The sequence below is a fragment of the Pseudomonas sp. BTN1 genome (assembly GCF_001907715.1).
In the GTDB taxonomy this organism is placed as follows: domain Bacteria; phylum Pseudomonadota; class Gammaproteobacteria; order Pseudomonadales; family Pseudomonadaceae; genus Aquipseudomonas; species Aquipseudomonas paracarnis.
Genome location: NZ_MPBM01000020.1, coordinates 1 through 57,049, shown reverse-complemented (window position 1 = coordinate 57,049; position 57,049 = coordinate 1). Strand labels below are relative to the sequence as shown.

At 61.5% G+C, this 57,049-nt stretch carries 49 protein-coding genes; 21 read left to right on the top strand and 28 right to left on the bottom strand.

Going from position 1 to position 57,049, the window contains the following annotated elements; all coding sequences use genetic code 11:
• Window positions 1-299 precede the first annotated feature (299 nt).
• Complete coding sequence (locus BMH52_RS09510; RefSeq protein WP_073843479.1) at window positions 300-5,195, top strand: alpha-2-macroglobulin; 4,896 nt, start codon at window positions 300-302, stop codon at window positions 5,193-5,195.
• A gap of 131 nt (window positions 5,196-5,326) precedes the next feature.
• On the opposite strand, the gene BMH52_RS09505 is transcribed toward BMH52_RS09510, so the two are convergent.
• On the bottom strand, window positions 5,327-5,620 hold the full coding sequence (locus BMH52_RS09505; protein WP_003188208.1) for a hypothetical protein: 294 nt from the start codon (window positions 5,618-5,620) through the stop codon (window positions 5,327-5,329).
• A 245-nt stretch (window positions 5,621-5,865) separates the two neighbouring features.
• Here BMH52_RS09505 and pbpC point away from each other — a divergent pair, with 245 nt between their 5' ends.
• The 6 genes from pbpC to BMH52_RS09475 all read left to right on the top strand — a co-directional run bounded on the left by pbpC (window position 5,866) and on the right by BMH52_RS09475 (window position 12,615).
• Window positions 5,866-8,157: a peptidoglycan glycosyltransferase PbpC gene (pbpC, locus tag BMH52_RS09500; RefSeq protein ID WP_240048534.1), complete on the top strand. Its 2,292-nt coding sequence runs from the start codon at window positions 5,866-5,868 to the stop codon at window positions 8,155-8,157.
• Between the two features lie 93 nt (window positions 8,158-8,250).
• The gene (locus BMH52_RS09495; RefSeq protein WP_003188211.1) at window positions 8,251-8,559 is read left to right on the top strand and encodes a MazG-like family protein; all 309 of its coding nucleotides are present in this window, start codon (window positions 8,251-8,253) and stop codon (window positions 8,557-8,559) included.
• Window positions 8,552-9,301, top strand: coding sequence for a methyltransferase (locus tag BMH52_RS09490; protein ID WP_014716739.1), 750 nt, complete (start codon window positions 8,552-8,554; stop codon window positions 9,299-9,301). The genes BMH52_RS09495 and BMH52_RS09490 overlap by 8 nt, the downstream gene beginning before the upstream one ends.
• 23 nt (window positions 9,302-9,324) lie before the next feature.
• Window positions 9,325-9,927 carry a DUF4136 domain-containing protein gene (locus BMH52_RS09485; RefSeq protein ID WP_014716740.1) on the top strand — a complete coding sequence of 201 codons (603 nt, stop codon included), beginning with the start codon at window positions 9,325-9,327 and terminating at the stop codon, window positions 9,925-9,927.
• 44 nt (window positions 9,928-9,971) lie between these two features.
• Window positions 9,972-10,529: a DUF4136 domain-containing protein gene (locus BMH52_RS09480; RefSeq protein WP_014716741.1), complete on the top strand. Its 558-nt coding sequence runs from the start codon at window positions 9,972-9,974 to the stop codon at window positions 10,527-10,529.
• A 139-nt stretch (window positions 10,530-10,668) separates the two neighbouring features.
• On the top strand, window positions 10,669-12,615 hold the full coding sequence (locus BMH52_RS09475; RefSeq protein ID WP_032904910.1) for a pilus assembly protein TadG-related protein: 1,947 nt from the start codon (window positions 10,669-10,671) through the stop codon (window positions 12,613-12,615).
• Window positions 12,616-12,777: 162 nt separating this feature from the next.
• On the opposite strand, the gene BMH52_RS09470 is transcribed toward BMH52_RS09475, so the two are convergent.
• Both BMH52_RS09470 and BMH52_RS09465 read right to left on the bottom strand, forming a co-directional pair.
• The gene (locus BMH52_RS09470) at window positions 12,778-15,528 is read right to left on the bottom strand and encodes a PAS domain-containing sensor histidine kinase (protein ID WP_073843475.1); all 2,751 of its coding nucleotides are present in this window, start codon (window positions 15,526-15,528) and stop codon (window positions 12,778-12,780) included.
• On the bottom strand, window positions 15,525-15,968 hold the full coding sequence (locus BMH52_RS09465; protein ID WP_060767980.1) for a TadE family protein: 444 nt from the start codon (window positions 15,966-15,968) through the stop codon (window positions 15,525-15,527). The genes BMH52_RS09470 and BMH52_RS09465 overlap by 4 nt, the downstream gene beginning before the upstream one ends.
• 71 nt (window positions 15,969-16,039) lie before the next feature.
• Here BMH52_RS09465 and BMH52_RS09460 point away from each other — a divergent pair, with 71 nt between their 5' ends.
• Entirely contained in the window at window positions 16,040-16,543 is a 504-nt protein-coding gene (locus tag BMH52_RS09460; RefSeq protein ID WP_014716746.1) for a prepilin peptidase, read from the top strand.
• Window positions 16,544-16,614: 71 nt separating this feature from the next.
• The gene (locus tag BMH52_RS09455) at window positions 16,615-17,400 is read left to right on the top strand and encodes a response regulator transcription factor (RefSeq protein ID WP_014716747.1); all 786 of its coding nucleotides are present in this window, start codon (window positions 16,615-16,617) and stop codon (window positions 17,398-17,400) included.
• Between the two features lie 47 nt (window positions 17,401-17,447).
• Here BMH52_RS09455 and BMH52_RS09450 read toward each other — a convergent pair whose 3' ends face one another.
• From BMH52_RS09450 to cpaB, 8 genes are read right to left on the bottom strand one after another with little or no spacing between them, the layout of a single operon-like run.
• Window positions 17,448-17,717 carry a DUF3613 domain-containing protein gene (locus tag BMH52_RS09450; protein ID WP_003188221.1) on the bottom strand — a complete coding sequence of 90 codons (270 nt, stop codon included), beginning with the start codon at window positions 17,715-17,717 and terminating at the stop codon, window positions 17,448-17,450.
• Between the two features lie 10 nt (window positions 17,718-17,727).
• Window positions 17,728-18,453 carry a tetratricopeptide repeat protein gene (locus BMH52_RS09445; RefSeq protein ID WP_019818344.1) on the bottom strand — a complete coding sequence of 242 codons (726 nt, stop codon included), beginning with the start codon at window positions 18,451-18,453 and terminating at the stop codon, window positions 17,728-17,730.
• Window positions 18,454-18,463: 10 nt separating this feature from the next.
• A complete protein-coding gene (locus tag BMH52_RS09440) occupies window positions 18,464-19,351 on the bottom strand; it encodes a type II secretion system F family protein (protein WP_019818343.1) in 888 nt (295 codons plus the stop codon).
• 1 nt (window position 19,352) lies between these two features.
• Window positions 19,353-20,234, bottom strand: coding sequence for a type II secretion system F family protein (locus tag BMH52_RS09435; RefSeq protein WP_073843473.1), 882 nt, complete (start codon window positions 20,232-20,234; stop codon window positions 19,353-19,355).
• Window positions 20,235-20,243: 9 nt separating this feature from the next.
• Window positions 20,244-21,515, bottom strand: a complete 1,272-nt coding sequence (locus BMH52_RS09430) for a CpaF family protein (RefSeq protein ID WP_014716751.1) — start codon at window positions 21,513-21,515, stop codon at window positions 20,244-20,246.
• A complete protein-coding gene (locus BMH52_RS09425; protein WP_014716752.1) occupies window positions 21,512-22,705 on the bottom strand; it encodes a Flp pilus assembly protein TadZ in 1,194 nt (397 codons plus the stop codon). Before BMH52_RS09425 ends, BMH52_RS09430 begins: the two co-directional genes overlap by 4 nt.
• Window positions 22,702-23,907 (bottom strand): type II and III secretion system protein family protein, encoded by a 1,206-nt coding sequence (locus BMH52_RS09420; RefSeq protein WP_072434933.1) that lies wholly within the window; start codon window positions 23,905-23,907, stop codon window positions 22,702-22,704. The genes BMH52_RS09425 and BMH52_RS09420 overlap by 4 nt, the downstream gene beginning before the upstream one ends.
• Window positions 23,908-23,926: 19 nt before the next feature.
• Window positions 23,927-24,871 (bottom strand): Flp pilus assembly protein CpaB, encoded by a 945-nt coding sequence (gene cpaB, locus BMH52_RS09415; RefSeq protein ID WP_073843471.1) that lies wholly within the window; start codon window positions 24,869-24,871, stop codon window positions 23,927-23,929.
• Window positions 24,872-25,206: 335 nt separating this feature from the next.
• Here cpaB and BMH52_RS09410 point away from each other — a divergent pair, with 335 nt between their 5' ends.
• Window positions 25,207-25,404: a Flp family type IVb pilin gene (locus tag BMH52_RS09410; protein WP_003188231.1), complete on the top strand. Its 198-nt coding sequence runs from the start codon at window positions 25,207-25,209 to the stop codon at window positions 25,402-25,404.
• A gap of 53 nt (window positions 25,405-25,457) precedes the next feature.
• Window positions 25,458-25,862 (top strand): response regulator, encoded by a 405-nt coding sequence (locus BMH52_RS09405; protein ID WP_073843469.1) that lies wholly within the window; start codon window positions 25,458-25,460, stop codon window positions 25,860-25,862.
• A gap of 632 nt (window positions 25,863-26,494) precedes the next feature.
• Here the strand turns inward: BMH52_RS09405 and BMH52_RS09400 are convergent.
• The 4 genes from BMH52_RS09400 to BMH52_RS09380 all read right to left on the bottom strand — a co-directional run bounded on the left by BMH52_RS09400 (window position 26,495) and on the right by BMH52_RS09380 (window position 32,639).
• Window positions 26,495-28,177 carry a ShlB/FhaC/HecB family hemolysin secretion/activation protein gene (locus BMH52_RS09400; RefSeq protein ID WP_020302458.1) on the bottom strand — a complete coding sequence of 561 codons (1,683 nt, stop codon included), beginning with the start codon at window positions 28,175-28,177 and terminating at the stop codon, window positions 26,495-26,497.
• A 186-nt stretch (window positions 28,178-28,363) separates the two neighbouring features.
• The gene (locus BMH52_RS09395) at window positions 28,364-30,133 is read right to left on the bottom strand and encodes a collagen-like triple helix repeat-containing protein (RefSeq protein WP_083610635.1); all 1,770 of its coding nucleotides are present in this window, start codon (window positions 30,131-30,133) and stop codon (window positions 28,364-28,366) included.
• Between the two features lie 302 nt (window positions 30,134-30,435).
• Window positions 30,436-31,284, bottom strand: a complete 849-nt coding sequence (locus BMH52_RS09385; protein WP_073843467.1) for a MaoC/PaaZ C-terminal domain-containing protein — start codon at window positions 31,282-31,284, stop codon at window positions 30,436-30,438.
• A gap of 2 nt (window positions 31,285-31,286) precedes the next feature.
• Window positions 31,287-32,639 (bottom strand): 3-oxoacyl-ACP reductase, encoded by a 1,353-nt coding sequence (locus BMH52_RS09380; RefSeq protein WP_014716759.1) that lies wholly within the window; start codon window positions 32,637-32,639, stop codon window positions 31,287-31,289.
• 113 nt (window positions 32,640-32,752) lie between these two features.
• Here BMH52_RS09380 and BMH52_RS09375 point away from each other — a divergent pair, with 113 nt between their 5' ends.
• On the top strand, window positions 32,753-34,030 hold the full coding sequence (locus BMH52_RS09375) for an acetyl-CoA C-acetyltransferase (RefSeq protein WP_032902907.1): 1,278 nt from the start codon (window positions 32,753-32,755) through the stop codon (window positions 34,028-34,030).
• Between the two features lie 134 nt (window positions 34,031-34,164).
• Window positions 34,165-35,064, top strand: a complete 900-nt coding sequence (locus tag BMH52_RS09370; protein WP_014716761.1) for a PA4780 family RIO1-like protein kinase — start codon at window positions 34,165-34,167, stop codon at window positions 35,062-35,064.
• Window positions 35,065-35,282: 218 nt separating this feature from the next.
• Here the strand turns inward: BMH52_RS09370 and cueR are convergent, their stop codons facing one another.
• The 3 genes from cueR to BMH52_RS09350 form a co-directional block, all read right to left on the bottom strand.
• Window positions 35,283-35,684: a Cu(I)-responsive transcriptional regulator gene (gene cueR / locus BMH52_RS09360; RefSeq protein ID WP_014716762.1), complete on the bottom strand. Its 402-nt coding sequence runs from the start codon at window positions 35,682-35,684 to the stop codon at window positions 35,283-35,285.
• Entirely contained in the window at window positions 35,681-37,882 is a 2,202-nt protein-coding gene (locus BMH52_RS09355) for a cation-translocating P-type ATPase (RefSeq protein ID WP_073843465.1), read from the bottom strand. Before BMH52_RS09355 ends, cueR begins: the two co-directional genes overlap by 4 nt.
• Before the next feature lie 66 nt (window positions 37,883-37,948).
• Window positions 37,949-38,329: a hypothetical protein gene (locus BMH52_RS09350; RefSeq protein WP_073843463.1), complete on the bottom strand. Its 381-nt coding sequence runs from the start codon at window positions 38,327-38,329 to the stop codon at window positions 37,949-37,951.
• 147 nt (window positions 38,330-38,476) lie between these two features.
• Between BMH52_RS09350 and BMH52_RS09345 the strand changes: the two genes are divergently transcribed.
• Both BMH52_RS09345 and BMH52_RS09340 read left to right on the top strand, forming a co-directional pair.
• Window positions 38,477-38,674, top strand: a complete 198-nt coding sequence (locus BMH52_RS09345; protein WP_014716765.1) for a heavy-metal-associated domain-containing protein — start codon at window positions 38,477-38,479, stop codon at window positions 38,672-38,674.
• A gap of 87 nt (window positions 38,675-38,761) precedes the next feature.
• A complete protein-coding gene (locus tag BMH52_RS09340) occupies window positions 38,762-39,955 on the top strand; it encodes a multidrug effflux MFS transporter (protein ID WP_073843461.1) in 1,194 nt (397 codons plus the stop codon).
• An 8-nt stretch (window positions 39,956-39,963) separates the two neighbouring features.
• Here BMH52_RS09340 and BMH52_RS09335 read toward each other — a convergent pair whose 3' ends face one another.
• The 3 genes from BMH52_RS09335 to BMH52_RS09325 form a co-directional block, all read right to left on the bottom strand.
• The gene (locus tag BMH52_RS09335) at window positions 39,964-40,143 is read right to left on the bottom strand and encodes a hypothetical protein (protein ID WP_014716767.1); all 180 of its coding nucleotides are present in this window, start codon (window positions 40,141-40,143) and stop codon (window positions 39,964-39,966) included.
• A 146-nt stretch (window positions 40,144-40,289) separates the two neighbouring features.
• The gene (locus BMH52_RS09330) at window positions 40,290-41,303 is read right to left on the bottom strand and encodes a zinc-binding alcohol dehydrogenase family protein (protein ID WP_073843460.1); all 1,014 of its coding nucleotides are present in this window, start codon (window positions 41,301-41,303) and stop codon (window positions 40,290-40,292) included.
• 136 nt (window positions 41,304-41,439) lie between these two features.
• On the bottom strand, window positions 41,440-41,733 hold the full coding sequence (locus BMH52_RS09325; protein WP_003188253.1) for a putative quinol monooxygenase: 294 nt from the start codon (window positions 41,731-41,733) through the stop codon (window positions 41,440-41,442).
• Window positions 41,734-41,850: 117 nt separating this feature from the next.
• Between BMH52_RS09325 and BMH52_RS09320 the strand changes: the two genes are divergently transcribed.
• From BMH52_RS09320 to BMH52_RS09310, 3 genes are all read left to right on the top strand, one after another.
• Complete coding sequence (locus BMH52_RS09320; protein ID WP_032902910.1) at window positions 41,851-42,780, top strand: LysR family transcriptional regulator; 930 nt, start codon at window positions 41,851-41,853, stop codon at window positions 42,778-42,780.
• A 135-nt stretch (window positions 42,781-42,915) separates the two neighbouring features.
• The gene (locus tag BMH52_RS09315) at window positions 42,916-43,602 is read left to right on the top strand and encodes a helix-turn-helix transcriptional regulator (RefSeq protein ID WP_020301942.1); all 687 of its coding nucleotides are present in this window, start codon (window positions 42,916-42,918) and stop codon (window positions 43,600-43,602) included.
• 201 nt (window positions 43,603-43,803) lie between these two features.
• Entirely contained in the window at window positions 43,804-45,174 is a 1,371-nt protein-coding gene (locus BMH52_RS09310; RefSeq protein ID WP_073843458.1) for an MFS transporter, read from the top strand.
• A 138-nt stretch (window positions 45,175-45,312) separates the two neighbouring features.
• On the opposite strand, the gene BMH52_RS09305 is transcribed toward BMH52_RS09310, so the two are convergent.
• The gene (locus BMH52_RS09305; protein ID WP_038448751.1) at window positions 45,313-46,266 is read right to left on the bottom strand and encodes an adenosine deaminase; all 954 of its coding nucleotides are present in this window, start codon (window positions 46,264-46,266) and stop codon (window positions 45,313-45,315) included.
• Window positions 46,267-46,459: 193 nt separating this feature from the next.
• On the opposite strand from BMH52_RS09305, the gene BMH52_RS09300 reads away from it, so the two are divergent.
• Window positions 46,460-47,551: a calcium:proton antiporter gene (locus tag BMH52_RS09300; protein ID WP_003188263.1), complete on the top strand. Its 1,092-nt coding sequence runs from the start codon at window positions 46,460-46,462 to the stop codon at window positions 47,549-47,551.
• A 135-nt stretch (window positions 47,552-47,686) separates the two neighbouring features.
• Here BMH52_RS09300 and BMH52_RS09295 read toward each other — a convergent pair whose 3' ends face one another.
• The 6 genes from BMH52_RS09295 to BMH52_RS09270 all read right to left on the bottom strand — a co-directional run bounded on the left by BMH52_RS09295 (window position 47,687) and on the right by BMH52_RS09270 (window position 53,679).
• Entirely contained in the window at window positions 47,687-49,045 is a 1,359-nt protein-coding gene (locus tag BMH52_RS09295; protein ID WP_073843456.1) for an 8-oxoguanine deaminase, read from the bottom strand.
• A 146-nt stretch (window positions 49,046-49,191) separates the two neighbouring features.
• The gene (locus tag BMH52_RS09290) at window positions 49,192-49,878 is read right to left on the bottom strand and encodes an SDR family oxidoreductase (protein WP_073843454.1); all 687 of its coding nucleotides are present in this window, start codon (window positions 49,876-49,878) and stop codon (window positions 49,192-49,194) included.
• A gap of 56 nt (window positions 49,879-49,934) precedes the next feature.
• A complete protein-coding gene (locus BMH52_RS09285; protein ID WP_014716775.1) occupies window positions 49,935-50,516 on the bottom strand; it encodes a YigZ family protein in 582 nt (193 codons plus the stop codon).
• A 12-nt stretch (window positions 50,517-50,528) separates the two neighbouring features.
• Window positions 50,529-51,188 carry a TetR/AcrR family transcriptional regulator gene (locus BMH52_RS09280; protein ID WP_014716776.1) on the bottom strand — a complete coding sequence of 220 codons (660 nt, stop codon included), beginning with the start codon at window positions 51,186-51,188 and terminating at the stop codon, window positions 50,529-50,531.
• Window positions 51,189-51,275: 87 nt separating this feature from the next.
• Entirely contained in the window at window positions 51,276-52,670 is a 1,395-nt protein-coding gene (locus BMH52_RS09275) for a uracil-xanthine permease family protein (protein ID WP_014716777.1), read from the bottom strand.
• An 88-nt stretch (window positions 52,671-52,758) separates the two neighbouring features.
• A complete protein-coding gene (locus tag BMH52_RS09270) occupies window positions 52,759-53,679 on the bottom strand; it encodes a LysR family transcriptional regulator (RefSeq protein ID WP_003188270.1) in 921 nt (306 codons plus the stop codon).
• Between the two features lie 126 nt (window positions 53,680-53,805).
• On the opposite strand from BMH52_RS09270, the gene BMH52_RS09265 reads away from it, so the two are divergent.
• Window positions 53,806-55,155 (top strand): aspartate aminotransferase family protein, encoded by a 1,350-nt coding sequence (locus tag BMH52_RS09265; RefSeq protein WP_003188272.1) that lies wholly within the window; start codon window positions 53,806-53,808, stop codon window positions 55,153-55,155.
• A gap of 39 nt (window positions 55,156-55,194) precedes the next feature.
• Complete coding sequence (locus BMH52_RS09260) at window positions 55,195-56,688, top strand: CoA-acylating methylmalonate-semialdehyde dehydrogenase (RefSeq protein ID WP_073843447.1); 1,494 nt, start codon at window positions 55,195-55,197, stop codon at window positions 56,686-56,688.
• Window positions 56,689-57,049: the final 361 nt, after the last annotated feature.

The following is a 57,049-nucleotide window of genomic DNA, read 5'->3' as shown; positions in this document are numbered from 1 at the left end:
CTTCGGGGGAGCGGCATTGTACCCGGCCATCAGTTGTACAGCAGGCCCAATGTGGGAGCTGGCTTGCCTGCGATGACGGACTCTTTGCCAACTCATCCGGTGACTGACCCACCGCTATCGCAGGCAAGCCAGCTCCCACATTTTGATCTTGATCGCCAATGGTTGTGGGATTTGGCTTGGCTTCATGCCCCACCAAGAACCAACCGCCCCTCCGTCGGTCAATGTGACCGGTGCCGCAGCGGCTTGGTCGGCGCTGATATATAGTTCACCCCTCGGTTCCCTCTGACTATGAGTGCCCCATGCTTAACAAAGGACTGTTCCTGGCCTGCGCGCTGGCCCTGCTGAGCGCTTGCGATTCTTCCGATAAACCCGCTGCACCGCCTGCGCCCACTGTGGCGGCAGCGCCGAAGCCGGTGAAAGCTGCGGTGGACGTGGCAGCGTTGAAGCAACGCTATGCCGGGCGCGAGCTGAGCGTGGTGGACGTGTCCGAGGTGCAGTTGGACGGGGCCAGCACCTTGTCGGTGAGCTTTTCCATTCCTCTGGATCCGGATCAGAAGTTCGCCGACAAGCTGCACCTGGTAGACAGCAAGTCCGGCAAGGTCGATGGCGCCTGGGAACTGTCCGATAACCTGATGGAATTGCGCCTGCGCCACCTTGAGCCGCAGCGCAAGCTGGTGCTGACCGTGGACGCCGGGGTGAAGGCAGTCAACGGCAACACCCTCGCCGCCGAATACAACGCCCGCCTGGAAACCCGCGACCTGCAAGCCACCGTCGGCTTCGCCAGCCGCGGCACCCTGTTGCCGACGCGCCTGGCCGAGGGCCTGCCGGTGATCGCGTTGAACGTCGACAAGATCGACGTGGAATTCTTCCGGATCAAACCCGAATCCCTGCCGTCATTCCTGGCGCAGTGGGGGCGTAATACCAGCCTGCAAAGCTATGAGTCCCGTGAACTGCTGCCAATGGCCGAGCTGGTCTACGGCGGGCGTTTCGACCTGAACCCGGCGCGCAATACCCGCGAAACCCTGCTGCTGCCGATTGCCGGCCTCAAGCAGTTGCAGCAGCCGGGCGTGTACCTGGCGGTGATGCGTGCTTCGGGCACCTACAACTATTCGCAACCGGCCACCCTGTTCACCTTGAGTGATATCGGTCTGTCGGTGCACCGCTATGCCAATCGCCTGGATGTGTTTACCCAGGCGTTGGAAGGCGGTAAGGCACTCAACGGCGTCGAACTGGAAATCCTCGATGCCGAAGGCCGTGTGCTCGGACAGGGCAAGACCGAAGACGGTGGCCACGCCGAGTTGCCACTGCCGAAAAAAGCCCAGGTGTTACTGGCCAAGCAGGGCGAGCAAACCAGCCTGCTGCGCCTGGACAGCGCCGCGCTGGACCTCGCCGAGTTCGATATCGGCGGGCAGCCCTCTCACCCGTTGCAGTTCTTTGTGTTCGGCCCGCGTGACCTGTATCGCCCCGGCGAAACCGTGCTGCTCAACGCGCTGTTGCGTGACAAGGATGGCAAGGCGGTAAAGCCGCAACCGGTCAGCGTCGAAGTACGGCGCCCGGATGAACAGGTGAGCCGCAAGTTCGTGTGGGAGGCCGACGCGTCCGGCCTGTATCAATACCCGTTGCAACTGGCCGGCGAGGCGCCGACCGGTCGCTGGCAGTTGGTATTCGACCTCGGTGACGGCAAGCCGCAACTGTATGAATTTCTCGTCGAAGACTTCCTGCCCGAACGCCTGGCGCTGGAACTCAAGGGCAGTGACACGGCGTTGAGCCCGGCGGATAACCCGGTCATCCAGGTCAACGGTCGTTACCTCTACGGCGCGCCCGCGTCCGGTAACCGCGTCAGTGGCCAGGTGTACGTGCGCCCACTGCGTGAGGCGGTCAAATCCCTGCCGGGCTACCAGTTCGGTTCCGTCACGGAAGAAGAGCTGAGCCAGGATTTCGAGCTGGACGAAAGCGTACTCGACGCCAATGGTGAGCAAGCGCTGACCCTGGAAAGCAAGTGGGCCGAGGCCAAATCGCCGTTGCAACTGATCGTGCAAGCCAGCCTGCAAGAGTCCGGCGGGCGGCCGATTACCCGGCGCCTGGTGCAGCCGATCTGGCCGGCCGAGCAGTTGCCGGGCCTGCGTGGCCTGTTTGATGGCAAGGAAACCAACGGCGATGGCCCGGTGGAATTCGAAGTGCTGGTGGCCAACCAGGACGGTCAGAAACTGGCCGCACAAGACCTCAAGGTGCGCCTGGTGCGTGAGCGCCGCGACTACTACTGGAACTACTCGGAGAATGACGGCTGGAGCTACCACTTCAACGAGAAATTCCTCAATCTCGATGAGCAGAGCCTGAACATCAAGGCTGGCGACACCGCCAAGGTCAGCTTCCAGGTGGAGTGGGGCCCTTACCGCGTGGAGGTCGAAGACCCGCAGACCGGGCTGGTCAGCAGCCTGCGTTTCTGGGCCGGCTACCAGGCCCAGGACAACACCGAAGGCGGTGCCGTGCGCCCCGACCAGGTCAAGCTGGCGTTGGACAAACCCGCCTATGGTGATGGCGACACCGCCAACGTCACCGTCACGCCACCGGCTGCCGGTAAAGGCTACCTGTTGGTGGAGTCTGCCGAAGGTCCGCTGTGGTGGCAGGAAATCGACGTGCCGGCCGAAGGCAAAAGCTTTGCGGTGAAGCTCGACCCGAAATGGTCGCGCCACGATCTGTATGTAAGCGCCCTGGTGATTCGTCCGGGCGAGCGCAAAGCCAACATCACGCCTAAACGCGCCGTGGGCTTGCTGCACCTGCCGCTGGATCGTACCCAGCGCAAACTCGGCCTGACCCTCACCGCGCCAGAAAAAATGCGCCCCAAACAACCGCTGACGGTGAAGATCGCCGCCAAAAACGCCGATGGCAGCGTGCCCCAACAGGTGCACGTACTGCTGGCGGCGGTGGATGTGGGCATCCTCAATATCACCGAATACCCAACGCCCGATCCGTACGCCAGCCTGTTTGGCCGCAAAGCCTATGGCGTCGACCAATTCGACATCTATGGGCAACTGATCGAAGCCGGTCAAGGGCGCCTGGCCAGCCTGGCATTTGGTGGCGACGCGGCATTGGCCAAAGGCGGCAAGCGCCCGGACACCAGCGTTACCATCGTTGCCCTGCAAAGCGCTCCGGTGACTCTGAACGACAAAGGCGAGGGTGAAGTCAGCGTCAATATTCCCGACTTCAACGGCGAACTGCGCCTGATGGCCCAAGCCTGGAGCGATGATCGCTACGGTATGGCCGAAGGCAAGACCGTGATCGCCGCCCCGCTGATTGCCGAGTTGTCGGCCCCGCGCTTCCTGGCAGGAGGCGACCAGACCACCTTGGCCCTGGACCTCTCCAACCTGTCGGGCAAGGCCCAGAAACTCGATGTGCAATTGACCGCGCAAGGTCAGCTGCAGTTGGTCAACAGTGGCGCGCAATCGGTTGAGCTCAAGCAAGGTCAGCGCACCACCCTGCGTATTCCGGTACAAGCCTGGGGCGGGCTCGGCCAGGGCAAGGTCACGGTCACCGTCAACGGCCTGGACTTGCCGGGTGAAAACCTGCCGCCGTTCAGCCGCGAATGGACCTTGGGCGTACGCCCGGCGTACCCGGCCTTGCTCAAGCATTACCGCGCAGTGCTCAAGGATCAGCCGTGGAGCTTGCCGTCGGGCGCACTGGATCAATTCGATGCCTCGGGGCGTGAGGCGCTGTTGAGCCTGTCGAGCCGGCCGCCGTTGAACCTGGGCGCGCAGATCAGTGCACTCAAGGCGTACCCCTACGGTTGCCTGGAGCAAACCGCCAGTGGCTTGTACCCGTCGCTGTACGCCGACGACGCGCTGCTCAAGCGCCTGAGTATCAAGGGCGAGCCGGATGCCGAGCGCAAGCGCAAGATCGAGTTGGGCATTGAGCGCCTGCTGGGCATGCAGCGCTACAACGGCAGCTTTGGTTTGTGGGGCGCCGATGGCGAGGAAGAATATTGGCTGACCGCCTATGTCACCGACTTCCTGCTGCGCGCCCGCGACCAGGGTTTTGCCGTCCCGCCTGAAGCCTTGAAGAAGGCCAGCGAGCGCCTGTTGCGGTATGTGCAGGAACGTAATCTGATCGAGGTGGATTACAGCGACAACGCCGAACACACCCGGTTTGCCGTGCAGGCGTATGCCGGCATGGTGTTGGCGCGCAGTCAGCAGGCGCCATTGGGCGCGTTGCGCAGCCTGTTCGAACGGCGCAGCGACGCACGCTCCGGCTTACCGCTGGTGCAGTTGGCCATTGCCCTGCAGAAAATGGGTGACCAGCCCCGTGCGGATCAGGCGTTGTTGGCTGGCTTGGCAGCGCAGCGCAATGCCAATGAGTGGCTGGCCGACTACGGCAGCCCGTTGCGCGACCAGGCGATGATCCTGGCATTGCTGGAGGAGAACGACTTGGCCAAGGGCCAGCGCGAGGAGCGGTTGTTCACCTTGTCGGATCAGTTGGCCGCCAGCCCGTACCTGTCGACCCAGGAGCGTAATTCCCTGTTCCTGGCTGGGCGCCTCGGGTTCGCCAAGCCGCAAGCGAACTGGCAAGTGTCGCTCACCGGCAGCGGCGGTGTGCGTGAGTTGAACAACCAGCAATCGACGTTGGAGTTGGACGGCAAGTTGTTGTCCAGCGACCTGGCCTTGAGCAATCAGGGTGAAGCGCCGGTGTACCAGCAATTGACGGTCTCGGGTTATCCACACGTGCCGCCAGCGGCCGGTGGCAACAACCTGAGTATCCGCCGCGAATACCTGGGCATGAACGGCCAGCCGTTGAACCTGCGTAACCTCAACAGCGGTGATCTGGTACTGGTGCACTTGGCGGTCAGCGCCAAGCAACGCGTACCGGATGCTCTGGTGGTTGACCTGTTGCCTGCCGGCCTGGAACTGGAAAACCAGAACCTGGCCCAAAGCGCGGCGAGCCTTGAGAACGCCAGCAGCCAAGTGAAAGAGTGGCGTGAGTCGATGCAGAATGCCTCGCTCAAGCACCAGGAGTTCAGGGACGATCGCTATGTGGCAGCGATGAATCTGGATGGCTATGGCACCACGCACTTGCTGTACCTGGCGCGTGCGGTGACACCGGGAACTTACCGCGTGCCGCCGCCGCAGGTGGAGTCGATGTATCGGCCGAACTGGCAGGCAGTGGGTGAGACGCCAGTGGATATGGTGATCAAGGGCCGCTGAAAGCCACTGTAGGAGCGAGCTTGCTCGCGAAAAACGTCAACGATAACGCGGGTTTCCTGGATTAACGCGGCGTCTGTGAGTTTTTCGCGAGCAAGCTCGCTCCTACAGAGGAGAATCGAGTGGTTGTAATATCAGTGTACGACCCAGCTCAGCAACCACAGCCCCAGCATCAGCCAGATGATCCCGACGATAATCGAGGCCCGCATAAAGGCGCGTACCGCCGAGTAAAGGAACAGCAGGCCGACGATCAGGGTGATGATGCTGATGATCGACGTGTCCATGCCCAAGGTGCGTGACAAACCGTCGATAAAGTTGCCGCCGGCGTGGGTCAAGGCCCCGAACAAACCGCTGAGCCCGTCGACGATAAAACGGATGACGGAACCGAGCGCCTGGCCCAACCATTCGAAAAAGCTTTCTACCTGCATGTGCGTGTCCTGATGAGAAGGTGGGCGTAACTGTGCCTTTGGTTGTCGATAACGCAGGCGAGTTCCCTGCAAGCATAGAGGTTTGCCCGTTTGAGTTTTAGTTTAATCACGTCCGGATGTACGCGGCCCAATGTGGGAGTTGGCTTGCCGGCGATAGCGGTGGGGCAGTTGTGGATAAGTTGACTGATCCTGCGCTATCGCAGGCAAGCCAGCTCCCACAGTTATTGCGCTGGGCTTTGGGTTGTGTGGTGTTGGTGGTTGCCCTGCTATGGCTGGCCGATCGTATCTGGCCCTTGCCCCTGCCCCAGGACGACCTGGCCCGGGTAGTGCTGGCCGAAGATGGCACACCGCTGTGGCGATTTGCCGATGCCAATGGCGTATGGCGCTACCCGGTACACACCAGCGAAGTATCGCCTTATTACCTCGACGCGTTGCTCACCTATGAAGACCGTTGGTTCTACCAACACCCCGGCGTAAACCCGTTGGCGCTGGTGCGTGCGACCTGGCAAAACCTGAGCGGCGCGCGGGTGGTGTCCGGCGGCAGCACTTTGTCGATGCAGGTTGCGCGCCTGCTCGACCCACATTCACGCACCCTGCACGGCAAGTTACGCCAGCTGTGGCGTACCGCGCAGCTGGAGTGGCACCTGTCCAAGGACGAAATCCTCAACCTGTACCTGAACCGCGCACCTTTCGGCGGCACGCTGCAGGGCGTGGCGGCGGCGAGCTGGGCGTACCTGGGCAAGTCACCATCACAGCTGACTCACGCCGAAGCCGCGTTGCTCGCGGTGTTGCCCCAGGCGCCAAGCCGTTTGCGCCCGGACCGTCATCCGCAGCGCGCCCAGGAGGCCCGCGACAAAGTGCTGCGCCGCCTGGCCGAGTTTCAGGTATGGCCGCAATCGGCGGTTGATGAAGCCCTGGAAGAACCCCTGCTGCTCGCCCCACGCTTGGAACCTAGCCTGGCGCCTCTGCTCGCACGCCGGCTGAACCGCCCCGACAGCCCGCCGCTGATTCGCACCACCCTGGATGCCACCCTGCAACGCCGTCTGGAAGACCTGTTGCTGGGCTGGCGCGCACGCCTGCCGGAACACACCTCGGCGGCCATCCTGGTGGTGGAAGAAGAAAGCATGGCGGTGCGCGCCTACCTGGGGTCGGTGGATATCAACGACACCAAGCGCTTTGGCCATGTGGACATGATCAGCGCACTGCGTTCGCCCGGTTCCACCTTGAAACCTTTTCTCTACGGGATGGCGTTGGACGACGGCCTGATTCACTCTGAATCCCTCTTGCAGGATGTGCCTCGACGCTATGGTGACTACCGCCCTGGCAACTTTTCCATGGGCTTTACCGGCGCGGTGCCTGCGAGCACGGCGTTGTCCAGCTCGTTGAACCTGCCGGCGGTGCAACTGCTGGAAGCCTACGGGCCCAAGCGCTTTGCCGCGCAGATGCGCATCGGTGGCATGCCGTTGGCGTTGCCGGCATTGGCCGAGCCGAACCTGGCGTTGATTCTCGGCGGTGCGGGCAGTCGCCTGGAGGACCTAGTGAGTGGCTACAGCGCCCTGGCCCGCGATGGCAAGAGCGCCACCCTGCGGTTGCAACCGGACGATGCGCTCAGGGAGCGGCCGTTGCTGTCGCCCGGCGCCGCGTGGATTGTGCGGCGCATCCTCAGCGGCCAGGCGCGGCCCGACCGCGACCCGCGTGCCGAGCTGGTCCAACGCCCGGTGCTGGCGTGGAAGACCGGTACCAGCTACGGCTTTCGCGATGCCTGGGCGATTGGCGTAGGCCCGCGTTACCTGATCGGCGTATGGATCGGCCGGCCCGATGGCACGCCGGTACCCGGGCAATTCGGCCTGGCGTCGGCAGCGCCGTTGATGCTGCAGGTGCACGACGTGCTGACCAACCGCGACAGCCAGCGCGGCATCAGTGCGCCGGTCAAACCGGTGCCTGCCAATATCGGCGTGGCGGCGATCTGTTGGCCGCTGGGCCAGCCCATGAGCCGCAGCGACCCCAACTGCCGCCGCCAGCGTTTTGCCTGGACCCTGGACAACACCACGCCGCCGACCTTGCAGGCATTGGATCAACCCTTGAGTGTGGGCTTGATGGAAAGCATCTGGGTTAACACCAAAGGCTTGCGGGTCGATGCCCATTGTCCTGGCGCAACCTCCAAAAGCATTGCCCTATGGCCGGCACCGCTGGAGCCTTGGTTACCCAGGGTTGAACGCCGCGAAGCGCGCATCCCGGCGGCTGACCCGGACTGCCCGCCACCGGCGCTGGCCGCGTCATCGCCGTTGTCCATCGTAGGCGTACGCGAGGGCGATCAATTGCGTCTGCCCGCTGCCAGTCAGCAAGCCTTGCGCCTGAACATCTCCGCCCTGGGCGGCAGTGGCCGGCGTTGGTGGTTCCTCAATGGTGCGCCGTTGGGCGACAGCGCCAATCAGGACAGCATCAATGCCAGTTTTGAACGGCTGGGCCGCTATCAGCTCAGCGTATTGGATGAAGCCGGTCAAACCGCCAGGCTCGAATTCAGCGTTGTCGACTGATCGCTGATCGTTCCCACGCTCTGCGTGGGAACGCCGCCTGGGACGCTCCGCGTCCCGTCATGGGGTAAGCTATACCCATTCAGGAGCCCCCGCATGAACCTCGAACACCTCACCGAACGGCTGCACCGCATTCGCGATACCAATGACTGGAAACAGTTTCACAGCCCGAAAAACCTGGCCATGGCTGCCAGCGTGGAAATGGCCGAGCTGGTGGAAATCTTCCAATGGCTCACCGAAGACCAATCCCGCCAACTGCCCGCCGATAAACTCGCCCATGCGGGCCAAGAGGTCGGTGATATCGTCCTGTACCTGCTGCTGCTGTGCAGTGAACTGGGCCTGGATATGAACGAAGTGGTGCGCGCCAAGCTGGCCGATAGCGAACGGCGGTTTGCCCATGAGTGATCGTCATTTCGACCAGTTGGCCACGCGCTTTGCCGAAAAGATCTACGGCGGCGCCAAGGGCGCGATTCGCCTGGCGGTGCTCCAGGCCGACCTGGTAGAAGCCTTGCCGCAACGCCCATTGCGCGTGCTGGATATCGGTGCAGGCCTGGGGCATATGTCGCTGTGGCTGGCCGAGCAGGGCCACGAGGTAACCCTGGCCGAACCCGCTGCGCCGATGCTTGAAGGGGCGCGTCAGCGCTTTGCTGACGCCGGCCAGACCGCGACCTTTATTCATGCACCGTGGCAGGACTTGCTCGGCCAACTCACCGAGCCTTACGATCTGGTGCTGTGTCATGCCGTGCTGGAGTGGTTGGCCGAGCCCCACGCCATCCTGCCGGTGCTGCACCAACTGACGCTGCCGGGGGGCTGGTTGTCCCTGGCCTTCTACAACCGTGATGCGTTGATCTACCGCAACCTGCTCAAAGGCCACTTCCGCAAAATGCGCAAGAACGACATGGCCGGCGAAAAGCAGAGCCTGACGCCGCAACAACCCCTGGACCCACGGGAGTTGGCGACGCAACTCGAAGGGCTGTGGCAGGTCGAAAGCCAAAGTGGCGTGCGGGTGTTCCACGACTATATGCCGGTGGAATTCCAGGCGCGCGCCAACCTGCAGGACTTGTTGGAGATGGAGCTCGCTCACCGTCGTCACCCAAGCTTTGCCGGGCTTGGGCGATATTTGCACTGGATCTGCCGCCCGGTTTAAGCGGCCCAGCGTGGGAGGTCGACATGCGTCGTCTCGGTTTAATCCTGTTGTCTTTAGGTCTTGGGGCTTGTTCGAGCCCCAACCCTTACGTCGCCAGTTCGGCACCGATGCCGCCGGCGCCCGCCCAGGCAGCCACTACCTTTGATGCCAGCGCTTACCCCGCGCCGGTACGCGACTATGGCGCCTACCGCAGTTGGGGCTGGCTCAACGGCCAGTTGCCGGCGGGTACGGCCTGGGCCGATTCGGCGCAGATTGCCGAGGCGGTCAGCAGCGCTCTCGACCAGCGTGGCTTGCGTCCCTTGCATGACAAGCGTGCGCCCGACCTGCTGGTGAGCGCTGATGTACGCCTGGAAAAACGCCTGCGCCAGGTCCAGGATGATTACGGGTATGGCTACGGTGGCTACAACCGTTATGGCAATGGTTATGGCATGTACAACAGCGTGCCTGTGGTGCGTACCTATGAAGTGACAGTGGCCGTGGCGCGTATCAGCCTGTTCGATGCGCGCACCCGCCAGCCGGTGTGGAGCACCAGCGCCGAAACCACCAGCCAGGGCAGCCTGAGCGAACGCGCCGATAGCTTGCGCAAGGCGATGCAGAAGGCAATGGCCGCCTATCCACCCAGTTAGCAGCTATTCTCATTACAGGCCCACGTTGTTTTTTGGAGAGCACCATGCTTCGTCGCATCGCTGCACTTGCTGTTGTCATGTTGCTGGGCGGTTGCCAGAGCAACCAGGTCAACCATGATTTCGACGCCAGCCGAGACTTCGGCGCCTATCGCAATTGGGCCTGGAAAGACCCGGCGTTGCAGTACCGTCCCGATGACCCGCGAATCAAGAGCGACCTCACCGAGCAACGCATCCGCCAGGCCGTGGGCGAACAGCTGGATCAGCGCGGTTTGCGTCCTGCGGCGGCGGGTACCAAGGCAGACCTGAATGTGCAGGCCTATTTGATTGTCGAAGACCGCCAGCAGCAAGTCACCACCAACTATGGCGGTGCCTGGGGCGGCCCGTGGAATGGTTATTGGGGCGCGCCGATGTACAACGAAACGCGCAATATCACCTACAAAGTGGCGACCATCCAGATCGACCTGCTCGACGGCAAGGACGGCAAACTGGTGTGGCGCGGCAGCGACGAACAAATGATGGCCAGCACGCCAAACCCCGAGGATCGCAACAAGGCCATCCGCAGCACTGTGACCAAGATCCTCTCCAACTACCCGCCGCGCTGATCTCCCTGTAGGAGCGAGCAAGCTCGCTCCTACAGTACTAGGGCATCTCCGCCAGTCGCCAATGTGGCGAGTTGCCAGCAACCTGTCGAAGCCTTGTCTACACTCCAGTGCAACGGAGAGTTAGCGCAGGAGTGCTTCGATGTCTCCCCGATTCGGTTCCAGACAGCGTGGTGCAATAGGCTTGATGGCGGCAGGCACCTTGGCCTTGGCTCTGGTGTTCACGTTGCTGGCGGTCGACAGCGGGCGCTTGTATCTGGAAAAGCGCAAGCTGCAATCCGTCGCCGACACCTCGGCGTTGGAAGCCGCTGGTCTGGGTGGCCAGTGCGGTACCAACACCACCGCGAACGCCTATGCCACGCAAAATGCGGCGCGCAACGGTTTTGTGGTCGGTAATGGCAGCACCCTGGCGGTGACATGCGGCACCCTGGCGACCAACGCCCTCAACACCCGTGTGTTCAGCGCCGATGCCACCAAGAGCGACGCAATCCGCGTGGTGGCCTCGCGCACCGTCCTGACCAGCATCGCCAATGGCCTGTGGAACCTGTTCAGCGGCGCGCCGATCAACCCGCAGATCAACTTGAGCGCCACCGCCGTCGCGGCGACACCGCCGCCCGTGGCGCAGTTGTCGATCCGCAGCAGCCTGGCCAGCGTCGATTCAGGCAAATCCCCGCTGCTCAACCTGGTGATCGGCAACCTGCTCGGCGGCAACCTTTCGCTCACGGCGGCGGGTTGGAACGGCTTGCTGCAGACCAACGTCAACCTGCTCAGTTACCTCGACCAACTAGCGATCAACCTGAACGTGAAGGCCGGTGACTACGATGCCTTGCTCAGTACCGCGGTCTCGGCGACTCAACTGATCGACGCTGCTGTGAAGGTCTTGCAGAAAAACGGCGCGGCGGCCACGGCGGTCATCAATGACGTGATTTCGATTCAAGCCATTGCACCTAACAGCAAGCTGTTAACGGTGGGAGACCTGGTCGACATCGCCACCGGCACGCCGACAGCGGCGCTGAACAGCAACGTGCAATTGTTTCAACTGCTGGAAGCGGTAGCGCAGTTGTCCAGTAGCAAGAATGCGGTGAGTGCGGCGGCGCAACTGAACATTCCGTTGGTCGGTAACGTTTCGATCCAGACTAAAGTGATTGAGCCACCGCAGCTGTCGGCGATTGGCAATCCGTTGTTGGCCAAGGAAGGTTTGAAAAAGAGCCCGCCGACCGATCAGATTTTTGTACGCACTGCGCAAGTGCGGACTTTGGTGTCTGTTCAACTGCCCGTGCTGAACGGTATCAATGGATTGACGTCTGCGGTCTCCGCTATAACGACGCCGGTGACAGGTGTCGTGAATAACTTGCTGCATTTAAACTTGGTGAGCCTGCTGGATCCACTCTTGTGCCTGATTTTAAAGCCTTGTGACCATACGGATGTTCAGTTGTTGAGCGGCCTGGACATCAATATCGAGGTGGCGAGCGCGAAGAGTCATGTCACGGATTTCAATTGTGCGAGCAATGCGGCGAAATCACTGACCGTTCAGGTTGAGACTGCGCTTGCAGATGTGTCGGTAGGGAAAGTGGATCCGGTACAGGCATTTTCCTCAGCAGTGGAAGCTGATGTGAAACCAGTAGCACTTGTTGATATCGGTGTGCAGACATGCAAGGGAATATTCGGCTGTGGCCCACGTAAGGCTGGTGTAGGTGGGAGCTTATCCTTATCGGTTGTTCACGCAAAGGTTGGCGGGGGGGAGCAAGCTCTAGTGTTTTCTCCAGTCAACGATATGAATCTGACACCCACTTATAAATCTGTTCCTCCCTCGACAGAAGTGGTCAAAGGATTGGTCAATACCTTAGGGGCTATTCAAGTGAATTACGTTCCCCCAGCCGGAAGCTCTCCGGGTGGAATCCTGCCGGCGGTCTCGGGTTTACTCTCCACCATCACCAATACGCTGGTCACCGCGATCAAAAGCGTATTGTCGCCAATACTAGACCCGATTGTGGATGGCTTGCTCAGCGCCTTGGGCATTAACCTGGGCAACGCCGAAGTCGGCGCCAATCTCACCTGCCATATGGGCCGGGCTTATCTGGTGATTTAGCCTGTTGGTCTATCTGACGCACCGCGTTCCAAATGTGGGAGCTGGCTTGCCTGCGATAGCGGCCTGCCAGTCGACACAGTTATACCTATACCGAATACATATCCACCTGCGGTAACGGCCGCTTAGGGTTCCGCTTTTACAGCGGCTCGCTTCGCATCGTGGTTAGCTGATTGAGTGCTGCGCGATGGGTAACTCGACGCAGAATTTCGCGCCGGCCTCGCCGTTGGTAACGCTCAAGCGCCCACCCATATTTTCCACAATCCCATAGCTCACCGAGAGCCCCAGTCCGGTACCGACGCCGATTGGCTTGGTGGTAAAGAAGGGCTCGAAAATCCGCTCCAGCAAGCGCGGGTCTATCCCGCCGGCGTTGTCTTCGACCCAGATACGCACATGCTGGCTGTCGTGCTCGCTGTGCAGGGCAATCCAGGGGCGCAGGGCAGGGTCTTTTTCTCGTTGGCTGAGCAATGCGTCACGGGCGTTGACCATCAGGTTGATCAGCACCTGCTCCAGCTGGTCGACATAGCCTTTGACCTGCACCGAGAAGTCCGCAGGGCTGATGCGCACGTCCACACCTTTGCCGCGCAGGCCTTCGCTGAGCAGGGACAGAGTGCCCTCCAGCGCCTGCGCCGGGTCGAACGGTTGCTGCTCGATTTCCGAGCGGCGGCCGAACACGCGCATATGGTCGACCACCCGTGCTGCACGTTGCACCTGGGCGTCGATGCGCTGGAGTTTTTCCGTGAGGTAGTCGATTTGCACATCGCCATTGCCCAGGCGCTTGAGCACGTTGACGACGGCCATGTGCATCACGTTCAGCGGTTGGTTGATCTCATGGGCCAGGCCGGTGGCCATTTCGCCGAGGGTGGCCATTTTCGCGCTTTGGGTCAGTTGCTGCTGGGAGCGGCGTACTTCGGTGTTGTCGCGCCCCACGGCCTGCACCTCGATCAGGGCGCCTTGTTCATCGAAGACGCCACGGTCCGACCACACCCACCAGGCATGTTCGCGCCCCGGCAGTTGCAGGCTGATTTCCGCCGTGCTCACCGGGAATTCCGGGGTCAGTTGCTGGATGCGCTGTACAAAGGCGGCGCGTTGTTCATCCGACAGCCACTGGCCCAAGTCGATGCCTGGCAATTGCTCGGGCCGACATTCCAGGTAATTGGCCAGCGGCGTGTTGCCGAAGGTGAGGATCAGGTCGGGGCGGTAGCGACAGATCATCGCTGGCGAGTCTTCTACCAGGATGCGGTAGCGTTCTTCACTTTGGCGCACCTGCTCGGCGGCCAGGGTCGCTTCGGTGACGTCCAGCCACAGGCCTACGGCTTCCACCGGCAGGCCGAGGTCGTCGCGCAAAAGCTTGGCTTCGTCGAGCAGCCAGTGGTAGTTGCCTTGTTTGTCGCGCAGGCGGTAGCGGCTGCGCACGTTGCCTTCGCGCAGCAGTTGGCGGGTGCGTTCGAAGTAGCGTTCTCGGTCGTCGGGGTGGATCAGCGCCGCCAGGGTGTCGTGGTTGCAATCGGCCAAGGTCCAGCCCAGCAGCGGCAACAGGCTGGCGCTGAAAAACGCCGGGTGCAGCGCGCCGTTGACGTAGCGCTGCACATAGATGACGGCCGGTGAGCTGGCGATCAGGTTGTCCAGGCGCGCATGGGCGGCGGCGGCTTGCAGTTGCTGGTTCTGGATGTCGCTGATGTCGAGCATGAAGCCGATCCAGCGCCGTTCATTGCCGGCGCCCAGCACTTGGCCTTGTATGCGGTACCACAGGGGCGACTGCTCGGACTCGGTGCGTTGCAGGCGCACGCTGGTCAGCAGTGGCTTGCCCAGGGCTTGCAGGTCTTTCAGGCGGCTGTCGAGGGCCTGGCGGTCGGCGGGGTGGATAAGTTCGAGCCAGGTGCCGAGAGGTTGGCGGGTGGGGCCTTCGTCCAGGCTCAGGTTGCGCAGCAATTGTGGCGCCAGCTGGATCTCCTGGGTGGCGGGCAACAGTTCCCACCAGCCAGTGCCGAGCAGGCCTTGCAGGGCTTCAACCCGTTCCAGTTGCTGGTGGTGACGCTGTTCGCGCAGGCGGCCCAGCAGCGGCGCGGCGAGTGCTGCGCACAGGTTCAGCCAGTCACGCTCGCCGGTGTGGTGTGCCTGGCCGTTATAAAAACCACACAGCAGCCACGCGGCGGCGCCATGGCTGTCGCGGTACGGCACCAGGAAGCCGTCGGCATTGCCAAATACACCGTGCAGGCGCGGGTTGTCGCTGCGCCCCTGGACAATGTCCAGGCTCAGTGGCGTGTTGCCGTTGATGCTGTCCAGGCTGGTGCCCAGGTGTTGCCCGGTTTGCCATAAGGCCGGGGCGTCGTGGGCGGCGTAGTGGCTGTAGATGCGCCAGCCCTGGTCATCTTCGTCGAGCAGTGCCATGGCGACGCAGGGGATGTGCCAGCGCTGGGCCACGCTGCGCAGGTGTTCGCTGAACACCTGGGGCAGGCGGTTGGGGCTGCACACGCGCAGCTGTTCGCTCATCAGGGCGGCGAGTTGGTGGTTCTGTTCGCGTTGCTGCACCCGTACTCGGTCGGCCAGCAGGTCAGTGATGTCCAGCAGGTGCAGGGCCCAGCCGTCACCCTCCGGCTCGATCCAGCCGCGGGTATGCAGGACCTGGCCGGCAGCGCCCTGAAAGTCGAGGTCCAGGCCGTGTCGTTGCCACTCCTGCGGCGTGCCCTCGACACTCAGTGCGCTATCGGCACACAGCAAGGTCTGCAAGGGCGGGTTGGGCGCGTTAGCAAGATGCTGGGCAAGCAAAGGCCTCAAGGTGCCTGAGATGCTCAGCACCCGACCCAGGTTGTCCAATTGCACTTGCAGGCCCGGCGCGGGTGTTGCTGGCGCGTCCAAGGCCAGGGCGCTGCTGCGTCCGCGCAGGCGTGCGAACAATTTATCCCCCGTCGTCAAAACTGAAGGCTCGAGGTAGCAGTGAGGTTGGTGGGCAGGTTGGGTACGGTGCCCACCCCGGGCAATACCAGGGCCGGCAGGACCGCTTTGATATTGGCCGAGGGGTAGGTGATCTTCACCGTCAGCAAATTATTGGTGTAGGTGGCGGTGATATAGCCGGGCAAGAATTTCAGTGAGCCGGGGATCCAGTTCAATTGGGCCTGGGCGGCATCCTTGGCGCGTTGCACAACCAGGGCCGAATAGCCTGCACCTGCAGTGATTGGGTCCAGGGACACACTGCGGCGTACCCCTTCAGCCGCCGCCTGGTGAAATGACTGCATCAACAGCAATGGCAAGCTGTAGCTGAGCATGCCGTAGAACACCGCAAAGAAAATCACGAAGACCAAGGCAAACTCGATCGCCGCAGCACCTTTTTGCTTTCTCGGGAGGCTCGATTTCATGACTGCGTCTACCCTGAGGCGAGTACTTGATATCAGCATAGAATCATTCAGCCAAAAGGGATGTTTTTTACGTGATCCAGACGCTAGTGATTGTGCTGTGGTTGGGCGTATGTGCCGTGCAGGATATTCGCCAGCGCCAGATTGCCAATACGCTGACCCTGGGCGTTGGGCTGCTGGCGTTGATCTACCTGCTGTGGGCGGGGTCGACGTGGCTGGGCGCGCCTCGCAGCGAGGGGGGGCTGGCCTTGGCCTTGGCGTTGGTGCTGACTTTGCCGGGTTATGCGTTGGGCCGCTTTGGCGCGGGAGATGTGAAGTTGCTCGCCGCCCTGGGGCTGGCCTCCAATATCGAGTACCTGCTGGGGGCGTTGATCGGTGCGGGCATCGCCATGGTGGCCTGGACACTTATGCATCAAGGGCTTAGCTCAAACCGCGTTGAACGGGGAGGGCAAGCGTCAACAAAACAGCCTTTTGCGCCCTTCGTTTTGACAGGTTTTGCCGGCAGCTGGTTTTGGATCCATCAGTCGCGCGAGTTGATTAATGCTATGTACATAGTCGGAAAGTACGTCTACGTTTAATCAGGAGTTGTGTAGGAATTTTCGTCAGAAAGGATAGGTCATCATTTGGCTTGCCAGGCATGGAGTAGCGCGTGAACAAGCTTACGTCCGCAGTAAAAGTGCTCGTAGTCGACGATCAACCCTTAATCGTAGAGGAGCTCTGTGAATTTCTTGAAAGCAGCGGGTACCGTTGTGTCCCGTGCGAGTCCAGTGAGCAAGCTGTCCAGCGTTTCAAGGAAGACCTTCAGATCGGTTTAGTGCTGTGTGACCTGCATATGCCGGACATGGACGGCATCGAGCTGGTGCAGGCGCTGCAACGCATCGCCGGCAAACATCGCGCGTTCGAAGCGATCATGCTTACCGGGCGCGCCGACAAGCAGGATGTGATCAAGGCCCTGCGTGCGGGCATCGCTGATTACTACCAGAAGCCGATCAACCTCGATGAATTGCTCGAGGGCCTCAAGCGCCAGGAAGTGGCATTGGAGGAGCGGCAGAAAGACCTGCAGCTGGGCACGCTCAACCAGAAGCTGCAGTACCTGTCCGAATCCATCAACGACTTGTATATGGACTTGGACAAGGTGCGCCGAAACCCGACGCCCCAGGACCATGACGGGGACCCTTCGGCCGATGAAGCCGGGCCGTTGGAGATCCCGGCGATCTTCAATCAACTGTCACCGCGCCAGTTGGATGTGGCCCGCCTGGTGGGCAAGGGCCAGACCAACTACCAGATTGCCTGTGAGCTGGGGATTACCGAGAACACGGTCAAGCTGTATGTGTCCCAGGTATTACGCCTGACCCATATGCACAACCGCACGCAGTTGGCGCTGGCGTTGTCACCGAACAACTCGGCGATGCGCCAGCGAGTAACGGCGCACTAGCACCGCCCCCTGTAGGAGCGAGCTTGCTCGCTCCTACAGGGGGGATTTTATTTGCTGCCCTGCGCAGTCCCGCCTACTTTCTGATCAAAAAACTCCGGGATTGGATGCTTGTTGCTGTCCAGCCAGCGCTTGAGCGCCTGTTCGCGTTCTGCCGGCGTGGTTTTTTGCGGGTTGGCCGAGGCTGCACGCCCGCTCAGTTGCAGCGCCATCCAGTTTTCCGTTTCTGCCTGCCGGGGTGAAGATGGCCCCGCTTCGATGGCCGAAGCAAGGAGGGGCAGCGCCAGGCAGGCAAGGCCGGCAAGGTGGTGGAATTTCATCATCGACTCCCTATTTCACAGAGGCCGGCAGCGTGTCGCTGACCGCCGCTACCTGATCTTTGACTGGACGCTGCGGTGCCGTGCCAGCTTCCTTGAGGTGTTGCGCCCGTGCCTGGGCCCGGGTCACCTGATCAGGGCTCAACCCGAGTTGGCCGACCACTTTCGCGGCCTGCTCCCAATTGTCCTGATAGATCAGCAAGGTCACCAGGTTCACTGCCGCCAGTTGATCGCTTTGCTTGAGCTCGATGGCGGTCATGAATTCAAAGCGTGCGTCGTCCAGGCGCCGTTGATCGAGGTACACCACGCCCAGGTCATTGCGGATTTTTTCGTCGGTGGGCGCCAGCCGTGCCGCACGTTGCAGGTGAGCCATGGCCTGGCCGTTGTCGCCCTTGGCCGATGCCAGTTGCCCCAGGCCGTGCTCACCGTCGGCGGCCAGACAGGTGCCCAGCAGGCTGCGGTACAACGGCTCGGCGTCAGCACGGCCCAGCAAGCGATAGGCACGGGCCTGGCGTTGACGAACCTGGGGCAGGGTGCTGGGCAGGTTCTGCAGGTTGGCGAGGCTGGCGTGCAGCTTGCCTTCGTTGGCCATGTCATCGGCCAGGTTCAGCGACAGCTCCTGGTCGGCGCTGGGCTTGGGGCAACTGCCCGGCGCCAGCAACCCGGCCCACGGAACCTGGCCATTGCTGGCACAACCGCCCAGCATCAGCAGGCTCAAGGCGACGATCAGTGGTTTCATGGCAGGCTCCTCAAAAATTATTCAAGGCTCGGGAGATGGCGATCATGGCCGGCCCCCCCAGCACGATCAGCAAGGCGGGAAACAGGAACACCATCATCACCACGGACATCTTCGCGGACATCTTCGAAATGTATTCCTGCAGGCGGGTCAGGCGGCGGTCGTCGAGCAACTGCTTGAGGGCCAGCAGGGATTTCATCGCACCGCCGCCTTGGTGGATCAACTGCTGAAGGATGATGCAGGTGTCGGTGAACTCATCCACGGCCAGCAGGCGTGCGGTCTTGCCCAACTCTTCGGACAGCTCCAGACCCGAGTCGACCCTTGCCAGGACCAGCCGCAGTTCATGGGTCAGGTCTGGCAGCAAGCGCTGGGCTTCGGTGCTCAACACCCGCAGCGATTGCTCAACTGCCATGCCGGATTCGAACAGGATGCGCAGCAACGGAATGAAGGTGGAAATTTCCCGAGCGATGCGCTCCTGGCGGTATTTCGCGCTGAGGGCCAGGATGCGTTTGGGCAGCAGGTAACCGATGCCCAGGGCAATTGCCGGGGCAATCCAGGGCGAGCCAGCATGGGGGAACAGCAGTTGCTGGCCGAGCAGGGTCAAGCCCAGTAGCACGATGGGCACACCGATCTGGAAAGCCGCAAACATGGAACGCTGGTTGGCTTTGCGCCAGCCGACGCGGTTGAGCAGGGTCTGGGTTTCGTTGTCCAGGCTGACCGAGCGCTGGGCCACGGCGCTGGCGCCCAACTGGCGCATCAGGCTGCCGAGTTTGTCCTCGCGGGTCAGTTGGCCTTGCAGGCGTTGGCTGACCAAGCGTTGACGGCGCTTCTGCTCCAGCAGGTTGCCGACGATCAAGGCGACGGCGGCGAGCGACAGCAGGATGCAGATCAGGATGGCCATCTCAAATACTCCGCAACATGCGCCACATGACGAAGGTGCCCGTGATGTCGAGCGCCACCGCGGCCAGCAGCAGGTAGCGCCCTGTACCGTCGTTCCACATGCTCATCAGGTAGCCTGGGTTGACCATCAAAAAGTAGCCGACCATGGCGATGGGCAAGCCCGCCAGCACATAGGCGGTCATGCGCGTTTCGCCGGTCATGGCCTTGAGTTGGCGCGCACCCTGTTCGCGCTCGCGGATCATCTTGATCAGGTTTTCCAGCAGCTCGCTGGCGTTGCCGCCGTAGCGGTGGTTGACCTTCAGGCCCAGGGCAAACAGGCGGAACTCATCGCGTTCGTAAAACTCGGCAAAGTCGCTGACCGACTCCGGCAGGCTCACGCCCATTTGCACGTTACGCTGGATGCGGCTCATCGCCTGTTTGAGCGGCGCTTCGGTGCTGTCGATTGCGCCCAGAACGGCGTCTGCCAGGGTGCGCCCAGACTTGAGGCTGCGCACGCTGTGGTCCAGCAGCTGCGGTAATTGTTCGACCATGCGCTGCACTCGCCGTTGGTAGCGCCAGGCGATATACACCCGCAACAGCAGCGGCGGCAGGATCAGCATGGCCAACAGGCCTAGCCCGCCGGCCAGCAGATAGCCCAGCAACATGCCCGCGGTCCAGCCACTCAGCCACAACCCCAGGCGGTCGGTGGGCTTGCCCAGGCCGGCGCGCTGGAACATGCGCTCCAGCGCGACCCAGCTGCCGTTCGGCTCCTGGGGCACCGGCTGGCCGTCGCTGAGCCGCTCCAGCACCCGATCGGTACCGGCCTGGCGCAGCCCTCGCTGGAACAGCCAGACGGACAGGCTGATCAGCAGGATGCAAATGAGCAGCAAGACAAGTCCGGTCATAAGCCCTCTCTACAACGGCAATGCCGATTCACGCCGCAGCTTGTCGCCGGCCGGGTTGAGCGCTTCGCGCAGGAAGCCAAAACCGGTACGGCGGTCGAGGCGGAACAGGGTGTTGGTGACATACACGTCGTCGCGTACGCCCACCACTTCTACCACCTCGCTGACGCAACGGCGCCCATCGGGCAGGCGCGTCAGTTGGATCACCACATCCAGTGCGGCGCAGATCATCTGCCGCAGGGTTTTCTCCGCCACCACACGGCCGGTCAGACCCACCAGGGTTTCCAGGCGCAATAGCGCGTCCTGGGCATTGTTGGCGTGCACCGTGCTCATGGAACCGTCATGACCGGTGTTCATGGCCGTCATTACGTCGAGCACTTCGACGCCACGGATCTCGCCAAGGATGATGCGGTCCGGGCGCATCCGCAGGGCGTTGCGAATCAGGTCGCTGGCCTTGACCTCGCCATGCCCCTCGGCATTGGGCGGGCGGGTTTCCAGGCGCACCACGTGGGGGTGGCCCAGTTGCAGCTCGGCCACGTCTTCGATGGTGACCAGGCGTTCGTGGGGGTTGATCAATTGGCTGAGGATATTGAGTAGCGTGGTCTTGCCGGTGCCTGTGCCGCCACTGATGAGGATATTGCAGCGCTTGCCCACCGCTTCCTGGAAGAACTCGAAAATAGGGTGGTCGATGGTCTGCATCGCCACCAGGTCGCTGCTCTTGAGCATGTCCTTGCGAAACTTGCGGATCGACAGGCAGGGGCCGTCCAGGGCAATCGGCGGGATGATCGCATTGACCCGGCTGCCATCTGGCAAGCGCGCATCGACCATCGGTGACGACTCATCCAGGCGCCTTCCAAGGGGCGCGAGAATGCGCTGCATGACGCGTTCTACATGGTGCGCGTCGATAAAACGCAGATCGCTCTGATGGAGTACTCCGTCACGCTCGATAAACACCCGGTGCGGGCCGTTGACCAGAATCTCGGTGATCGACACATCGCGCAGCAGCACTTCCAGCGGGCCGAAGCCAGTCAGCTCGTCGACGATTTCCTCGGCCAGGCGCTCCATTTCATAGCGCGAGATCGCCAGGTGCATGCGCGTGATGTATTCGGCTACTTTGTCGATGACAAATTGCGCCAGGGATTGGCGCGAGCCTTCCAGCAGATTCTGGCCCGACTCTTCGATGGCATCGATGATGTAGCGATGCAGCACCAGTTTCAGGCCATCATGGTCGTTGTGCGCGGCGCTTCCACGGGCCGGGGCGCCGAAGAGTTTTTCGCCGTTCATCGACTCGCCCCCAGCAGGCGTTCGAACCAGCGTGTCGAGGGTTTATCCAAGCCTTCGGTACGTTTGGCCAGGCGCTCGCCCAGGTGACGCAGGGCTTGGGTCAACGCTTCGCGGGGGGCCAGGGTGAACAGGCTTTGCCCCTGGTTTTTGGCGTTCAGGCGCACTTCTGGGCTCAGGGGCAGCACGGCGATGCACTCCAGGCCGAAGCTTTTTTCCAGGGCTTCGGTGTCGGGGGCACAGCCTTTGATGTAGCGATCGACGAGCAGCTTGGCATGGTCGAGCTTCATGCCTTTTTCGCGCCACAGGTTCAGCACCGCCAGGTTACGCCGACAGTCGAGCACGCCCTGGTCGGTGCACCACAGCAACTTGTCGCAGTGGCTGACAAAGGTACGCAGGGCTTCGCTGTCCGCTTGCCCGGTGAGGTTGACCACGATGTGCTGGAAGTGCTGGCGCAAGGCGCTGAGCAACATGTACAGCTCGGCGGCGCTGGTCATTTCCAAGGGTTCATCGCTGGCGGCGTAGGCAAGGATCCGCAGGCCGTCGTCGGTGCTGGTGAAGGCGCTGTTGATGAGCGTGGCGTCCAGGCGGCGCAGGTGGCGCAAGGCGTCGCCGAAATTGAAGGTGCTGTCCAGGCCCAGCAGCGCCAGGCTGTCGCCCCTGGGCAGGCCGAGGTCGAGCATCAGCGTCTGCTGGCCGCTTTTTTGCACCACCATCGCCAAGTGGCTTGCCAGCAAGGCGCCATCGGTGTTGCCCTGGGCACCGTAGAGCACGGTGAGGCCGCCGAGGTGGGCGTTCGGCGCGGTGGGCGGCAAGCGCTTGCTCAGGCGCCGCACCAGCCCGGCCACTTCGCTGGAGCGCGAGCCATAGGCGACAAAATCCCGCGCACCGGCACGCATGGCGTTGAGCACCAACTGGTTGTCCATGCCGTCGCCCAAGGCCACCACCGCCAACATCGGCTTGGCTTCCAGGGCGCCTTCGATCAAGGCGCTCTGGGCCACCAGGTGTTCACGGTCCAGGCCCACGAACACCAGGTTGGCGAAGGTCACGTCCACCAGTGCCAACAATTCATCCAGGCTGCCGCCGCCCACGCTGATCACTTGGCCAAGGGGCGCCAGTGCGCCCTGGAGCCATTCCAGGTCGGTGCTGTTGCGGGTGATTGCCAGGAAGGTCTGGCTCAGGCTATCGCTCATTGGGAAAGTCCACTGCGACGGTCGAAGTTGCCGTTTTCCAGGAAGAACAGCCGGAACCAATTCGGGTCATAGGTGCGCAGTTTTTCGCCGGGCAGCGACGGCAACTGCGCATTGGCAGCCAGTGGCTGGACCAGATGCGGCGTGACAATCATCAGCAGTTCTTTTTCTTCGCTGTTGATATTGGAGTCGCGGAAAAACGCACCAAGGATCGGGATATCGCCCAGGCCCGGGAGCTTGGCGATGGTGGAGCGGTTGGTGCTGCTGATCAGGCCGCTGATCACAAAGCTTTCGCCATCGGCCAGTGACACACTGGTGTCGGTGCGCCTGACGGTCAGGGCAGGCACCTGGATGCCCTCAATCCGGATCGCGTTGTTGTAGTCCAGCTCGCTGACTTCCGGGGCGACCTTCAAGGCGATGCGGTTGTGGTCGATGACCGTGGGCGTGAGGGTCAGGCGAATGCCGAACTCCTTGTACTCAATGGTGATGGTATCGCTGCCGGCACTGGGCACCGGAATCGGCACTTCGCCGCCGGCCAGGAAGGTTGCGCTCTGGCCGCTCATGGCCACCAGGCTCGGGCGTGCGAGGGTGTAGGCGAAGCCACTGCTTTCCAGGGCGTTGATCAGCGCCTTGACCCGGCCACCGCCAAAACCGATGTTGAAGCTCTCAGCGCTCACCGGCAATTTGAAGATGCCCTCTGAAGGGGACAGCAAGCTTGGGCTGCCGAGGAAGAAATTGTTGCCCATGCCCAGGATCTTGGTGCTGGCTTCCTTGAGCTTGGTGCGGCTGACCTCGACGAAGCGAATATCGGTCTGCACCTGGCTGGGCAGCGTCGGGTCTTCGGAGGGCGATAGCGATTGGCTGGTCAGCGCCGAGGTGGCCTTGCCTTTAACGAACACCATGCTCTGACGCGGCGTGGTCGAGCAGCCGGTCCACACCATCAGGCTGGTGGCACCGCTGCCGACACCGGTGAGCAGAAAGTGGCGGTCGCCGTTGACCCGCACGTCGGCGATTTTCGGATCGCCGATAGCCAGGCGCGTAATCGCTACCGGCGATTGCAGCTCGGTTTGCAAGCCTTCGCCCACCTCGATCACAGCGGGCAGTTGGCCCAGGGTGTTGCAGTTGCCCGATGCGCCCATCGCCATGCCCAGGGGCAGGCACGGCAGCATCAAGGCCAAGGCCAATTGAGCGTAGCGTTGGCTCATTCAAGGCATCCTTGTTCAATCAGGGGGTAGGTTGTGCCGCCGCCGCGCCGCGAATCACTTCGACGCCCCGACGCTGGCCGGTGTCGGCCCCCGCGGGGGTGATTTTTTTTGGCGGGCCGCTGAGGGCCAATTGGGTGAATTGGTAGAGGTCGCGGTTGGCGCTTTGCACCTTGTCCGGGGTGTCGCTTTCGCCGGCCCAGTAGCGGCTGAGCAATTGTTCGTCGGCACTGCGCACGGCCAGGCGCAGCGTGCCGGCTTGGGAGGCGAGCATCAGTCGGCTCAGCAAGGGTTCGGGCACCGCCAGCACCACACTGCGCGCGGCAGTGCGGCGTTGGGCAGCCTGGGCGCGTTCTTCGGCGGTGGCGGGTGGCGGCACGGCCGGGGTGCCGTCGTTGGCCAAGCCCAACTGGTCGCCGACGCTGAGCAGGCGAATCGCTGGGATGACCACCTGCGCCGACTGCTCGGCATTGGCATTGTCCTGGCGCAAGAACAGCAAGACATCGACGTAATCGCCGGGGCTCAACTGGCCACCGGCACCGATGACCTCATCGACGGCGACGGCCAGTGCGCGTTCGTTTGTACGAATCATGCGGGCCAGGGGGCCACCGGCGGTGAAGCTCTCATCATTGAGCCAGGTGCCGGCACCCAGGGCCCGCAAGGGCGTGCGGCCGATGGCCTGGTCAACGCTGGTCAGGCTGCCAGCCGGCACGGTGCGCAGTTTTTCCACGGCGACATCGGCAGCGGTGAGGGGCACAAAAGGCGCAACCGCGTGCACCAGCACCACGACCGGCTGGCGGGTCTGGTCTTCCACGACAGCAACGGTTTTTTCAACGGAAATGACAGGTGTTGGCGAGGGCGCTACGGCGGGTGCCGGCGGACGGCTCAGCACCAGGCCCCAATACCCTGCAACCAGGGCTCCGATAAGCAGCAAGCCAGCCAGGACCATGCTGATACGACTGTTCATGACGGCGCTCCCTATCCTGTTGCACTGCTTTTATTCCCGTTAATCCAAACGAGTTAAATTCGCAACTGGGCTGTGATGAACAACTAACGATTTGGCTATTTGAAGGTAGCCCAGCTAGGACAAATTGCCATTACTGAATGAAAATTTATCTGCGCGGTTAAAGCAGGGGCTGTAAATAACGGATTTGTGGGGCTGGCGCGGCGACTAATACTTTATGATTAATTCGTTCTTACAGTTGTGAGTGTTAAATTTGTTGACAATGCTCTAGTGGCACACGGCAATCATTGTGCGGGCCAGCTGTATCGGCGCTTTATGGCGCATGAAGGAGATCTCATATGATCCTTGACCTGTTCTTGAAATTTTACATTCACGCTCAGTTATTCCTGCGCCGTAGAGACGGGGCGTCGGCCATTGAATATGTGATTATTGTGGCGATAGTTGCGTTGGTTATCATTGGCTTTGGCACTGGACTTGGCGATAAAATCAAAGGTGTCTTCCAGAAAGTGTCAGACGCCTTGCCGGCGGCGACTTAACATGCAGCGTTGTCTGTAATTGTTTTGGCGATTCTCTTTATAAGGTACCGCCCATGACCCACCGTTCGTCATCCCGCCAACAAATCCTATTGGTGGATGACGAGGAGGATGCGCTGATCGAGTTGGCCGAATCCCTCGAAAACGAGGGATTCGTCTGTTTTACCGCGACTTCCGTCACCTTCGCCTTGCAAGAATTGACACTTCACCCCGATATCGCCCTGGTCATCACCGATCTGCGCATGCCCGAGGAAAGCGGTATCTCCTTGATCAAGCGCCTGCGCGAACACACCTCACGCTCGCATTTGCCTGTGATCGTGATGTCGGGTCATGCAGAAATGGATGATGTCAGCGATATGCTGCGCTTGCAGGTGCTGGATCTGTTTCGCAAGCCGATCTACCTGGCTCGCTTGCTCGATACCCTCAATAGCCTGTTTCCCCTCTCTACACCTGGTCGGTAACGGACCGGCACCGCTTATTAAATGTGGGAGCTGGCTTGCCTGCGATAGCGGTGGCTCAGTTAAATATTCATTGACTGACACACCGCCTTCGCGAGCAAGCCCGCTCCCACATTTGGCTCGTGGGGTGCCAGGCACTTAGTCGCCGACTGTCCGGCCCTCATCGCAGGCAAGCCAGCTCCCACCGTTTGATCGCGGGGGCTCAGGTAGAGAGGTTTCGGCTGTCAAGCCGCAGGGATCTGTCGGGCACTGATTCTGTGAGCAACACAGACCCTTGTGGGAGCTGGCTTGCCTGCGATAGCGGTGGCTCAGTTAAATATTCATTGACTGACACACTGCCTTCGCGAGCAAGCCCGCTCCCACATTTGGCTCGTGGGGTGCCAGGCACTTAGTCGCCGACTGTCCGGCCCTCATCGCAGGCAAGCCAGCTCCCACCGTTTGATTGCGGGGGCTCAGGTAGAGGGGGCTCGGCTGTCAGGTCGCTGGGATCTGTGTCGGGCACTGATTCTGTGAGCAACACAGACCCTTGTGGGAGCTGGCTTGTCTGCGATAGCGGTGGTTCAGTTAAAGATTCATTGACTGACACACTGCCTTCGCGAGCAAGCCCGCTCCCACGTTGATTACAGGTGCCCTCATCACAGTTGATAACTGAAACTCAGCGTATATCGCGGCCTGCGATTAAAGCTGTCCAGGGCGATATCCGACATTGGCTTGGCCGCCTCCAGCGCGATGTTGTAGTACTTCTTGTCGCCAAAACGTAAACCCACCGCCGCCGAGGACATGTCGTTGGCCTTGACCGGCAGGTCGTTGAACCAGGATTTGGCGCGGTCGACTACGACGTAGGGTTGCAGGATCTTCACCCAGTTGCCGGTGCGGTTGAAGCTGTAGTTGACCTCGTACGCCACCCCCCAGCCCTTGTCGCCCGAGCCTTGGTCGTCCGGGTAGCCACGGCCGAAATTCTGCCCGCCGAAGGTCGCGCGCTCGCTGTCGGGCAGGGTGTTGTCGCTCCAGTACAGCGCACCCGACAACACGCCTTGCCAGTTGTCGAAGAACTTGTCGCTTTGCACGCCGGAAAGGCGCAGGCGGAAGAAGTCGAGGTCGGGTTTGGCCACGCCCAGGTCACTGCGGGCCTTGGCGCCCAGACCGTCGATGCCCTGGTACAGACCACCACTGATGATGCGCAGGCGTTGCGCGTCGGCTTTGCGCCAATCGCCTTCGAAGGCCAGGGCGCGCAGGTTGGATTCGATGTCGAAACGCAGCGGGTAGCCCACCAGTTTATAGCGCGTGGTCTGGTCGACCGCGTACAGGCGCGTGCCCAGGGTGAGCGACTCGGTGGGGGAGGCGATGAACGGATGGCTCAGGCCAATGGAGTAGCGGTCGATGGACTGGTGCGGCTTGAGTTCGAAACCGCCATCCAGTTGCACGCTGCTGTTGGGGTCGGCGCGATAGCGTTCGGCGGCGAGCGCCAGTTGGGTGCCCTCGGCGTTGATGAACTGGTTGTAGTCCACACGGTAGTAGTGTTCTTTGTCCTCGCCGGGTGGGAACAGGCCGCTGACGCTGAGCTGCTCGCCCATGGACGTCTGGGAATTGCTGGTGGCGCTCAGCAACGCTTGCGTGCCGCCACGGCTTTTTTGCACCAGGCTCATGCTGGTGGTGAAAGGTTTGCGGCTGGCCTGGATCTGCATGTGCGTGGCGCCATCAGTGGTGCCCGGTGGCGGCACTTGCGCCTGTACGCTGAGGCCGGGGATGCGGCTCATCAGCGTGGTGTAGCGCTCGAAAGTCTTGCGGGTCAGCGGGCGCTCAGCCAGGAGCTTCTGCGCGAGTTTATCGACGTAGGCCGACACCGAACCGATGTCGCCGGTTTGTTGATAGTCCTTGATGTAGCCCTCCACCAGTACCACGCGGACCAGGCCGTTTTCGAAATTCTGTTGCGGCAGGAACGCGTAGGACAGCAGGTAGCCATCCTCCTGGTAACGGCGGGTGATCCCACGGGTCGCTTCAATCAGTTGGGCGAGGTTGGTTTCTCGCCCAATCAACGGCGCATACACCTGTGCCGTCTCGGCGAGCGGGTAGACCGTTCCGCCTTCGATCTGCAACTTTCGAATAGTGACCTTGGTGTCCATCAACAGCGGCTGGCCGGCAGTCGGTGGCGCTTCAGGTACCTGGGTTTTCGACGAGGGTGGTCGGTAGGCGTCGGCGGGCAGGTTGGGCACCGGCAGGGTGCGGACAGTGTCGTTGCTGTTAAGAAAGCTGGGAAGGGTCTCGGCCTGGACGTAGGCACTGAGGGTGAGCAATAACAACGGCGTCAACACGCGCATAGGACACTCCATGGTCAACTGCAGCAGCGCTTCGGGCCCGCCGGGTTCTGGGACTCGGTTCGGGAGGGCGGCGATTGATAAAGCGTGTCGCCGCCCATAAAAAAGACGAGAGACTTATTAAAGGTCTCTCGTCTCAACCAAGCGTAGGCGCTGTAGGGGAGGCCGTCTAATCGGCCAGGTGCATTTCTATTTGCCGGTCAGGCCGTTCAACAAACCGCCCAGACCGCCAGTGGCCGTAGTGCCGCCTGTGGTTGTGGCCGTGCCGGTTGCTGTGGCGGTGGTGCCGATATTCAGGCCACCGAGCAAACCACCGCTGGTGCCGCCAGTGGTGCCGCCCGTCACCAGGCCACCCACCGAGGCGACGGTGCCGCCGACCGCTGTGACGGTGGTGCCTACCGCGTTGGTGATCGGGTTGGCGTTGGCCGCCGTCAGGTTGGTACCCAAGCTGCTGACTGCGCCGCCGACTTGAGTGACCAAACCATTCACCGGAGCACCCACACCGGTAGTCGTGCCGATGGTTTGCGTCAGGTTGGTGACGCCGCTGGTCACAGGATTGAGCGCTGCGCCGACATTGGCCGCCACGGTGGCGACCGGTGCGGTAGCTGCGGTGTTTGCTACACCTGTGCCACCCAGCACAGTGCCCAGCGACGCAACGGTGCCGCCGACTGCACCACCGGTCACACCCGCTGCACTGACAGTGCCGTTGGTGTTGCCCACGTTCAGGCCGGTACCCACGTTAGCCACCAGGCCACCCACCAGCTCTGGAATGCCGGGAGCCGAGGTGCCACCGGTTGGGGCCACATAACCGCCCGATTTATCCAGTGTGCCACCGACGCCAGTGAGCACGGTGCCGACAATACCGGTGACCGGGTTGCCCGTGCCGCCAGTGCTGGCGACTTGAGTACCCAGGCCAGTGACAGCCGAACCGACTTTATCCAGTACGCCATTGAGTGGAGCGCCCAGGCCGGTTGCGTTGCCCAGGTTGCCGGTGGTGTTTTCCACCAGCGACACTACAGGCACCACTACTTTGCTGCCTAAGGTATTGGTCAATGAACCCAGTGGGCCCGTGGTGCTGGCCGTGCTGAGGGTATCGCCGAGCATGGTGACGGTGGTGCCGACTTTATCCACAACGCCACCTACCGCAGTGCCTACTCCGCCTGTCACACCGCCGACGACGGGTACTCCCCCGAGGGTGGTTGACAGTGATTGGCCGGTGGTCGAGAGGCCGCCGCCCAAATCGGCCACCCCATTACCTACGCCTGCTACCGTGGTGCCCAGGGAGTTGGTGTTGGTGCCCAGTGAGCCCAAGCCGGCGGTTACGCCAGTGCCGATGCTGTTAACAGCGGTGCCTGCCGAGGTGACCAGGCCGCCAGCGGTTGCGCCGACGATGGGTACGCCATTCAACGTCGAACCCAGGTTACCGACCGCTGTACCGACATTGCCGACTGTGGTGCCAAGGGTGCCGGCGATCTGGCCGGTGACCAATGGGGTGGTTGTCGAACCAGTGCCGCCGCCAGTGCCGCCACCAGTACCACCGCCAGTGCCGCCGCCGGTGCCGCCACCAGTACCACCGCCAGTGCCGCCGCCGGTGCCGCCACCAGTACCACCGCCCGTGCCGCCACCAGTACCACCGCCGGTGCCGCCGTCACCACCGCCCGTGCCACCACCGGTCCCACCGCCAGTTCCGCCGTCACCGCCGCCCGTGCCACCACCGGTTCCACCGCCAGTGCCGCCGTCACCGCCGCCTGTGCCACCACCGGTCCCTCCGCCTGTACCGCCATCACCGCCACCAGTACCTCCTCCTGTGCCGCCTCCGGCGCCTGCACCCGCATCCGGCGATGACGCCGCCACGCTGGATTTATGCCCGCCACCACCGCTGCTGCAGCCGCCCAGGCTCATTGCCAGAACGAGGGCCAGCGCGGTACTTGCTTTCCAAAACACGACTTGAGTTTTCATGATTGAGTTCCTTGCACCTGGTACAACCTTGGTTGTTTCAAACCCTCGTTATTTCTTTGGATAACGATAGGTTTGTCCGTGTGGCTATCTCAGGCCAGGGCACTCTTTCACGCAATGCTCAACTTGGTATTAACGATTTATATACACCCGGGCTTAGTCGGCTTAGGAACTAATACCAAAGGTGTAATGGGAGGGTGTTTCGGATTGTTTAGATGATTAAAATCAAAGGCTTGTAAAAAACGGCGGACCTCTCAAGGTCCGCTATAACTTAGGGTGTATATATACAATTAATCAGGGGGTTTTCAGGAAATCGGCTGCCACTTGCCCCGCATGTGTTGAATATCCCCAGCGCCTTTGAGTTCCAACCCTCCGCTGGAACCGGCCGCGCTACTTATTAATATCACTTCACTGGGCAGGCGCACCGGCTTCATGAACTCGACGTCAATTTCAATATTGGCGGCCGGCAAGTGTTCTGCCAGCGCCGCGAGGGTGCGGGCCTTGTTCCACAACCCGTGGGCGATGGCCTGGGGAAAACCGAACAGCTTGGCGGTAGGCGCACTAAGGTGGATGGGGTTGTAGTCGCCAGACACGCGTGCGTAGCGGCGGCCTATGTCAGTGGGCGCTTTCCAGCGCGTCAATTCGGTGAGCGTGCCTGGGGTTTGCAATCCGCTCTCCAGGGCTTCGCCTTCCAGCTTCACGCCCCGGCATAACATTTGGCTTTCGGCTTCCCACAAGAGCCCAAGGGCATCCTCTATAACGGTGACGATGTCAAAGGTGGCCCCCTTGGGATGGGGGCTGAGATTGCGTGCGTAGACACCGACACTCACGTCACCGACTCCACCTAAAGGCCGATGAATACGGATGCGATTGCGCAGGTGGATCAACCCCAGCAGCGGAAATGGAAAAGTCTTGTCCGTCAGCAATTGCAGTTGCAGGCCGAACGCGAGGATATGCGGATAAGTCGCGGGCAGCATCGGGCTGTCAGCAAAGCCGCATACCTTGCGATAAGCCGCAACCGCGCCGGGATTGACACTCATCCGGCAGCGCAACCCACGTTCGGGCAATGTGCTGCCGGTGATCTTGCGCTTGAGCGCCGCGTGCCAATACAGCGGCAGTAGAGACGGGGTGCTGTCCAACGTTTGCCATTGCATGCTTACGCTCCCAGAAGACTTTGCCCACACACTCGCAGCGTCTGGCCGCTGACCGCACCGGAGCCCGGCTGGCTCAGCCAGGCGACGGCTTCGGCCACATCCTGGGGCAAGCCACCTTGACCCAGGGAACTCATGCGGCGCCCGGCCTCACGCAGGGCGAAGGGGATATGCGCGGTCATCTGGGTTTCGATAAACCCAGGCGCAACGGCGTTGATGCTGATCCCACGTTCCTTCAACAGCGGCGCCCAGGCTTGAGCCAGGCCGATCAATCCGGCCTTGCTTGCGGCATAGTTGGTTTGCCCACGATTGCCGGCGATGCCACTGATGGAGGCCAGCAACACCACCCGAGCGTTGTTTTGCAGGGTGTCGTTGTCGAGCAGGGCCTTGGTCAGCACTTGCGCAGCCTTGAGGTTGACCGCCAGCACTGCGTCCCAGTATTCCGGGGTCATGTTGGCCAGGGTTTTGTCGCGGGTGATGCCGGCGTTGTGCACCAGGATGTCGAGCCCGTCTGGCAGGTGCTCGATCAGTTGGCGTGCGGCATCTTCAGCGCAGATATCCAGCACCACCGTGCGCGCATTCAGGCGTGCGGCCAGGGCTTCAAGGTCGGCCTTGGCCTGGGGCACATCGAGCACAATGACCTCGGCGCCGTCGCGGGCCAGGGTTTCGGCGATGGAGGCACCGATGCCTCGAGCGGCGCCGGTAACCAATGCCTTGCGCCCGGCCAGCGGGCGCGTCCAATCTTGCACCGGCGTATCGCAGGCCGCCAGGCGAATCACCTGGCCGGAGATATAAGCGCTTTTGGGCGAGAGGAAAAACCGCAGCGCGCCTTCCAACTGGTCTTCGGCGCCGTCGCCCACGTACAGCAACTGCAGCACGCCACCGCTGCGCAGCTCCTTGGCCAGGGAGCGGCTGAAGCCTTCCAGGGCGTGCTGGGCGCTAGCGGCGAAGGGGTCGCTGAGACTTTCCGGCGCTCGGCCAAGGATTACCAGGTGTGCACTGTGGTCGAGATTTTTCAGCAGCGGTTGGAAGAATTCGCGCAGTTGCTTGAGCTGCTCGGTGTGTTGCAAAGCACTGGCGTCGAACACCACCGCCTTGAGCTTGGGGCCGTGTCCTGGAATCCACGCGGGCGCTGTCGAGGCTTCGGCGCCGTAGCTGTAGACGGCGTCGGTGAGTCGGTTGGCAAACGCCAGCACCTGGGTTGCCAATGCGCCACCGCCCAGCAGCAGGGCGCCTTCGACCGGGCGCAGGCGCCCGGCTTGCCAGCGTTCCAGGCGTACCGGTGACGGCAGGCCAATGGCGGCGACCAGGCGATGGCCGAGGCTTGAGTTGGCGAAGTCGATATAACGGTCAGACATGGAACGCTCTCCGAAGGCTGGGGTTCAAAGGTTGACCACCCTGGGGTGGCAGTCGTTCGATTGAGCCTAGGCTAGGCTTGATGATTCCACCCACCACCACAAGGGAGCTTTCCATGACTCAATTGCGCCGTGTAGCGATCATTGGCGGTAACCGCATTCCTTTCGCCCGTTCCAATGGCCCCTATGCCACGGCGAGTAACCAGGCGATGCTGACTGCCGCGCTGGAGGGCCTGATCGAGCGCTACAACCTGCACGGCCTGCGCATGGGCGAGGTGGCCGCCGGCGCGGTGCTCAAGCACTCCCGTGATTTCAACCTGACGCGTGAATGCGTGCTCGGCTCGCGCCTGTCACCGCAAACCCCTGCGTACGACATCCAGCAAGCATGCGGCACCGGGCTGGAGGCGGCGCTGCTGGTGGCCAATAAAATCGCCCTGGGCCAGATTGAATGCGGCATTGCCGGCGGGGTGGACACCACCTCGGATGCACCGATTGGTGTGAATGAAGGGCTGCGCAAGATCCTGCTGCAAGCCAACCGCAGCAAATCCCTGGGAGATAAATTAAAACTCCTGTTACAACTTCGTCCTCATCACCTCAAGCCGGAACTGCCGCGCAACGGCGAACCGCGCACCGGTTTGTCCATGGGGCAGCACTGCGAGCTGATGGCCCAGACCTGGCAGATCCCCCGCGCCGAGCAGGACCAGCTTGCGCTGGAGAGCCACCAGAAGATGGCGGCGGCCTACGCCGAAGGCTGGCACAACGATTTGCTCACGCCCTTTCTCGGCCTCACCCGCGACAACAACCTGCGCCCCGACCTGACCCTGGAAAAACTCGCCAGCCTCAAGCCGGCCTTCGAGCGCAGCGAAAAGGGCACGCTCACCGCCGGTAACTCCACGCCCCTGACCGATGGTGCCTCTCTGGTGCTGCTGGGCAGCGAGGCGTGGGCCAAGGAGCGCGGCCTGCCGATCCTGGCTTACCTGCGCGATGGCGAAGCAGCGGCGGTGGATTTCGTCCACGGCGCCGAGGGCCTGTTGATGGCGCCGGTGTATGCGGTGCCACGCTTGCTGGCGCGTAACGGCCTGACCTTGCAGGACTTTGATTACTACGAGATCCACGAAGCCTTCGCCGCCCAAGTGCTGTGCACGCTCAAGGCCTGGGAAGACGCCGACTATTGCAAGACCCGCCTGGGCCTGGACGCACCGCTGGGGTCGATCGACCGCAGCCGGCTCAACGTCAAGGGCAGTTCCCTGGCGGCGGGCCATCCGTTTGCCGCCACCGGTGGGCGGATCGTCGCCAACTTGGCTAAATTGTTGGATGCGGCGGGCAAGGGCCGTGGGCTGATTTCCATCTGTGCCGCCGGTGGCCAAGGCGTGACGGCGATTATCGAACGCTGATTGCCGATAAAATTGGCCCATTGAATGCATTCTCAAGGGGTCAGAGGTCAGTAGCCTCTCCCCCCGGCGAGCCGATTGCCGTATAACGAGTTCCACACGCGTGTTTGGTAATACAGGACCCACAATAAAAGCTGATGAAGACTCCTAAACGCATTGAACCCCTGATCGAAGACGGTCTGGTCGACGAAGTGCTGCGCCCTCTGATGAGTGGTAAAGAAGCAGCTGTTTATGTGGTGCGCTGCGGCAATGAATTGCGTTGCGCCAAGGTTTACAAGGAGGCGAATAAACGAAGTTTTCGTCAGGCATCCGAATACCAGGAAGGCCGTAAGGTCCGTAACAGCCGCCAGGCACGAGCCATGGCCAAGGGCTCCAAGTTCGGCAAGAAAGAAACCGAAGATGCCTGGCAGAACGCGGAAGTGGCGGCGCTGTTTCGCCTGGCCGGTGCGGGCGTTCGCGTGCCCCAGCCGTTCGACTTTCTCGAAGGCGTGCTGTTGATGGAACTGGTGGCCGACGAATACGGCGATGCGGCGCCGCGTCTGAATGACGTCGTGCTGGAGCCGGACCAGGCGCGCGAATACCACGCCTTCCTGATCTCCCAGATCGTGCTGATGCTGTGCACCGGCCTGGTGCACGGTGACCTGTCCGAGTTCAACGTACTGCTCACGCCTACGGGCCCGGTAATCATCGACCTGCCCCAGGCGGTGGATGCGGCGGGTAACAACCACGCGTTCAGCATGCTGGAGCGCGACGTTGGCAACATGGCTTCCTACTTCGGGCGTTTTGCCCCGGAGTTGAAGAAAACCAAGTACGCCAAGGAAATGTGGGCGCTGTATGAAGCCGGCACCTTGCACCCGGCCAGTGTATTGACCGGTGAGTTCGACGAACCGGAAGAACTGGCGGATGTGGGCGGTGTGATCCGCGAAATCGAAGCGGCGCGGCTGGATGAAGAGCGTCGCCAGGCGATTCGCGCAGCGGATGACGCGCCACCGAGCAAAGTGCCGGACGAGCCACCGCCGCCGCCTTGGATGCAGTAACTCACAATGTGGGAGCTGGCTTGCCTGCGATGCAGGCACCTTGGTGTATCAGTGACACCGAGGTGATGCTATCGCAGGCAAGCCAGCTCCCACATTGATCGTTCCCACGCTCTGCGTGGGAATGCATCCCTGGACGCTCTGCGTCCCAAAGCGTGACGCGGAGCGTCGAAAGCGGCATTCCCACGCGGAGCGTGGGAGCGATCATTGCGTACGGTCTGTCAGGCGCAGCAGTTGCCCGCGGCCAACTCCTTGAGGATCGGGCAATCGGGCCGGTGATCGCCTTGGCAGTGCTCCATCAGGTCCTGCAAGGTATCGCGTAGTTGCCCCAGCTCACGAATCTTGTGGTTCAGCTCGTCGATGTGCTGGCGCGCCAGGGCTTTTACGTCGGCGCTGGCCCGCTGCCGGTCCTCCCACAGGGTCAGTAACTTGCCGACTTCTTCCAGTGAAAACCCCAGGTCCCGCGAGCGCTTGATGAACGTCAGGGTGTGCAGGTCGTCGTGGCCGTACACCCGGTAGCCGCTGTCGGTGCGGTGGGCGGTTTTCAGCAGGCCAATGGCTTCGTAGTAGCGAATCATCTTCGCGCTTAGCCCGCTGGTGCGGGCGGCTTGGCCGATGTTCATGGGCGTTGATCCTCCAAGTCCTTGGGTTTCCAGGTTTTCAACAGCAGGGCATTACTCACCACGCTGACGCTGGACAAGGCCATGGCGGCGCCAGCCAGTACCGGGTTGAGCAGGCCGAAGGCGGCCAGGGGAATGCCGATCAAGTTATACACAAAGGCCCAGAACAGATTCTGTCGAATTTTCGCGTAGGTCTTGCGGCTGATCTCCAGGGCGGCCGGCACCAGGCGCGGGTCGCCACGCATCAAGGTGATACCGGCGGCGTGCATGGCCACGTCGGTGCCGCCGCCCATGGCGATGCCGATATCGGCAGCGGCCAGGGCTGGTGCATCGTTGATACCGTCGCCGACCATGGCCACCACGCCGGTTTTTTTCAGCTCGGCCACGGCAGCGGCTTTATAGGCGGGCAGTACTTCGGCATGCACATCGTCGATGCCCAAGGCCTCGGCCACCACCCGTGCACTGCCGTGGTTATCGCCGGTGATCAGGTGGCTGCTGATGTGCTGCGCCTTGAGTTGTTGCACGGCTTGCAACGCGCCGGGCTTGAGCGTGTCGCCAAAGGCAAACAGCCCCAGCACGCGCGGCTGCGCACCTTGCTCGATCAGCCAGGACAAGGTGCGGCCTTCGGCTTCCCACTCCTTGGCTCGCGGGCCCAAGTCGCCTGCGTCCAGGCCGGTTTCTTCCAGCAAGCGGCGATTGCCCAGCGCCAGTGGCCGACCGTCGAGCGTACCGGCAATGCCGCGCCCGGTGAGGGATTGGCTGGCGCTCACATCGGCCACGTCCAAGCCTCTTTTGCGGCAAGCATCCAGCACGGCCTTGGCCAGTGGGTGCTCACTGCCGCGCTGCAAGGCGCCGGCCTGTTGCAACAATAGGGCTTCGTCACCATCCACGGCCGCCAAATGCGCAATGTTGGGCGCGCCTGAGGTGAGGGTGCCGGTTTTGTCGAACACCACGGCGCTCACGGCGTGGGCACGCTCCAGGGCTTCGGCGTCCTTGATCAAAATGCCATGGCGCGCGGCGACGCCGGTGCCGGCCATGATCGCGGTCGGCGTGGCCAGGCCCAAGGCACAAGGGCAGGCGATCACCAATACGGCGACCGCATTGATGATGGCGGTTTCCAGGGAGGCGCCGTACAGCCACCAGCCCACGACGGTAATCAGCGCCAATACCAGCACGGCCGGCACGAACACCTGGCTGACTTTATCCACCAGTTTCTGAATCGGTGCCTTGGCGGCCTGGGCGTCTTCGACCAGGCGGATGATGCGCGCCAGTACACTTTCTGCGCCCAGGGCCAGGGTGCGCACCAGCAAACGGCCTTCACCGTTGATGGCGCCACCGGTGACCGCATCGCCGGGTTGTTTGGGCACCGGCAGGCTTTCGCCACTGATCAGCGCTTCATCGGCATGGCTCAGGCCTTCCACCACTTCACCGTCCACCGGGAAGCGTTCGCCGGGTTTGACCAGCACCAGGTCACCGTGCTTCAACGCACTGATGGCGACGTCTTCTTCGCGGCCGTCCTGCACGCGGATCGCCCGTTCCGGCCGCAAGGCTTCAAGGGCGCGGATGGCGCTGGCGGTCTGGCGCTTGGCGCGGCTTTCCAGGTATTTGCCCAGCAGTACCAAGGCGATTACCACCGCCGAGGCTTCGAAGTACAGGTGCGGCGTCACGCCTGGGGCGGCGGTGAGCCATTCATAGATACTCAGGCCGTAGCCGGCACTGGTGCCGATCGCCACCAGCAGGTCCATATTGCCGGCGCCGGCGCGCACGGCTTTCCACGCGGCGACATAAAAGCGCGCGCCCAGGATGAATTGCACCGGTGTGGCCAGGGCAAACTGTATCCAGGCGGGGAGCATCCAGTGCAGGCCGAAGGGTTCTACCAGCATCGGCAGCACCAAGGGCAACGCCAGCAGAATGCCCGCCACCAGCGACCAGCGCTCGCGGCGCAGGCGTCGGGCTTGATCGGCGTCGGTGGCGGTTTCGCTTTGGGGCAGGGTGGCGGTGTAGCCGGCTTTGTCGACAGCGGCGATCAGCACGCTGGGGTCCATCTGGCCCTGTACTTCGATGTGCGCGCGTTCATTGGCCAGGTTGACGCTGACACGTTGCACGCCCGGCACCTTGCCCAGCGCGCGTTCGACCCGCCCGGCACAGCTGGCACAGGTCATGCCGCCGATGGGCAGGTCAAAGGTGGTGGATCCATTCATGGGGCAGTCCTCCAGAAGAAGTTGCCACTAGGATCAACCTTAACCTGTGGGGAAGGTCAAGCCCCTTCAGTATTCCAATGCCGCGGCTTTGAGGTACATGCCGTCCGGGCCCTGGGCAATGCGTAATTTGCGTACGTCACCGGCTTTCAAGGTGATGTTCTGCGCGGGTGGCGCGAGCATGCCTGGCAGACAGCCGGGGGCCTGGCTCGGCAACACTTTCAGGCGCAACGACACATCGCCAGGGGGAAGGTTGAAGGCGGTGGCCTGTTCCTGGAACAGACGCCCGGCCAGTTGGTCCTGGATATACAGGCCGATCTCGCAGTGGGTCGGCACTTCCAGGCGTTCGCGGGAAATAATCAGCACCGCATAATCTTCAGCAGCGAGGGCCTGGGGCGCAGCGGCAGGCAAGCTCATCAGGCCGGCAAGGACAAAAAACAACCAGCGCATGGCGAATGCTCCGTGGTTCACAGCTAGGGAGGTTGAAGCTTGGCCGACGTCGCCGCCGAATACCAGCCCGGCAGAAATACTGAGAACTTGACCTTGCCATCATGGCAAGCTCGACACTGGGCTCAACCTCATCAAAGGAGTCATGTCATGCAAATATTCAGCGTTGAAGGAATGACCTGCGGCCACTGCGTTAAAGCGGTGACCCAGGCGGTACAGAGCAAGGATCCGGCGGCGAGTGTAAAGGTGGATTTGGCAGCGAAAGAAGTGGGTGTGGAAAGCCGCTTATCTGCAGATGACGTGATCGGCCTGATAACCGAAGAAGGCTACAGCGCCAAGCTGGCGTGATTTTTCTGATCGTTAGCCACCTAACGTAATGTTCATGGCACCCAAGCGCGGCTAGACTGTTGAGCTGCCGACTCACTTGGGTGTCTGATGAACCTTCGCATAATCCTGATTCTGGGCGCCTTGAGCGCCTTCGCGCCGTTGGCGATCGACTTTTACCTGCCGGGCTTTCCGGCAATGGCCACGGCCTTCGCCACTGATGAAAAACATATCCAGCTGACCCTGGCCGTGTATTTCGCGGGCCTGGCTATTGGCCAATTGATCTACGGGCCGCTGGCCGACCGCTTTGGCCGGCGCGTGCCGCTGCTCAGCGGCGTCACCCTGTTTACCCTCGCGTCTTTCGCCTGTGCGTATGCGCCGTCCCTGGAATGGTTGATTGGCGCACGCTTCGTGCAGGCCCTTGGCGGATGTGCGGGCATGGTGATTTCCCGGGCGGTGGTCAGCGACAAATGCGATGCCGTGGGCTCGGCCAAGGTGTATTCGCAACTGATGCTGGTGACCGGCCTGGCCCCGATCCTGGCGCCATTGGCCGGTGGCCTGATGGTCGGCGTGTGGGGCTGGCAGTCGATTTTCCTGGCGTTGTCGTTGTTCAGCGTGATGGCGGCCATCGCCGTGGCGGTCGGGTTGCCGGAAACCTTCCCGGCCGATCAGCCGCGTCAGCCGTTGTCGGGCTCGTTGCGCCGCTACGGCTCGCTACTGTCAGACCGGGTGTACCTGGGCTATGCCTTGACCGGCGGCATCTCGATTGCCGGGATGTTTGCCTACATCGCCGGCTCCCCCTTCGTATTTATCAAGCTCTATGGCGTGCCGGCCGAGCATTACGGCTGGTTGTTCGGCTCCAACGCCGCGGGCTTTATCCTGGTGGCGCAACTGAACGCAAGATTGCTCGCCAAGCGCGGCCCCGCGTTTTTGCTGTCGCGCACCGTGTGGGTGTACGTGGCGGCGGCGTTGACGCTGTTGGGAATTGCCGCGTTGCGCACCGAGGCGCTATGGCCGTTGCTGGTGCCGCTGTTTATCTGCATCGCCAGCCTGGGCTGCATTTTGCCGAATACCTCGGCCTGTGCCATGAGCGGGCAGGGGACTCGGGCCGGCAGCGCGTCGGCGTTGCTCGGTTGCATTCAGTTTGGTGTGGCGGCAGGCGCGGCGTCGTTGGTCGGTGTGTTGCACAACGGCACGGCGATGCCGATGGCCATGGTCATCTGCCTCTGCGGGGTGCTGGCGGTGACCATTGCCATGGCGACCCAGCGCCTGCAACGGGCAAGGGCCGTACAGGCGCAGGTCTGACGTTCGGTTCAGCCAGCGGAACGTTGCTGGTTGAGGGGGAAGCGGTGGGGAGCCTGGATCCGGGCCTGCAGCGTGTCGGCGAAGGCGCGGGCCTCGGCTTCACTGCGAAAGGTGATGGCCTCGCCGTCGAGACGAACTTGCCATTGGCTGCCGGGGGATTTTGCTAACGCTTTTATCAGGATTTTCATTGCTGACTTCCTCACGTAAAAGAATCGTGGCAAAGGCGGCCAATATAAACCTGAACGGGCTCATAAATATGACAAGGATCAACTCTCGGACTAATGGTGTCGTCCATTACCTACGTGGATAACGGACGACACTGACAGCCGTTTTTTCAGAACCCCTCCAGCACGATCTTGCCCTTGGCCTTGCCGCTTTCCAGCAGGGCGTGGGCGCGGCGCAGGTTCGCCGCATTGATCACGCCGAAGTGCTCGCCCACCGTGGTTTTCAGGGTGCCGGCGTCGATCAGTTCGGCCACGCGGTTGAGCAGGTTGTGCTGCTCGATCATGTCTGGGGTCTCGAACATCGAACGGGTGTACATGAACTCCCAGTGCAGCGACAGGCTCTTGCGCTTGAGCTTGCTCACATCCAGGGCCTTGGGATCGTCGATCAACGCCAGCTTGCCTTGGGGTTGCAGCGCTTCGACCAGTTGGTCCAAGTGATGCTCGGTCTGGGTCAGGCTGGCAACGTGGGTGACTTGCCGGTGCCCGGCCTGTTTCAACACTTCGCTCAGCGGCTGGCTGTGGTCGATCACCATGTGCGCTCCCAGGGCCTTGGCCCATGCGTGAGTCTCGGGGCGAGAGGCAGTGCCGATGACCTTCAGCGCCGTGAGCTGGTTAGCCAGTTGAGTCAGGATCGACCCCACGCCACCGGCAGCGCCGACGATCAGCAGGCTCTGGCCTTGATCGTCTTTGCCTTCAGCGACCTGCAAGCGTTCGAACAACAGCTCCCACGCAGTGATAGCGGTCAGCGGCAATGCGGCCGCCTCGGCAAACCCCAGGCTTCGGGGCATATGGCCGACGATGCGTTCATCCACGGTGTGCAGTTCGCTGTTGCCGCCTGGGCGTACCAGGGAACCGGCGTAGTACACCTTGTCGCCGACTTTGAATAACGTCACGTCACTGCCGACCGCCTTGACCACACCCGCCACGTCCCAACCCAGCACCTTGGCGGCGCCATTTTCCGGGGCGACGTTCTGGCGCACCTTGGTATCCACCGGGTTGACCGAGATGGCTTTGACTTCCACCAACAGGTCACGGGGGCCGGCAACGGGGGCTGGTAATTCGATGTCTTGCAGGGATTCTGGATCGTTGATCGGCAGTGAGGCGTAGTAGGCAATGGCTTTCATGATGACTCCAAGTGAATACGGTCAAGGTAGGAGCGAGCTTGCTCGCGAAGATCGTCAACGATGACGTGGTGTTTCTGGTTTCGCGCCTCGTCGTTGGGTTTTCGCGAGCACGCTCGCTCCTACAAAAAAGGCGGGATCAGGCGAGAAATTTCAGGCGTTTGAGTTCGAAGTGTTCGATCACATCGGCGGCCTTGGCGCGAAAGCTCTGGATATGCGCGCTCTGGTCGTGGTCGGCCAGCGCAGCGTCGTCGCTCCAGCGCTCGAGCATGTAGAAGGTCTCGGGGTGTTGCAGGTCCTGGTGCAGGTCGTACTGCTCGCAACCGGCTTCCAGGCGGGTCGGTTCCAGCAGGCCGCGCAGCAGGGTTTCCAGGGTGGCGTGCTGGCCGGGTTTGGCGATCAGCGTGGCGATGACATTAAAAGCGGTGGACATAGTCGACTCCTGGCACGGGCTAACGGGATGGGCAGATGATTGGCTATTTCCCACGCCGATAAAAGCGGCTAAAACAGCAGGCTGTTTCAACCAAATATTGATAATGAGTGGGTATGCATGCTGCGTTTTGATGATTTGCAGTTGTTTGTGCGGGCAGCGGACTTAGGCAGCCTGTCGGCCGCGGCGCGGGTCATGGACCTGTCACCGGCGGTGGCCAGTGCTGCACTCAAGCGTATCGAACAGCAACTGGGCACGCGCTTGCTGGCGCGCTCTACCCGCAGCCTTCGGCTGACGGCCGAAGGTGAGGGCTTTCTGGAGTACGCACGGGCGTCACTGAGTGCGCTGGATGAAGGGCGGCGCCTATTGGCCAGTGGCCAGGATCACGTCAGTGGTGTGCTGCAATTGTCGGCACCCTCGGATTTTGGCCGCAACCAACTGTTGCCGTGGCTGGATGCGTTCCAGCAGGAGCATCCGCAACTGAACGTGCGCCTGTTGCTCGGTGATCGCATTGCTGACTTGTTCCGTCAGCCCGTGGACATTGCCCTGCGTTACGGCGAACCCGAAGACTCCAGCCTGATTGCGCTGCCCATTGCTGCGGACAATATTCGCGTACTCTGCGCCGCCCCCAGTTACCTCGCCCGGCATGGCGAGCCGCGGCATCTGGAACAATTGGCCCAGCACAATTGCCTGCTGTACATGCTCGGCAGCCGCGTCCACGACCACTGGGGTTTTTACGATGGCAAGCGCCACGTAAGCCTGACGGTCAGCGGCGATCGCTTCAGCGATGACGCTGATGTGGTGCGCCGCTGGGCGGTGGCGGGCATGGGCATCGCCTACAAGTCTTGGCTGGATGTGAGCACCGATGTGCTGGCCGGGCGCTTGCGTTTGATCCTGCCGGAACTGCAGGGCGAGCGCACCCCGCTCAACCTGCTGTGCGCCCACCGTGCGCAATTGAGTAAACCCATCAATCTGCTGCGGGACATGCTCGTGTCCCGCTGTGCGACATTGACGGCGCAGCGACCGGGACGAATGGTTTCCCGTCAATAGCCTGCGCCACGCTCGGAAGTTTCACTCGTCTCCTGTCCTGATCTGCACTGTCAGACGCCGCGGAACCTACTGCCCGCGCACCTATACTTGGGCGTCAACCGCAGCAGAAAAAATGGTTTAACAGGGAGTGAATACATGGGAGCAGCACCTTGCATCAGCCAGATCGCCAGCTTGCTCGCCGAGCCTAAACGCACGGCCATGCTCTGGGCCTTGATGGACGGTTCGGCGAAATCTTCAGACGAGCTGGCAGCGCTGGCCGGTTTGTCGCCGGCGTCAGCCAATGCACACTTGGCGCGGCTGACCGGCAGCGGCCTGTTGCGGATCGAGGCACGGCGAGGCCAGCGCCTGTTTAGGCTAGCGGCCGCTGATGTCAGCACCGCCATTGATGCATTGGCCAGCACCACCATGGCCAGCGCGGCCCGCAGCACCCCGGATGTTTTGCCACCGGCGCTGCGAGCGCCGCCGTTGCTGCGCCGCGCCCGCTGGTGCCACGGCCACCTCGGCGGTGAACTGGCGGCGCAGCTGTATCAACGGATGCTTGAGGCCGGATGGATCGAGCGCCATGAGCAGCGTACCGAGGTGACGCCCAGGGGCGTGCAAGCGTTGGCGGAACTGGGCATTTTTACCCAGGCATTGGCATCGCCGCTGGCCTGCGACTGTTTCGACTGGAGCCAGCAACAACCCCATCTGGGCGGTGCGCTGGGGGCGGGCTTGATGCAGCTGTTTTTGCAGGCGAACTGGATCAGCGTGATCAACGAGTCACGGGCCCTGTCGGTCAATGACGGGGGGCTTGAGCACATAGCTCGCGTTGCCAAGCTGTAGGAGCGAGCTTGCTCGTGAAAAACTTGAGGGCGCCGCGTTTTATCCAGATGCCCCGCGTTATCGTTAACGTTCTTCGCGAGCAAGCTCGCTCCTACAGGTGCTGGCGTCGCTCTCAGCTGTCGTCAGGTCGCATTCAGCAATAGCCGGCGTAAACGATGCCGCACACTCGCCAAGGGGATTTTTTCATACGAGGGGTGCGGCATGGGTAGGCAGGGTTATAGCGCGGCGGAACGCCTGGAACGGTTGCCCATCAGCGGTTACCACCGAGTCATTTTCATCATCATCGCCCTGGCGTTTTTCTTCGACTCCATGGACCTGGCGATGATGACCTTCCTGCTGGGCTCGATCAAAGCCGAGTTTGGCCTGAGCACGGCCCAGGCCGGGTTGCTGGCCAGTTCGAGTTTTTTCGGCATGGTGGTGGGCGCTTCGCTGTCCGGGATGCTTGCTGATCGCTTCGGGCGTAAGCCGGTGTTCCAGTGGAGCATCGTACTCTGGGGCCTGGCGAGCTACCTGTGTTCCATGGCGCAGACGGTGGAGACGCTGACGTTGTTCCGGATCCTGCTGGGCATTGGCATGGGCATGGAGTTTCCCATTGCCCAGTCGATGCTGTCGGAGCTGATCCCCGCCAAGCGACGCGGCCGTTACATCGCCTTGATGGATGGCTTCTGGCCGTTGGGTTTTGTGGCCGCGGGCGTGTTGTCTTACTTCTTGTTGCCGGTGATTGGCTGGCGCGACATCTTTCTGGTGTTGGCGATACCGGCGGTGTTTGTGCTGGCCATCCGTTTCTTTATTCCGGAGTCGCCGCGTTGGCTGGAACAGGCTGGGCGCCATGAGGCGGCGGACAAGGTCTTGCTTGGCATCGAGCAGAAGGTGCGCGATTCCCTGGGCCGCGCCGACTTGCCGGAGCCGATTGCCCTGCCACGGATCGAGAGTGCGCCGGGGACGTTTTTCTCCGCGTTCCAGCAGCTGTGGTCCGCGCAGTACCGCCAACGCACGATGATGATCTGGAGTGTGTGGTTCTTCGCCCTGCTTGGGTTCTACGGGCTGACGTCGTGGTTGAGTGCGTTGTTACAGCAATCGGGTTTTGCTGTGACTCAGTCGGTGTATTACACGGTGATCATTTCCCTGGGCGGAATCCCAGGCTTTTTGATGGCCGCGTGGTTGGTCGAGCGCTGGGGGCGCAAGCCCGTGTGCGTGGTGACCTTGCTGGGCGGCGGGGTGATGGCGTTTGTGTATGGGCAGAGCGCAGTGTTTGGCGGCAACGTAAGCCTGCTGATCACCTCGGGGTTGTTGATGCAGTTCTTCCTGTTTGGCATGTGGGCGGTGCTGTACACCTACACGCCGGAGTTGTATCCCACCTCGGCACGTGCGACCGGCTCGGGGTTTGCGTCGGCGATTGGGCGGGTTGGCTCGTTGCTGGGGCCGTTGGTAACCGGACTGGTATTCCCGATAACCGGGCAGGGCGGGGTATTTGCCTTGGGTGCGCTGTGCTTTGCGGTGGCGGCGCTGGTGGTGTGGTTGTTCGGGATGGAGACCAAGGGCAAGACCCTGGAAGAACTCAGCGAAATCTAAAGGACCATGCGAAACCAGTGTGGGAGCGGGCTTGCTCGCGAAGGCGGCGTGTCAGTCGATGCAACTGTAGACTGGTTCACCGCATTCGCGAGCAAGCCCGCTCCCACATTTAGCCCGTGTACATCCAATGATTACCGGTTATGGCTTCACGAGCCGCGCATCCAGGCTGTTCTGCGCCAGGCGTTTGGCCTGGTCCTGAGTCATGCCCAGGCTGGTGTGCAGCGCATGGAAGTTCTCAGTGACGTAACCGCCGAAGTACGCCGGGTCATCCGAGTTCACGGTGACCTTTACGCCACGTTCGAGCATGTCGAGGATGTTGTGCTGGGCCATGTCGTCGAACACGCAGAGCTTGGTGTTGGACAGCGGGCACACGGTCAACGGGATCTGCTCGTCGATGATGCGCTGCATCAGGCGTTCATCTTCAATGGCTCGCACGCCGTGGTCGATGCGCTGGATTTTCAACAGGTCGAGGGCTTCCCAGATGTACTCGGGCGGGCCTTCTTCACCGGCGTGGGCCACGGTCAGGAAGCCTTCGTGACGGGCACGGTCGAACACGCGCTGGAACTTGCTCGGTGGGTGGCCCATTTCCGAGCTGTCCAGGCCCACGGCCACGAACGCGTCACGGAATGGCAGCGCCTGGTCGAGGGTTTTCTGCGCTTCGTCTTCGCTCAGGTGGCGCAGGAAGCTGAGGATCAAACCGCTGGTGATGCCCAGTTGCTGCTCGCCGTCTTTGAGTGCGGCGGCGATGCCGTTGAGCACCACTTCGAACGGCACGCCACGGTCGGTGTGGGTTTGCGGGTCGAAGAACGGTTCAGTGTGAATCACGTTCTGGGCCTTGCAGCGCAGCAGGTAGGCCCAGGTCAGGTCGTAGAAATCCTGGGACGTGCGCAGCACATCGGCGCCCTTGTAATACAGGTCGAGAAACTCTTGCAGGTTGTTGAAGGCGTAGGCCTTGCGCAGGGTTTCGACGTCGTTCCATGGCAGCGCAATCTTGTTGCGCTCGGCCAGGGCGAACAGCAGCTCAGGCTCCAGCGAGCCTTCCAGGTGCAGGTGCAATTCAGCCTTGGGCAGGGCGTTGAGCCAATCGTACATTTTTAAATTCTCATCAAGTGCAATGGCGGCATTCTACAGGCCATGGCTGAAATAATCGGCAAAACCTGACCAGCAGGAGAGTATTTCTGTCACTCACGCAAGGGCGGCCTGAACTAAGGTGTAACGAAACGTTAGTGGCTCGGCGCAGTCTGTACCCCATCAATGACTGATTCGCTGTATGAAAAGGCCCGGAATGCTCACATCCCTCAAGCAAGAAAAATTCATGCTGCTGGCGCTGATTGCCGCCATCGCCGCCTATCCGCTGGAACACTGGATGCTCCACAGTGGCCAACTGGTCGCGCTGCTGGCCGGCTTCGCGCTGATCGCGTTTATCGTGATGGCATCGATGCGCGTGGCTCATCACGCCGAGCAGTTGGCGGAAAAAGTCGGTGACCCCTACGGCACCATGATCCTGACCCTCGCCGCGGTATTGGTGGAGGTGGTGATCCTGGCGATCATGATGAGCAACGAGCCATCGCCGACGCTGGTGCGCGACACCATTTACTCAGCGGTGATGCTCGATATCAACGGCATCCTCGGCCTGGCCGCGCTGATGGGCGGCATCAAGCATGGCGAACAGTCCTACAACGATGACTCGGCGCGCACCTACAGTGTGATGATTCTTACTGCCATGGGGGTGTCGATGGTGGTGCCGGAATTTATCCCCGAAGCGGACTGGAAAATTTACTCGGCCTTCACCATTGGCGCGATGGTGGTGCTTTACACCTTGTTCCTGCGCATGCAGGTGGGGCCGCACAGTTATTTCTTCAGCTACAGCTATCCGGAAAAACGCCGTAAGAAACAGCCGGAAGACGAGCACGCGCCGTCTGTCAGCCTGACGTTTTCCATTGCGACCCTGGTGTTTGGGGTGATCGTGATTGGCGCGCTGGCCGAGGTGATGTCAAAGACCCTCGACCTGGGCCTGGAAGGGACCGGCGCACCGCCGGTGATTACCGCGATTGTGGTGGCGGCTATCTCGGCCGCGCCGGAGATCCTCACGGCACTGCGCGCCGCGTTGGCCAACCGCATGCAATCGGTGGTCAACATCGCGCTGGGGGCTTCGTTGTCTACGGTGATCCTGACGGTGCCGGTGATGGAAGCCATGGCGCTCTACACCGGGCAGCCGTTCCAGATGGCGATGACGCCGGTGCAAACGGTGATGGTGTTTATCACCCTGATCGTCAGCGCGATCAACCTCAACGACGGGGAAACCAATGCGATAGAAGGGATGACGCATTTTGTGTTGTTTGCGACCTTTATCATGCTGTCGCTGTTGGGGCTATAACCCGATTTGAACGGCGCCGCAGACCCAATGTGGGAGCGGGCTTGCTCGCGAATGCGGTGGTTCAGTCACAGATGTACTGACTGACACAGCGCATTCGCGAGCAAGCCCGCTCCCACATTTTGATTGGTGCCTGGCTTAGGTGCCTGCGATCAACTGGCGCGCTGCCTGGCTGTGATCCGCGATCAAGCCTTTCAGATCCAGCCCTTCGACTTGGCCGTCGATCACCCGCCATTGACCTGCGATCATCACCCGGTCTGCCCGGTCCGCACCGCACAACAGCAGCGCGGAAATGGGGTCATGGCTGCCGGAGAAGCGCAGCTCATCAAGCTTGAACAGTGCCAGGTCCGCCTGTTTGCCTACTGCCAACTCGCCAATATCCGTGCGCCCCAGCAACTGCGCCGAGCCCTTGGTGGCCCAGCCCAATACACCTTCGGGGGTGATCTTTTCCGCGCCGTAGCGCAGGCGCTGGATGTACAGGGCCTGGCGTGCTTCAAGGATCATGTTCGAGGCGTCGTTGGAGGCGGAGCCGTCCACGCCCAGGCCGATGGGGGCGCCGGCGGCGAGCAGGTCCAGGGTCGGGCAAATGCCGGAGGCCAGGCGCATATTCGAGCTTGGGCAATGGCAGATGCCGGTGCCGGCTGCGCCCAGGCGCTCGATTTCGTCCGGGTTGAAGTGAATGCCGTGGGCCAGCCAGGTGCGCGGGCCAAGCCAGCCGACGCTGTCGAGGTAATCCACGGTACGCAGCCCGAAGCGTTGCAGGCAGAAATCTTCCTCATCAAGGGTTTCCGCCAAATGGGTGTGCAGGCGCACGTCCAACTGGTTGGCCAGCTCGGCGCTGGCTTGCATGATTTCGGGGGTGACGGAAAACGGCGAGCACGGCGCCAGGGCGATCTGGATCTGCGCACCGTCACCGCGCTGGTGATATTCGCGGATCAGGCGCTGGCTGTCTTCGAGAATCACTTGGCCTTGCTGCACCGTTTGCTGCGGCGGCAGGCCGCCATCGGCTTCGCCCAGGCTCATGGAACCGCGGGTGAGCATGGCGCGCATCCCCAGTTCACGCACGCTGTCTACCTGCACATCAATGGCGTTTTCCAAACCATCGGGGAACAGGTAGTGGTGGTCGGCCGCCGTGGTGCAGCCCGAGAGCAGCAATTCGGCCAGGGCGACTTTGCTGGCCAGGGCGAGTTTTTCCGGGGTGAGTCGCGCCCATACCGGGTACAGGGTTTTCAGCCAGGGAAACAGCGGCTGGTTGACCACCGGGCCCCAGGCACGGGTCAGGGTTTGATAGAAGTGGTGGTGGGTGTTGATCAGCCCAGGCAGCACCACATGCTCGCGGGCATCGAACAACTGCGCGCAAGGCTGCGCAGGCGCTTGCCCTTGGGCCAGCACTTCGGTGATGACACCGTCTTGCAGCACCAGGCCGCCACGGGCATCGAGGCCATTGGCGGTGAAAATCGCGAGGGGGTTTTTTAACCAGATACGGGTCGCAGGCATTGGCCGGCTCCTCTGAATGATGGGTTCAGGTTTGCCAGCTCAGTGTTGTCCTGTCTGCTGATCCAGGGTCGCCGGGGAGGGCGAGGAGGGCAGTTTACGCGTGGATCGTTATCGACGGCAATTGGTCGATAACGACCCTTTGCCACTTACCAGGCGATGGTGTCGCCTTTGTAGTCGACGAAGTGATGGCCGCCTTTGCCGGTGTAGGCATTTACCTGGTCCACCAGGCCGCGCACGCTGGTCTCGACGTCGATGTGGGCGTTTTCGCCGCCCATGTCGGTCTTCACCCAGCCTGGATGCAGCGACAGCACCGTCGGTTTGGGCTCGCCCAGTTGCGTGATAAAGCTGTTGGTCATCGAATTGAGGGCGGCCTTGCTGGCTTTGTACAGCGCCAGGTCCGAGCCGTCGGGAATGGTCACGCTGCCCAGTACTGAACTCATGAAGGCCAGCACGCCGGTGTCTTTGTGGATCTGCCCGACAAAACGCTGGGCCAGGTTGATCGGCGCCACGGCGTTGGTAAAGAACAACTGGCCGACTTCCGCCAGGGTCGCGTGGCCGGGCTCCTGATTGGCCGGGCCTTTGACGCCGGCGTTGACGAACAGCAGGTCAAAGGTGCGATCTTTCAGGCGTTGGGCCAGGGCGATCACGGCTTGCTGATCGTCCATGTCCAACTTCTCGATCTGCACCGGCCCCACGGCTTTCAACGCATCGGCCTTGTTGGGATCGCGCACGGTGGCGGTCACGTCCCAGCCGTCCTGGAGCAGTTGCTTGACCAGGCCAAGGCCCAGCCCGCGCGAGGCGCCGATGATCAGTGCGGTTTTTGGCGTAGACATGAAAGGCTTCCTTTGAAATCGCGGTTCAGGGAGTTCAGCGCATAACAGTAGCAGTTTCAGCGTTCGAGCAGGATGCGCCCACGGCTCAGGTCGGCGAGCTGGGTTTGCAGGGTGTCGATGTGCGCCTCCCCCAGGGCGAGTTGCAGTTCTACGCCGTTGGCGGTAAAGGTTTCTTCCACCACAAGCCCGCCGAGTTCAGCGACACGCAGCTTCACCAGGTTCAGTTCGGAGAAGCCACAGGCGCAACGCAGGGGGACGCGGCTGATCAGCTCGATGCGCTCGGCATTTTGCAGGCATTTATTGGCCCCGCCGCCATAGGCGCGGGCCAATCCACCCGTGCCCAGTTGAATGCCGCCGTACCAGCGGATCACCAAGACGGCCACCTGATCAAAGCCCTGGGCCTCGATGGCTGCAAGAATCGGGCGCCCGGCGGTGCCTCCGGGTTCGCCGTCATCGCTGCTGCGGTATTGATCGCCCAGCTTCCAGGCCCAGCAGTTGTGCGTGGCGTTGAGGTCGCTGTGTTGCTCGAAAAACGCCTGGGCGTCCTGCGGGCTGGTAATCGGCGCCGCCAAGGTGATAAAGCGACTTTTGCGTATTTCTTCACGAAACTCGCAAAAGCCGGTGAGCGTAAAAGACATAAATCGCTTCGTTTATAGGGCTGGCTTGATGCCGCAGCCTTTGAGAATGATATGGATCAGGTTGGTGCCAGCATCTTCCATGTCCTGCTTGGTCAGCTTGGTGCGACCGGTAACACGGCAGATCTGGGTGGCGAAGTCAGCGTAGTGCTGGGTGCTGCCCCACAGCAGGAAGATCAGGTGCACAGGGTCGACGGGGTCCATTTTGCCGGCGTCGATCCACGCCTGGAACACTGCGGCACGGCCACTGAACCAGGCCCGATAGTCCTGGCCGAAATATTCAGTGAGGCATTCGCCACCGCTGATGATCTCCATGGCGAAGATCCGCGAAGCCTGGGGTTGGCGGCGCGAGAATTCCATCTTGGTGCGGATGTAGCGAGCGAGCGCCACGGCCGGGTCGTCCTCGGCGGTCAGCGCGTTGAAGGTGCTGTCCCACAGTTCGAGGATATTGCTCAGTACCGCGACGTACAGGCCCAGCTTGTTGGTGAAGTAGTAGTGCAAGTTGGCCTTGGGCAGCCCGGCACTGGCAGCGATGGTGTTCATGCTGGTGCCTTTGTAGCCATGACGCGCGAATTCATCTTCAGCAGCCTGGAGAATCGCTTGTTCGTTCTTTTGCCGAATGCGGCTGGCGGGTTTACCGGCGTGGTTGCTGTGGGCAGGAACTTCGAGGCTCATGGAGGTTTCCGTGCTGATCGATAGAGACGACGTGTGCACAGATAACCCACCCTCAAGCCTCAGACAAGTCCTGATGCAATAAAACCGTCAAAGCGGCTCCAGGCTGTCGCGTTCCGGGCTGTGGTTTGCGGCGGCTGTACTTGCCTTGGCCTCCGGCAGTAACAGGCACAGCAGGATGGCGGTGATACCGCCGCTGGTGATGGCGGAGTCGAACAGGTTCTGCACCAGTGTCGGCATCAGGTGCAGCAGGTTAGGTTGCGCGGCGATACCCAGGCCAACGCCGAATGAGGTGGCGATGATCAGCATGCTGCGTCGGTCCAGCGGTGCCTGGGCAAGGATGCGCACGCCGGCCGCCGCCACGCTGCCGAACATCACCAGCGTGGCGCCGCCCAGCACCGGCTTGGGGATTTGCTGCAGCACGGCGCCGATCAATGGAAACAGGCCCAGACAGAACAGCAACACGCCGATGTACAAACCGACGTAACGGCTGGCCACGCCGGTGAGCTGGATCACGCCATTGTTCTGCGCAAACGTGGTGTTGGGGAAGGCGCTGAAGGTGGCGGCGATCATGCAGCTCACCCCATCGCCGAGCACGCCGCCCTTGAGCCGGCTTATATAAGAAGGGCCGCTGATGGGCTGGCGGGCAATCATGCAATTGGCGGTGAGATCGCCGACGGTTTCGATGCTGCTGATCAGATAAATCAGCGCAATCGGCAGGAAGGCGCTCCAGTCGAAGTTGAAACCAAAGCGGAATGGTGTAGGCAGGCTGACCAATGGCAGGTCAGGCAACGCCTGGGGAGTCAGTTTGCCGCTGAACCACGCCGCGAGGCTGCCCAGGGCCAGGCCGATGATGATGGCCGACAAGCGTACCCAGGGCGTGTTCGAGCGGTTGAGCAGGATGATCGTCAATACAACGAACAGGCCCAGCGCCAAGTTGGCGGGAGCGCCGAAGTCCGGTGCATTGAAACCACCGCCGAGGTCGGTGATGCCCACTTTGATCAGGCTGATGCCGATCAGCGTAATTACAATGCCGGTCACCAGCGGTGTGATCACGCGGCGCAACTGGCCGATAAAGCGGCTCAATACAATCTGTACCGCCGCGCCAAAGAAGCACACGCCGAAAATCATCGCCAGAATGTCTTCCGGGCTGCCGCCGCGTTGTTTCACCAGAAAGCCTGCAGACAACACCGCGCCGAGAAACGCAAAGCTGGTGCCTTGCAGGCAGATCATGCCGGCACCGATACCAAACGGCCTGCGTGCCTGGATGAAGGTGCCTACGCCGGAAACCATCAACGCCATGCTGATCAGGTAGGGCAAGTGGGCGGTGAGGCCGAGGGTGGAGCCAATAATCAGCGGCGGCGTAATGATGCCGACGAACGCCGCCAGGACATGTTGCAGCGCCGCGAGGAGAGCGGGCAGTGGTTTCGGCCGGTCGTTGAGGCCGTAGATCAGGTCGCTGGGGCTGGAGGATTCTGGGGGCATGGCGGGTCAACTCAAGGCGGACGGTTCAAGGTCCTTGAACCCTTGCAAAAAGCTGTCCATATGCTCAGCTTTTTGTGCAAGGCCCGAGTTAGCGGGTGGCGGCCAGGCTTTCGAGGAAGCTTTCCAGCACCAAATGAGGGCGACGGCCCTTGCGCGTGACCGATGCCAGGCTCAAATCGTAAAAACGTGTCGCCGGTTTCAGCGCACGCAGTCGGCCTTGTTGCACCCATAGGCTGGCGTAGTGATCGGGCAAATAGCCGATATAACGCCCGGTGAGAATCAGGAACGCCATGCCTTCACGGTCTGACGCACTGGCGGTGCAGTTGAGCGCCTGGTAATGGGCCTGGATTTCCGCGGGTAAGCGGAAGGTGGGGGCGATGGCATCCTGGCTGTCGATGCGTTCGTCGTCGAGTTGCTTGTTGTCGGCGTAAAACAGCGGGTGGCCGACCGCGCAATAGAGCAAGGAGCGTTCGCTGTACAGCGGCTGGTATTCCAGGCCCGACAGTGCGCTGGCCTGGGGCACCACACCGACGTGCAGGCGACCGTCGAGTACGCCTTGCTCCACTTCATTGGGGGCGATCATGCGGATCTGGATCTGCACGTCCGGGCCGCGTTCCTTCAACTGCGCCAATGCGTGAGTGATGCGCATATGGGGCAGGGTCACCAGATTGTCGGTGAGGCCAATGATCAACTCTCCGCGCAAATGTTGGTGCAGGCCGTTGACCTCGGTGCGAAAACTTTCCAGGGCACTCAACAGTTGCAGGGCAGACTGATAGACCTCGCGGCCTTCTTCTGTCAGAGAGAACCCGGCGCGGCCGCGTTGGCAGAGCCTCAGCCCGAGCCGTTGTTCAAGGTCGCTCATCTGCTGGCTGATGGCCGAGCGCCCGATGCCAAGGACGGTTTCCGCTGCCGAGAAGCCGCCGCACTCCACCACGCTGCGAAAGATGCGCAGCAAGCGAATATCGAAGTCACTGACTTGGGCCAAAGGGTCGGGACGACGGCTGCTCATAGTTTAGTGAAGGCCTGACTGAAGGTTAGAAGAGTTGGATTTCACCGACTTTATCCCCGTGGCAATTTAGCTGCAACAACGCTTTTTCAATCCCGACGCTGCCTTTTGCCCTGCGAGGTTTTGCTGATGAACATGCCCGAAAACGCCCCATCGTCACTGGCCAGCCAATTGAAGCTGGATGCGCACTGGATGCCTTACACCGCCAACCGCAACTTCCAGCGCGATCCACGCCTGATCGTGGCCGCCGAGGGTAGCTGGTTGACCGATGACAAGGGGCGCAAGGTCTATGATTCGTTGTCGGGCCTGTGGACCTGTGGCGCCGGGCATACGCGCAAGGAAATCCAGGAAGCGGTCGCCAAGCAATTGGGCACCTTGGACTACTCCCCAGGCTTCCAATACGGTCATCCGTTGTCCTTCCAGTTGGCGGAAAAGATCACCGACCTGACCCCAGGCAACCTGAATCATGTGTTCTTCACCGATTCGGGCTCTGAATGTGCCGATACGGCAGTGAAGATGGTGCGGGCCTACTGGCGCCTCAAAGGTCAGGCCACCAAGACCAAGATGATTGGTCGAGCCCGTGGTTACCACGGTGTGAACATTGCTGGTACCAGCCTGGGCGGTGTGAACGGTAACCGTAAGCTGTTTGGCCAGGCGATGATGGACGTCGACCATCTGCCTCACACCTTGCTGGCCAGCAACGCCTTCTCCCGGGGCATGCCGGAGCAGGGTGGTATTGCCTTGGCCGATGAGTTGCTCAAGCTGATCGAGCTGCATGATGCGTCGAACATCGCAGCCGTGTTTGTCGAGCCGATGGCCGGTTCCGCTGGCGTATTGGTGCCACCGCAGGGTTATCTCAAGCGCCTGCGCGAAATTTGCGACCAGCACAATATCCTGTTGGTGTTCGACGAAGTGATCACAGGCTTTGGCCGCACCGGCTCGATGTTCGGTGCCGACAGCTTTGGCGTGACACCGGACCTGATGTGCATCGCCAAGCAAGTCACCAACGGCGCGATCCCGATGGGCGCGGTGATTGCCAGTAGCGAGATCTACCAGACCTTCATGAATCAGGCGACGCCGGAATACGCCGTGGAATTCCCCCACGGCTACACCTACTCGGCGCACCCGGTGGCCTGCGCGGCGGGCTTGGCGGCATTGGACCTGTTGCAGAAAGAAAACCTGGTGCAGAGCGTAGCCGAAGTCGCACCGCACTTTGAGAATGCGCTGCACGGTTTGAAGGGCAGCAAGAACGTGATCGACATTCGCAACTACGGCCTGGCCGGTGCGATTCAGATTGCCCCGCGTGATGGAGATGCCATCGTGCGTCCATTCGAGGCCGGCATGGCATTGTGGAAGGCCGGTTTCTATGTGCGTTTTGGCGGCGACACCCTGCAGTTCGGGCCAACCTTCAACAGCAAGCCGCAGGACCTGGACCGTCTGTTTGACGCGGTCGGCGAAGTGCTGAACAAGATCGACTGATTTCTCCTTCTATATAGAACAATTTTTCAGGAGCCCTGCATGAGCCTTATCCAGCATTTGATCAACGGTGAGCTGGTCAACGACAGCGGTCGTAGTGCCGACGTCTATAACCCGTCTACCGGCCAGGTGATTCACCAGGTGCCGTTGGCCAGCCGTGAAACCATTCAACAGGCGATTGACTCAGCCAAGGCGGCGTTTCCGGCCTGGCGCAATACGCCGCCGGCCAAGCGTGCCCAGGTGATGTTCCGTTTCAAGCAACTGCTGGAGCAGAACGAAGCACGGATCTCGCAGTTGATCAGCGAAGAACATGGCAAAACCCTGGAAGACGCCGCGGGTGAACTCAAGCGTGGGATCGAGAACGTGGAGTACGCGTGCTCGGCGCCGGAGATTCTCAAGGGTGAATACAGCCGCAACGTAGGGCCGAACATTGATGCGTGGTCGGACTTCCAGCCATTGGGCGTGGTAGCGGGTATTACCCCGTTCAACTTCCCGGCGATGGTGCCGTTGTGGATGTACCCGCTGGCGATTGTCTGCGGTAACTGTTTCATCCTTAAACCTTCAGAGCGCGACCCGAGTTCGACGCTGTTGATCGCGCAGCTGTTGCAGGAAGCCGGGCTGCCCAAAGGCGTGCTCAGCGTGGTGCATGGCGACAAGGGCGCGGTGGACGCATTGATCGAAGCGCCTGAAGTCAAAGCCTTGAGCTTTGTAGGCTCGACGCCGATTGCCGAGTACATCTATTCCGAAGCGACCAAACGTGGCAAGCGTGTGCAGGCGCTGGGCGGGGCGAAAAACCACGCGGTGCTGATGCCGGATGCAGACCTGGATAACGCTGTGAGTGCCCTGATGGGCGCGGCGTATGGTTCCTGCGGTGAGCGTTGCATGGCGATCTCGGTGGCTGTGTGCGTGGGCGATCAGGTGGCGGATGCATTGATTGCCAAGCTGGTGCCACAGGTCAAGGCGTTGAAGATTGGTGCGGGCACTTCTTGCGGGCTGGATATGGGCCCGTTGGTGACGGGGCAGGCGCGAGATAAAGTCAGTGGCTATATAGAAGACGGTGTGTCGGCGGGGGCTGAGCTGGTCGTTGATGGCCGTGGCTTGAGTGTTGCCGGGCATGAGCAAGGTTTTTTCCTCGGTGGCAGCTTGTTTGACCGCGTCACCCCTGAGATGCGTATCTATAAAGAAGAGATCTTTGGCCCGGTGTTGTGCGTAGTGCGGGTGGATAGCCTGGAAGCGGCGATGCAACTCATCAACGATCATGAATACGGCAACGGTACTTGTCTCTTCACCCGTGATGGTGAAGCGGCGCGTCTGTTCTGTGATGAGATTGAAGTCGGCATGGTGGGTGTTAACGTGCCGCTGCCGGTGCCGGTTGCGTATCACAGCTTTGGTGGCTGGAAGCGTTCGCTGTTTGGCGACTTGCATGCCTATGGGCCGGACGGGGTGCGTTTCTATACTCGTCGCAAGGCGATCACCCAGCGTTGGCCGCAACGGGCCAGCCATGAAACGTCGCAATTCGCCTTTCCCAGCCTGTAAGGCTCGGTAGGTAAAAGGCCGGCCCCTTGGGGCCGGCCTTTGCGTTGTTGGAGCTTTTTTGACTTATATGACAGAAATGTGAAAAAGAAGGTTGACGGCAGATTCTGGAAGCCTATAATTCGCCCCACTTCCGGCGCAGTCGAAACGGAAAACTCCTTGGTAAACAATGAGTTACGCAGTTCTCGACAGCAAGTTGCTTCAGTTCATCGAAGCCAAAAGGAAGTTGAAAAAGAGGTGTTGACAGCAGCGTGTAACGCTGTAGAATTCGCCTCCCGCTTACGAGAGATCGCAAGCGCAAGTGGTTGAAGTTTGTTGAAGAAATCTTCGAAAACTTCTGAAACTGTCTCTTATGAAAATCTAG

Bases quoted from the DNA above. Each gene is read 5' to 3' on its own strand.
- BMH52_RS09510 (WP_073843479.1), top strand. From the start codon at position 300: ATGCTTAACAAAGGACTGTTCCTGGCCTGCGCGCTGGCCCTGCTGAGC.
- BMH52_RS09505 (WP_003188208.1), bottom strand. From the start codon at position 5,620: ATGCAGGTAGAAAGCTTTTTCGAATGGTTGGGCCAGGCGCTCGGTTCC.
- BMH52_RS09495 (WP_003188211.1), top strand. From the start codon at position 8,251: ATGAACCTCGAACACCTCACCGAACGGCTGCACCGCATTCGCGATACC.
- BMH52_RS09490 (WP_014716739.1), top strand. From the start codon at position 8,552: ATGAGTGATCGTCATTTCGACCAGTTGGCCACGCGCTTTGCCGAAAAG.
- BMH52_RS09485 (WP_014716740.1), top strand. From the start codon at position 9,325: ATGCGTCGTCTCGGTTTAATCCTGTTGTCTTTAGGTCTTGGGGCTTGT.
- BMH52_RS09480 (WP_014716741.1), top strand. From the start codon at position 9,972: ATGCTTCGTCGCATCGCTGCACTTGCTGTTGTCATGTTGCTGGGCGGT.
- BMH52_RS09475 (WP_032904910.1), top strand. From the start codon at position 10,669: ATGTCTCCCCGATTCGGTTCCAGACAGCGTGGTGCAATAGGCTTGATG.
- BMH52_RS09465 (WP_060767980.1), bottom strand. From the start codon at position 15,968: ATGAAATCGAGCCTCCCGAGAAAGCAAAAAGGTGCTGCGGCGATCGAG.
- BMH52_RS09450 (WP_003188221.1), bottom strand. From the start codon at position 17,717: ATGAAATTCCACCACCTTGCCGGCCTTGCCTGCCTGGCGCTGCCCCTC.
- BMH52_RS09445 (WP_019818344.1), bottom strand. From the start codon at position 18,453: ATGAAACCACTGATCGTCGCCTTGAGCCTGCTGATGCTGGGCGGTTGT.
- BMH52_RS09440 (WP_019818343.1), bottom strand. From the start codon at position 19,351: ATGGCCATCCTGATCTGCATCCTGCTGTCGCTCGCCGCCGTCGCCTTG.
- BMH52_RS09435 (WP_073843473.1), bottom strand. From the start codon at position 20,234: ATGACCGGACTTGTCTTGCTGCTCATTTGCATCCTGCTGATCAGCCTG.
- BMH52_RS09430 (WP_014716751.1), bottom strand. From the start codon at position 21,515: ATGAACGGCGAAAAACTCTTCGGCGCCCCGGCCCGTGGAAGCGCCGCG.
- BMH52_RS09425 (WP_014716752.1), bottom strand. From the start codon at position 22,705: ATGAGCGATAGCCTGAGCCAGACCTTCCTGGCAATCACCCGCAACAGC.
- BMH52_RS09420 (WP_072434933.1), bottom strand. From the start codon at position 23,907: ATGAGCCAACGCTACGCTCAATTGGCCTTGGCCTTGATGCTGCCGTGC.
- cpaB (WP_073843471.1), bottom strand. From the start codon at position 24,871: ATGAACAGTCGTATCAGCATGGTCCTGGCTGGCTTGCTGCTTATCGGA.
- BMH52_RS09410 (WP_003188231.1), top strand. From the start codon at position 25,207: ATGATCCTTGACCTGTTCTTGAAATTTTACATTCACGCTCAGTTATTC.
- BMH52_RS09405 (WP_073843469.1), top strand. From the start codon at position 25,458: ATGACCCACCGTTCGTCATCCCGCCAACAAATCCTATTGGTGGATGAC.
- BMH52_RS09400 (WP_020302458.1), bottom strand. From the start codon at position 28,177: ATGCGCGTGTTGACGCCGTTGTTATTGCTCACCCTCAGTGCCTACGTC.
- BMH52_RS09395 (WP_083610635.1), bottom strand. From the start codon at position 30,133: ATGAAAACTCAAGTCGTGTTTTGGAAAGCAAGTACCGCGCTGGCCCTC.
- BMH52_RS09385 (WP_073843467.1), bottom strand. From the start codon at position 31,284: ATGCAATGGCAAACGTTGGACAGCACCCCGTCTCTACTGCCGCTGTAT.
- BMH52_RS09380 (WP_014716759.1), bottom strand. From the start codon at position 32,639: ATGTCTGACCGTTATATCGACTTCGCCAACTCAAGCCTCGGCCATCGC.
- BMH52_RS09375 (WP_032902907.1), top strand. From the start codon at position 32,753: ATGACTCAATTGCGCCGTGTAGCGATCATTGGCGGTAACCGCATTCCT.
- BMH52_RS09370 (WP_014716761.1), top strand. From the start codon at position 34,165: ATGAAGACTCCTAAACGCATTGAACCCCTGATCGAAGACGGTCTGGTC.
- cueR (WP_014716762.1), bottom strand. From the start codon at position 35,684: ATGAACATCGGCCAAGCCGCCCGCACCAGCGGGCTAAGCGCGAAGATG.
- BMH52_RS09355 (WP_073843465.1), bottom strand. From the start codon at position 37,882: ATGAATGGATCCACCACCTTTGACCTGCCCATCGGCGGCATGACCTGT.
- BMH52_RS09350 (WP_073843463.1), bottom strand. From the start codon at position 38,329: ATGCGCTGGTTGTTTTTTGTCCTTGCCGGCCTGATGAGCTTGCCTGCC.
- BMH52_RS09345 (WP_014716765.1), top strand. From the start codon at position 38,477: ATGCAAATATTCAGCGTTGAAGGAATGACCTGCGGCCACTGCGTTAAA.
- BMH52_RS09340 (WP_073843461.1), top strand. From the start codon at position 38,762: ATGAACCTTCGCATAATCCTGATTCTGGGCGCCTTGAGCGCCTTCGCG.
- BMH52_RS09335 (WP_014716767.1), bottom strand. From the start codon at position 40,143: ATGAAAATCCTGATAAAAGCGTTAGCAAAATCCCCCGGCAGCCAATGG.
- BMH52_RS09330 (WP_073843460.1), bottom strand. From the start codon at position 41,303: ATGAAAGCCATTGCCTACTACGCCTCACTGCCGATCAACGATCCAGAA.
- BMH52_RS09325 (WP_003188253.1), bottom strand. From the start codon at position 41,733: ATGTCCACCGCTTTTAATGTCATCGCCACGCTGATCGCCAAACCCGGC.
- BMH52_RS09320 (WP_032902910.1), top strand. From the start codon at position 41,851: ATGCTGCGTTTTGATGATTTGCAGTTGTTTGTGCGGGCAGCGGACTTA.
- BMH52_RS09315 (WP_020301942.1), top strand. From the start codon at position 42,916: ATGGGAGCAGCACCTTGCATCAGCCAGATCGCCAGCTTGCTCGCCGAG.
- BMH52_RS09310 (WP_073843458.1), top strand. From the start codon at position 43,804: ATGGGTAGGCAGGGTTATAGCGCGGCGGAACGCCTGGAACGGTTGCCC.
- BMH52_RS09305 (WP_038448751.1), bottom strand. From the start codon at position 46,266: ATGTACGATTGGCTCAACGCCCTGCCCAAGGCTGAATTGCACCTGCAC.
- BMH52_RS09300 (WP_003188263.1), top strand. From the start codon at position 46,460: ATGCTCACATCCCTCAAGCAAGAAAAATTCATGCTGCTGGCGCTGATT.
- BMH52_RS09295 (WP_073843456.1), bottom strand. From the start codon at position 49,045: ATGCCTGCGACCCGTATCTGGTTAAAAAACCCCCTCGCGATTTTCACC.
- BMH52_RS09290 (WP_073843454.1), bottom strand. From the start codon at position 49,878: ATGTCTACGCCAAAAACCGCACTGATCATCGGCGCCTCGCGCGGGCTG.
- BMH52_RS09285 (WP_014716775.1), bottom strand. From the start codon at position 50,516: ATGTCTTTTACGCTCACCGGCTTTTGCGAGTTTCGTGAAGAAATACGC.
- BMH52_RS09280 (WP_014716776.1), bottom strand. From the start codon at position 51,188: ATGAGCCTCGAAGTTCCTGCCCACAGCAACCACGCCGGTAAACCCGCC.
- BMH52_RS09275 (WP_014716777.1), bottom strand. From the start codon at position 52,670: ATGCCCCCAGAATCCTCCAGCCCCAGCGACCTGATCTACGGCCTCAAC.
- BMH52_RS09270 (WP_003188270.1), bottom strand. From the start codon at position 53,679: ATGAGCAGCCGTCGTCCCGACCCTTTGGCCCAAGTCAGTGACTTCGAT.
- BMH52_RS09265 (WP_003188272.1), top strand. From the start codon at position 53,806: ATGAACATGCCCGAAAACGCCCCATCGTCACTGGCCAGCCAATTGAAG.
- BMH52_RS09260 (WP_073843447.1), top strand. From the start codon at position 55,195: ATGAGCCTTATCCAGCATTTGATCAACGGTGAGCTGGTCAACGACAGC.